Annotated in this window: 53 protein-coding genes (1 of these 53 running past the window's edge); 22 read left to right on the top strand and 31 right to left on the bottom strand. The window is 37.5% G+C overall.

Annotated elements, in window-relative coordinates; translation table 11 throughout:
• Window positions 1–358: 358 nt before the first annotated feature.
• From AC1M9P_RS11040 to AC1M9P_RS11060, 5 genes are all read right to left on the bottom strand, one after another.
• Window positions 359–2236 (bottom strand): 5'-nucleotidase C-terminal domain-containing protein, encoded by a 1878-nt coding sequence (locus AC1M9P_RS11040; protein WP_481587629.1) that lies wholly within the window; start codon window positions 2234–2236, stop codon window positions 359–361.
• 61 nt (window positions 2237–2297) lie between these two features.
• The gene (locus AC1M9P_RS11045; RefSeq protein WP_481587630.1) at window positions 2298–3893 is read right to left on the bottom strand and encodes a GMC oxidoreductase; all 1596 of its coding nucleotides are present in this window, start codon (window positions 3891–3893) and stop codon (window positions 2298–2300) included.
• Window positions 3890–4351, bottom strand: a complete 462-nt coding sequence (locus tag AC1M9P_RS11050; RefSeq protein ID WP_481587631.1) for a hypothetical protein — start codon at window positions 4349–4351, stop codon at window positions 3890–3892. Before AC1M9P_RS11050 ends, AC1M9P_RS11045 begins: the two co-directional genes overlap by 4 nt.
• Window positions 4352–4514: 163 nt before the next feature.
• Window positions 4515–5129: a YidB family protein gene (locus AC1M9P_RS11055; RefSeq protein ID WP_035269150.1), complete on the bottom strand. Its 615-nt coding sequence runs from the start codon at window positions 5127–5129 to the stop codon at window positions 4515–4517.
• Between the two features lie 101 nt (window positions 5130–5230).
• Entirely contained in the window at window positions 5231–5698 is a 468-nt protein-coding gene (locus AC1M9P_RS11060) for a DUF6231 family protein (protein WP_092767830.1), read from the bottom strand.
• A gap of 31 nt (window positions 5699–5729) precedes the next feature.
• Here AC1M9P_RS11060 and AC1M9P_RS11065 point away from each other — a divergent pair, with 31 nt between their 5' ends.
• Window positions 5730–6605, top strand: coding sequence for a DUF2797 domain-containing protein (locus AC1M9P_RS11065; RefSeq protein WP_481587632.1), 876 nt, complete (start codon window positions 5730–5732; stop codon window positions 6603–6605).
• 38 nt (window positions 6606–6643) lie between these two features.
• Here AC1M9P_RS11065 and lpxB read toward each other — a convergent pair whose 3' ends face one another.
• A complete protein-coding gene (gene lpxB / locus AC1M9P_RS11070; protein WP_035269182.1) occupies window positions 6644–7813 on the bottom strand; it encodes a lipid-A-disaccharide synthase in 1170 nt (389 codons plus the stop codon).
• A gap of 186 nt (window positions 7814–7999) precedes the next feature.
• Between lpxB and AC1M9P_RS11075 the strand changes: the two genes are divergently transcribed.
• The 3 genes from AC1M9P_RS11075 (at window position 8000) to AC1M9P_RS11085 (ending at window position 10802) form a co-directional block, all read left to right on the top strand.
• Window positions 8000–8875: a sulfite exporter TauE/SafE family protein gene (locus tag AC1M9P_RS11075; RefSeq protein WP_481587633.1), complete on the top strand. Its 876-nt coding sequence runs from the start codon at window positions 8000–8002 to the stop codon at window positions 8873–8875.
• A gap of 262 nt (window positions 8876–9137) precedes the next feature.
• Window positions 9138–10229, top strand: a complete 1092-nt coding sequence (locus AC1M9P_RS11080) for a 3-deoxy-7-phosphoheptulonate synthase (RefSeq protein WP_051586615.1) — start codon at window positions 9138–9140, stop codon at window positions 10227–10229.
• A 48-nt stretch (window positions 10230–10277) separates the two neighbouring features.
• Window positions 10278–10802 (top strand): protein-tyrosine phosphatase family protein, encoded by a 525-nt coding sequence (locus AC1M9P_RS11085; protein ID WP_180000437.1) that lies wholly within the window; start codon window positions 10278–10280, stop codon window positions 10800–10802.
• A 10-nt stretch (window positions 10803–10812) separates the two neighbouring features.
• On the opposite strand, the gene ispF is transcribed toward AC1M9P_RS11085, so the two are convergent.
• A complete protein-coding gene (ispF, locus tag AC1M9P_RS11090) occupies window positions 10813–11298 on the bottom strand; it encodes a 2-C-methyl-D-erythritol 2,4-cyclodiphosphate synthase (RefSeq protein WP_035269158.1) in 486 nt (161 codons plus the stop codon).
• A gap of 98 nt (window positions 11299–11396) precedes the next feature.
• On the opposite strand from ispF, the gene AC1M9P_RS11095 reads away from it, so the two are divergent.
• Window positions 11397–12050 carry an A1S_1983 family putative colistin resistance protein gene (locus tag AC1M9P_RS11095; RefSeq protein WP_035269186.1) on the top strand — a complete coding sequence of 218 codons (654 nt, stop codon included), beginning with the start codon at window positions 11397–11399 and terminating at the stop codon, window positions 12048–12050.
• A gap of 23 nt (window positions 12051–12073) precedes the next feature.
• Here the strand turns inward: AC1M9P_RS11095 and AC1M9P_RS11100 are convergent, their stop codons facing one another.
• The 4 genes from AC1M9P_RS11100 to AC1M9P_RS11115 all read right to left on the bottom strand — a co-directional run bounded on the left by AC1M9P_RS11100 (window position 12074) and on the right by AC1M9P_RS11115 (window position 15727).
• Window positions 12074–12922: an EamA family transporter gene (locus AC1M9P_RS11100; RefSeq protein WP_481587634.1), complete on the bottom strand. Its 849-nt coding sequence runs from the start codon at window positions 12920–12922 to the stop codon at window positions 12074–12076.
• A gap of 78 nt (window positions 12923–13000) precedes the next feature.
• Window positions 13001–14038 (bottom strand): class II fructose-bisphosphate aldolase, encoded by a 1038-nt coding sequence (gene fba / locus AC1M9P_RS11105; RefSeq protein WP_035269168.1) that lies wholly within the window; start codon window positions 14036–14038, stop codon window positions 13001–13003.
• Window positions 14039–14170: 132 nt separating this feature from the next.
• On the bottom strand, window positions 14171–14419 hold the full coding sequence (locus tag AC1M9P_RS11110; RefSeq protein ID WP_481587635.1) for a hypothetical protein: 249 nt from the start codon (window positions 14417–14419) through the stop codon (window positions 14171–14173).
• Between the two features lie 120 nt (window positions 14420–14539).
• Entirely contained in the window at window positions 14540–15727 is a 1188-nt protein-coding gene (locus tag AC1M9P_RS11115; RefSeq protein ID WP_035269172.1) for a phosphoglycerate kinase, read from the bottom strand.
• A 138-nt stretch (window positions 15728–15865) separates the two neighbouring features.
• Here AC1M9P_RS11115 and AC1M9P_RS11120 point away from each other — a divergent pair, with 138 nt between their 5' ends.
• The 5 genes from AC1M9P_RS11120 to AC1M9P_RS11140 all read left to right on the top strand — a co-directional run bounded on the left by AC1M9P_RS11120 (window position 15866) and on the right by AC1M9P_RS11140 (window position 20995).
• Window positions 15866–16249, top strand: a complete 384-nt coding sequence (locus tag AC1M9P_RS11120; protein ID WP_035269188.1) for a DUF2237 family protein — start codon at window positions 15866–15868, stop codon at window positions 16247–16249.
• On the top strand, window positions 16249–16860 hold the full coding sequence (locus AC1M9P_RS11125) for a Maf family protein (protein WP_035269175.1): 612 nt from the start codon (window positions 16249–16251) through the stop codon (window positions 16858–16860). The genes AC1M9P_RS11120 and AC1M9P_RS11125 overlap by 1 nt, the downstream gene beginning before the upstream one ends.
• A 460-nt stretch (window positions 16861–17320) precedes the next feature.
• Window positions 17321–17815, top strand: coding sequence for a hypothetical protein (locus AC1M9P_RS11130; RefSeq protein ID WP_481587636.1), 495 nt, complete (start codon window positions 17321–17323; stop codon window positions 17813–17815).
• A gap of 232 nt (window positions 17816–18047) precedes the next feature.
• Window positions 18048–19214 carry a ribosomal protein uL16 3-hydroxylase gene (locus tag AC1M9P_RS11135; protein WP_035266042.1) on the top strand — a complete coding sequence of 389 codons (1167 nt, stop codon included), beginning with the start codon at window positions 18048–18050 and terminating at the stop codon, window positions 19212–19214.
• A gap of 110 nt (window positions 19215–19324) precedes the next feature.
• The gene (locus tag AC1M9P_RS11140; RefSeq protein ID WP_481587637.1) at window positions 19325–20995 is read left to right on the top strand and encodes an FMN-binding glutamate synthase family protein; all 1671 of its coding nucleotides are present in this window, start codon (window positions 19325–19327) and stop codon (window positions 20993–20995) included.
• Between the two features lie 36 nt (window positions 20996–21031).
• Here AC1M9P_RS11140 and AC1M9P_RS11145 read toward each other — a convergent pair whose 3' ends face one another.
• The 4 genes from AC1M9P_RS11145 to AC1M9P_RS11160 are packed head-to-tail and all read right to left on the bottom strand — an operon-like array spanning window position 21032 to window position 24769.
• On the bottom strand, window positions 21032–22060 hold the full coding sequence (locus tag AC1M9P_RS11145; RefSeq protein ID WP_035266046.1) for an alpha/beta hydrolase: 1029 nt from the start codon (window positions 22058–22060) through the stop codon (window positions 21032–21034).
• Window positions 22060–23190: a YdcF family protein gene (locus AC1M9P_RS11150; RefSeq protein WP_035266048.1), complete on the bottom strand. Its 1131-nt coding sequence runs from the start codon at window positions 23188–23190 to the stop codon at window positions 22060–22062. The genes AC1M9P_RS11145 and AC1M9P_RS11150 overlap by 1 nt, the downstream gene beginning before the upstream one ends.
• A 10-nt stretch (window positions 23191–23200) precedes the next feature.
• Window positions 23201–24235: a UDP-N-acetylmuramate dehydrogenase gene (murB, locus tag AC1M9P_RS11155; protein WP_035266127.1), complete on the bottom strand. Its 1035-nt coding sequence runs from the start codon at window positions 24233–24235 to the stop codon at window positions 23201–23203.
• A 12-nt stretch (window positions 24236–24247) separates the two neighbouring features.
• The gene (locus AC1M9P_RS11160) at window positions 24248–24769 is read right to left on the bottom strand and encodes a low molecular weight protein-tyrosine-phosphatase (protein ID WP_035266050.1); all 522 of its coding nucleotides are present in this window, start codon (window positions 24767–24769) and stop codon (window positions 24248–24250) included.
• 113 nt (window positions 24770–24882) lie between these two features.
• Here AC1M9P_RS11160 and AC1M9P_RS11165 point away from each other — a divergent pair, with 113 nt between their 5' ends.
• Window positions 24883–26043, top strand: coding sequence for an iron-containing alcohol dehydrogenase (locus AC1M9P_RS11165; protein WP_481587638.1), 1161 nt, complete (start codon window positions 24883–24885; stop codon window positions 26041–26043).
• Between the two features lie 37 nt (window positions 26044–26080).
• Window positions 26081–26524 carry an acyl-CoA thioesterase gene (locus AC1M9P_RS11170; RefSeq protein ID WP_092767801.1) on the top strand — a complete coding sequence of 148 codons (444 nt, stop codon included), beginning with the start codon at window positions 26081–26083 and terminating at the stop codon, window positions 26522–26524.
• Here AC1M9P_RS11170 and dnaX read toward each other — a convergent pair.
• The 7 genes from dnaX to AC1M9P_RS11205 all read right to left on the bottom strand — a co-directional run bounded on the left by dnaX (window position 26521) and on the right by AC1M9P_RS11205 (window position 35459).
• The gene (gene dnaX / locus AC1M9P_RS11175) at window positions 26521–28647 is read right to left on the bottom strand and encodes a DNA polymerase III subunit gamma/tau (protein WP_481587639.1); all 2127 of its coding nucleotides are present in this window, start codon (window positions 28645–28647) and stop codon (window positions 26521–26523) included. The genes AC1M9P_RS11170 and dnaX overlap by 4 nt on opposite strands.
• A gap of 118 nt (window positions 28648–28765) precedes the next feature.
• On the bottom strand, window positions 28766–29224 hold the full coding sequence (locus AC1M9P_RS11180; RefSeq protein ID WP_481587640.1) for a copper resistance protein NlpE N-terminal domain-containing protein: 459 nt from the start codon (window positions 29222–29224) through the stop codon (window positions 28766–28768).
• Window positions 29225–29284: 60 nt separating this feature from the next.
• Window positions 29285–29902 (bottom strand): metalloprotease secretion chaperone CpaB, encoded by a 618-nt coding sequence (gene cpaB, locus AC1M9P_RS11185; RefSeq protein WP_481587641.1) that lies wholly within the window; start codon window positions 29900–29902, stop codon window positions 29285–29287.
• 3 nt (window positions 29903–29905) lie between these two features.
• On the bottom strand, window positions 29906–31636 hold the full coding sequence (cpaA, locus tag AC1M9P_RS11190) for a metalloendopeptidase CpaA (RefSeq protein ID WP_481587642.1): 1731 nt from the start codon (window positions 31634–31636) through the stop codon (window positions 29906–29908).
• A gap of 108 nt (window positions 31637–31744) precedes the next feature.
• Window positions 31745–33004: a serine hydrolase domain-containing protein gene (locus tag AC1M9P_RS11195; protein ID WP_481587690.1), complete on the bottom strand. Its 1260-nt coding sequence runs from the start codon at window positions 33002–33004 to the stop codon at window positions 31745–31747.
• A 68-nt stretch (window positions 33005–33072) separates the two neighbouring features.
• Complete coding sequence (locus AC1M9P_RS11200) at window positions 33073–33927, bottom strand: MaoC family dehydratase (protein ID WP_481587643.1); 855 nt, start codon at window positions 33925–33927, stop codon at window positions 33073–33075.
• Window positions 33928–34067: 140 nt separating this feature from the next.
• Window positions 34068–35459, bottom strand: a complete 1392-nt coding sequence (locus AC1M9P_RS11205) for a 3-oxoacyl-ACP reductase (protein WP_035266061.1) — start codon at window positions 35457–35459, stop codon at window positions 34068–34070.
• A 240-nt stretch (window positions 35460–35699) separates the two neighbouring features.
• Between AC1M9P_RS11205 and AC1M9P_RS11210 the strand changes: the two genes are divergently transcribed.
• Window positions 35700–37229, top strand: coding sequence for an acetyl-CoA C-acetyltransferase (locus AC1M9P_RS11210; protein ID WP_180028195.1), 1530 nt, complete (start codon window positions 35700–35702; stop codon window positions 37227–37229).
• 177 nt (window positions 37230–37406) lie between these two features.
• A complete protein-coding gene (locus AC1M9P_RS11215; protein ID WP_481587644.1) occupies window positions 37407–38405 on the top strand; it encodes an OmpW/AlkL family protein in 999 nt (332 codons plus the stop codon).
• A 43-nt stretch (window positions 38406–38448) separates the two neighbouring features.
• Here the strand turns inward: AC1M9P_RS11215 and aceI are convergent, their stop codons facing one another.
• The gene (gene aceI / locus AC1M9P_RS11220) at window positions 38449–38880 is read right to left on the bottom strand and encodes a chlorhexidine efflux PACE transporter AceI (protein ID WP_092767850.1); all 432 of its coding nucleotides are present in this window, start codon (window positions 38878–38880) and stop codon (window positions 38449–38451) included.
• Between the two features lie 97 nt (window positions 38881–38977).
• On the opposite strand from aceI, the gene aceR reads away from it, so the two are divergent.
• The 4 genes from aceR (at window position 38978) to AC1M9P_RS11240 (ending at window position 42893) form a co-directional block, all read left to right on the top strand.
• Window positions 38978–39862: an HTH-type transcriptional regulator AceR gene (gene aceR / locus AC1M9P_RS11225; RefSeq protein WP_092767852.1), complete on the top strand. Its 885-nt coding sequence runs from the start codon at window positions 38978–38980 to the stop codon at window positions 39860–39862.
• A gap of 94 nt (window positions 39863–39956) precedes the next feature.
• A complete protein-coding gene (tal, locus tag AC1M9P_RS11230; protein WP_481587645.1) occupies window positions 39957–40943 on the top strand; it encodes a transaldolase in 987 nt (328 codons plus the stop codon).
• Window positions 40944–41010: 67 nt separating this feature from the next.
• Window positions 41011–41661 carry a leucine efflux protein LeuE gene (leuE, locus tag AC1M9P_RS11235; RefSeq protein ID WP_481587646.1) on the top strand — a complete coding sequence of 217 codons (651 nt, stop codon included), beginning with the start codon at window positions 41011–41013 and terminating at the stop codon, window positions 41659–41661.
• Between the two features lie 53 nt (window positions 41662–41714).
• Window positions 41715–42893, top strand: coding sequence for a benzoate/H(+) symporter BenE family transporter (locus AC1M9P_RS11240; protein WP_481587691.1), 1179 nt, complete (start codon window positions 41715–41717; stop codon window positions 42891–42893).
• 19 nt (window positions 42894–42912) lie between these two features.
• On the opposite strand, the gene map is transcribed toward AC1M9P_RS11240, so the two are convergent.
• The gene (gene map, locus AC1M9P_RS11245; protein WP_481587647.1) at window positions 42913–43707 is read right to left on the bottom strand and encodes a type I methionyl aminopeptidase; all 795 of its coding nucleotides are present in this window, start codon (window positions 43705–43707) and stop codon (window positions 42913–42915) included.
• A gap of 345 nt (window positions 43708–44052) precedes the next feature.
• On the opposite strand from map, the gene brnQ reads away from it, so the two are divergent.
• Window positions 44053–45345 (top strand): branched-chain amino acid transport system II carrier protein, encoded by a 1293-nt coding sequence (gene brnQ / locus AC1M9P_RS11250; RefSeq protein ID WP_481587648.1) that lies wholly within the window; start codon window positions 44053–44055, stop codon window positions 45343–45345.
• 420 nt (window positions 45346–45765) lie between these two features.
• Window positions 45766–46017, top strand: a complete 252-nt coding sequence (locus AC1M9P_RS11255; RefSeq protein ID WP_035266079.1) for a hypothetical protein — start codon at window positions 45766–45768, stop codon at window positions 46015–46017.
• A 91-nt stretch (window positions 46018–46108) separates the two neighbouring features.
• On the opposite strand, the gene AC1M9P_RS11260 is transcribed toward AC1M9P_RS11255, so the two are convergent.
• Both AC1M9P_RS11260 and AC1M9P_RS11265 read right to left on the bottom strand, forming a co-directional pair.
• Entirely contained in the window at window positions 46109–46564 is a 456-nt protein-coding gene (locus AC1M9P_RS11260) for a hypothetical protein (protein ID WP_416224324.1), read from the bottom strand.
• A 144-nt stretch (window positions 46565–46708) separates the two neighbouring features.
• Entirely contained in the window at window positions 46709–48241 is a 1533-nt protein-coding gene (locus tag AC1M9P_RS11265) for a TerC family protein (protein ID WP_092767773.1), read from the bottom strand.
• Window positions 48242–48797: 556 nt separating this feature from the next.
• Here AC1M9P_RS11265 and AC1M9P_RS11270 point away from each other — a divergent pair.
• Window positions 48798–49262 carry a MarR family winged helix-turn-helix transcriptional regulator gene (locus tag AC1M9P_RS11270; RefSeq protein ID WP_035266085.1) on the top strand — a complete coding sequence of 155 codons (465 nt, stop codon included), beginning with the start codon at window positions 48798–48800 and terminating at the stop codon, window positions 49260–49262.
• A 17-nt stretch (window positions 49263–49279) separates the two neighbouring features.
• On the opposite strand, the gene AC1M9P_RS11275 is transcribed toward AC1M9P_RS11270, so the two are convergent.
• The 5 genes from AC1M9P_RS11275 to AC1M9P_RS11295 all read right to left on the bottom strand — a co-directional run bounded on the left by AC1M9P_RS11275 (window position 49280) and on the right by AC1M9P_RS11295 (window position 56315).
• Entirely contained in the window at window positions 49280–49945 is a 666-nt protein-coding gene (locus AC1M9P_RS11275; protein ID WP_481587649.1) for an SOS response-associated peptidase, read from the bottom strand.
• Between the two features lie 59 nt (window positions 49946–50004).
• Complete coding sequence (locus AC1M9P_RS11280; protein ID WP_481587650.1) at window positions 50005–51453, bottom strand: aldehyde dehydrogenase family protein; 1449 nt, start codon at window positions 51451–51453, stop codon at window positions 50005–50007.
• A gap of 91 nt (window positions 51454–51544) precedes the next feature.
• Window positions 51545–53707 carry a malate synthase G gene (locus tag AC1M9P_RS11285; RefSeq protein ID WP_481587651.1) on the bottom strand — a complete coding sequence of 721 codons (2163 nt, stop codon included), beginning with the start codon at window positions 53705–53707 and terminating at the stop codon, window positions 51545–51547.
• A gap of 354 nt (window positions 53708–54061) precedes the next feature.
• Window positions 54062–55204 carry a cell division protein ZapE gene (gene zapE, locus AC1M9P_RS11290; protein ID WP_481587652.1) on the bottom strand — a complete coding sequence of 381 codons (1143 nt, stop codon included), beginning with the start codon at window positions 55202–55204 and terminating at the stop codon, window positions 54062–54064.
• A gap of 100 nt (window positions 55205–55304) precedes the next feature.
• A complete protein-coding gene (locus tag AC1M9P_RS11295; protein ID WP_481587653.1) occupies window positions 55305–56315 on the bottom strand; it encodes an AraC family transcriptional regulator in 1011 nt (336 codons plus the stop codon).
• 155 nt (window positions 56316–56470) lie between these two features.
• Between AC1M9P_RS11295 and AC1M9P_RS11300 the strand changes: the two genes are divergently transcribed.
• Window positions 56471–57671, top strand: the 5' portion of a protein-coding gene (locus AC1M9P_RS11300) for a flavin-containing monooxygenase (RefSeq protein WP_481587654.1). 320 nt of this gene lie beyond the right edge of the window; only the first 1201 of its 1521 coding nucleotides appear in the window; the start codon lies at window positions 56471–56473; the stop codon falls past the right edge of the window.

Genomic DNA, 57671 nt, shown 5'->3' on the forward strand with positions numbered 1-57671 from the left:
AATTTCTACCAATTATCAATGATAATATATATCGATCAATCAACCAGTAAAAATCCACACAAGTTGTTCTTCATAATCTCTTAATGATCTTTCTAACATCTCGTCAATGATAGAAGCTGGACTCGAAACACTTAACAACTCAGCAATCTGCTTCGTTCGTTTCCGTATATCTCGTCGGTATGGGGTGCATTCTATAGATTTTTTCCTACCTTGCAACCCCTTATTTCAACAAAAACTCATGCGTGTTTATTTTTTAAGCAAATTTATGTTTTTTACACTAAAAAATACACAAAAACGATTAATTAAATTAAAAAACCCCAATTAAATTGGGGATTTTCAGATCAAAAAGCTCTAAATCTTATTCTATGTATTTTTGAGTACTATAATATGAAGTAGGTAATTTTCGAATTGTTTTCATTTCTTGATGACCATCTATGGAATTTAAGTAATTTAAGAATGCTTCTGCATAGTCCAATCCAACTTCTATTCGACGCTCACCTGTAATTTTTTTCAATGTATGATAGTAATCAGCCCCATCAGCTAAAAAATTGATGGTCACAATTTTATATGACTGATTTAAATCTAATGGTATGAGCTGGTCAGCTCCATTTCTGACTTGAATATTTGTAATACGCTTTCCATTAGGCTGCGTCATATCAACTTGCCAAGTTAATCCAGCGGTATACGGATAACTTCCAGTATTTTTTTGTTCAATCACGCCTGAAATGGCATCTTCAAGCGTATCTTTAATTTCTTGACCACTCATATTTAATTGAACGAGCGTATTTTTGAAAGGTAAGACTTGGTAGATATCCGCTACCGTGATATTTCCTTTCGCCAAATCAACTCTTACTCCACCTGCATTTTGAAATGAAATATCAGCATTAAAATATTCTTTGCCTTGTTTAAGAAATGCTTCGGCAACCATTTGTTGAATATCACCACCATGGGCATCGACATGCGCATTTAAATTACACACATTACCTAAAGATGATCGTGAACGATCAAATTGCGTTCCTGGCACGCGTCTCGAACATAAATTATCTACTGCCTGCCCAACAACTTTGGCTGCAAATAATTTTTTAGATTGCTTATAGGGCTCTAAGACACTCAAAATATTTTGATCTTCTTTAACAATAGAAAAAGGAGCTTGTTCTTTTTCGAATTGATGTTCTATATATTTTTTTTCTTGATCACTGACTCTTTCATTATTTTGCTTACGTTTAAAATCATCGCCAATTAACACATGCGGTGTACCCACACAACTTTGAACCGCACCATCTGCATTAAATTTTACGTTAAGCTCACCAACCACATAATTGTATTGCCATGCTTGAGCAATACAAACAGATTCGCCATTTTTATTTTTCAGTTGTAATGGGTAGGCAGCGACAGGAGACATACCATACTTTTCTAATATATGAGGTCCAAACAATGTGTGGGAGTCGCCTCCAATAATCACATCCACATCCGTAAGTTCTTGTGCTAATTTTTGATCTAGTTCATAGCCTACATGTGTTTGTAAAATAATTTTTTTAATTCCCTGTTTTTTGAGTTGATTAATCTCATTTTGAGCTACTGTAATTTCATCTTGGAATAATGTGTCTTGATTTGGTTGAGAGGAGTTTTTAGTTTTTGATGCAATGGTGAGTCCCACAACCCCATATTTTTCCCCATCCCGCTCAAGAACAATAGAATTTTGAATCCGATCTGTCTGATATAAAGGTGAACTCACCCCAAATTCAACATTTGCAGAAAGAATCTCAGTTCGCTCTTTACAGTGTCCTTCGTCTAAAAAACCAATAAAATCTTTTAAGCCTTGATCTTTTGCATCAAATTCATGGTTTCCCAAGGTAAAAGTATCAAAGCACACTGTATTCATCATTTCAGCATCAGCTTTTCCATTTGACAGGTTGTAATACAAATCTCCTGTTATCGCATCGCCAGCATGCATTTTCACCACATTCGGATGATTTTCTGCTATTAGATTCATAAATGTTGCTACACGAGAAAATCCACCACGCGAAACGACTAGTTTTTCTTCACCATGACCTAAATCAAAATTAAAGCTAAGCTCTTCACCATCTAAATGGGAGTGATGGTCATTAATATGAAGAATTTTTAATTCTGAGGGTTGTGTAATATTAGGAATAGGTTTTTGGTCATCTCCACCACAACTACTTAGCAATAACGATGTCGTTAATAGAAGACCTGTTATTTTTATCTTGTTCTTCATTTGAATACTCCTTTTTTAAACCAAGAGTATTCAACGAAGATATGACATTATGATGGTGGATTTATGACACTTTATCGAAATGACTAATTTTATATTTTTCTGCAAATCGCTCAGCTAATGCCGTAATGGTCAAACTCGGATTAACACCAACATTCACAGGAATCGCACTTCCATCAACCACATATAAGCCTTGATAGCCAAAAACCTGATGATTAGAGTCAATCACACCTTTGGAGGAATCTTCAGCCATAACTGCACCACCCAATATATGAGCTGTAACAGATAAGTGCCCCATACTTTCCAACATATTATTCTGTGCTTGACCACCACTTACTTCAGCAAATTTTTCCGCAGCTTCATTTGCTAACGGTATAAAAGACGGCGCTCTTTCTCCAACTGAAACCTGCGTTTTCAAAAAACGCCTAAAACCTCTGAGTGCAGTACGTCCATATACAAATCTTAGTTGATTGTCTGCCTGTTGCATGACGGTTAATACAGTGACACGTTTATGCCAGTTTTTAGAACGCCATGATCGAGTTGAAACAAAGGGGTGCAGAAAAAAATGCTTTAAAACATGGAGTGCACGTTTTAGAGGTTGATCGCCATTGACCAGTGGTCCCATATAAAACTTTATAAACTCATAACTTGCTGGAAATCGATTCTGAGTAATATGTGTTTTGTCATCTGCATGAAAATGACTGGAAATGGTCGTCCCTCTCGTTAAATCCATTGTTTTATCATTATTAGAGATTGCAACAATCGCCTCACTATTGGTTCGAATATACTCACCTAACTGACCAGAAATATTCGGTAGGGTTTTATACACATCTCTTGAAGCAAACAGAATTTCAACGGTTCCTATAACACCTGCGGATATAATGACCTGTTTCGCAGAGTAATCTTGTTTTTCTTTGGAGTTAAATGACTGATATGTATGAATGATATATTTTCCATCAACATGTGAAAGATGAGTCACTTTGGTTTCTGGAATAATCTCAACTCCATTTTTCTCTGCAAGATATAAATAGTTTTTATCCAAACTATTCTTCGCGCCCTGTGCACACCCCGTTATACAATTTCCGCACTGATTACAGCCTATTCGTTCGGGACCTTGACCATTCAAAAGCGGATCACTCACCGATTGATGAGGATCACCAAAGTAAATTCCCTGTGGGACGGTGTCGAAACTATCTCCAGAACCCATTTTTTCTGCTGTTTGTTTTAACCACTCATCTTGCTGACCTTTATATGGATTTAAACTTACACCTAGCATGGACTGAGCCATCTGATAGTGCGGTTGTAATTCCCTCTCCCAGTCTTCTGACAAATGACTCCAAGTTGGATCACGATAAAACTTTTGACCTGGTTTTAACAACACAGCAGCATAAACAACACTGCCACCACCAACGGCAACCCCTCGAACCACACCCATATGTTGGAATACGTCTTGTGCAAGAAAACCCTTCATCCCTAACGTCGGTGCCCAATTTAAGTATTTAGAACTCCGACTTGCACGATGTAAATCATCTTCAGTGAGCCTTCTTCCCTGCTCTAGCACAGCTACTTTTAATCCAAGCTCAGACAATCTTAGCGCAGATACACTTCCACCAAAGCCTGAACCTACAATAATGACATCATATTCAAATTTTGATTTCATACATCACGACTTAGAATAAATGGAAATGAAAAATGCTTTAAAAAAGGAAGATTAATGATAGTCATACACAACATCGTATGTTCATCAAGCTGTCTTAACTCATCAACCACCCAACGCCATGGAATTGGTGCTGTCTCCCCATAATGCAGGGCGATCGTTTGTTTTCCATCAATCAAAGACGCTTCTTCTACACACTCCATTTGAAGCTTTTCACTTTTCTGCCCGTGATTGATTAAAATATTAGTGACTAAATTTTGATTGATGAATTTTTTCCCAAACCATCCCCCCAATCCACTTAAAAATAAACTCGGTGCTGCAGACACTCTTAACCACCAAGGACCAATAAACTGAGCCTTATATTCTCCTTGTCTCATGGAAAGTGGCGCGGATGAAAGTTGTTGATAGGTTGCCTTAATCGAGGACAACGAAGCAGTGATTAAATGCTCCTTACGGATCATGAATTTCTCCCTCAATGATTTTTGTTTTATTCAGCATGTCCTATGCTTCTTTCTAAAATATATCAATCGTTTAAATTTTATTCCACACACATACTTTGATCGATTTCATAAAAAAAGCCGAATGTATGTCACATCCGGCTTTTCAACTTAAATTAATTTCACTTTATTTCTTTAAAAATCCTGATACAAGATTCAACACATTTTGTATATCTGAATTCGCTTCTTGCGGATCGGTCTTGTTTGCTTGAGGTGTAAGCGAATCAATAATTTGTGGTAAAACTGAAGAAATCGCACTGTATACATCCTGTTTAGGAACTTGCGCTTCTTGTGCAACTTGCTCGACATCTTGCTGATCAAATAAATTTTGAACTTGTTGCGTACTGACATTGGCATTTTCACCAGGACCAGTTGACACCCAATCATCCACTTGACTCGTCAGACCCTGACCTTTCAGTTGATCAAGTGCACCTTGCAAACCGCCATTTTTTTGAATCCAATTGAGAATTAAAGGAACTACTGCGATTAATAAGGTTTGAGCGTTTAGACCTGATGATTTGCCTACACCACCAGATTGACTACCCGATAAACCACCAAGTACAGATCCTAAAATCCCTCCCAATCCACCTTGTTGTTGGTTTTGATTGGTCTGATTATTTTGTCCCGTTAAACTTCCGAGTACCGAACCAAGTACACCACCCAATCCCGATTGATTAGATTGTTGATTACCGCCTAAAGCCTGTTTCGCTAAAATTTCAACGATATTACTTAAATTTGTCATCAAGACACCTTTGCATTCTTATTTTCATTAATCAGCATATCGTTAAAAACATGGCTTTGTACCTTGAAATTGTTGTGTTTTGATAAACTCAAAGTTTGCCATTACCATCGAAACTTATTCCAATTTTCTGGATTAGCCCAAAACTTAGAATTAAACCAATCTGGCACATGCTTATAATTCAAAATATTGAATTGCCATAAGGCGAAATCTTGCTCTGTATTTTTTTGCTCAATGAGTTGCGTGAATCCCAGACTTCTTAACAATTGCTCATCTGCAATATGACTCAACACGACGATTCTTTTTGCCATTAAATCACGCAGTTTTACCAACATTTGTGATTTATGATGGGTTGATAGTGTATCCATCTGTTCATTATTTAAAATCACAACACCTAGATCATAGCGTTGCTGAAAAGGAAGCATTAAAAATTCAGTTACGTTAAAATGATTCCATTGGATTGTTTGAGCATAGTCTTGGCTGAGATCCTGACCAAGACATACGGCAGTTTGAATTGGCTGTTCTTTAGATAAATCGTCTAGCATTGACGTGATGACATTTTTCTCAGCCATGAGCTGCACCTTATTTGAGTGAGATTAAAGCATGGAATTACAGGGCATTTGTCATAAAATGCACGCTGGTTTAACCAACCTAAGTGTAACTGAACAACAAACACAACAGGCAAATGTTGAATATAAATTTATTTTAGATCGTTCAGAAATCAATCTCCCGTTCAACTTAGGTCAAGAAATTGAAATTGAATGGACCGGCAAAATTTACTGTGTTTCCTGTGGGAATAAAACACCAAAATCATACTCCCAAGGTCACTGCTTTAAATGCATGAAAACGAAAGCAGCCTGTGATATGTGTATTATGAAGCCAGAAACATGCCATTACCATTTAGGGACTTGTCGTGAAGAAAGCTTTGCTCAAGAAGTATGCTTTCAACCCCATATTGTCTATCTTGCCAATTCAAGTGCATTAAAGGTTGGCATTACCCGTTTAGGTCAAATGCCAACACGTTGGCTGGATCAAGGGGCTACCCAAGCTTTACCTATTATGAAAGTGGGCTCTCGTCGGCTATCAGGACAACTTGAAGTCATGTTTGGTGCGCAAGTCGCTGATAAAACAGACTGGAGAAAATTGCTGAAAGGTGAAGCGGAAAAGGTAAATTTGTTAGAGATCAGAGATGAATTACTCACGGAGTTTGAACCTCAAATTGAAACGATTCGAGATGAGTTCAGCATGAGCCTAGATTTCAATGAAAATGTAGAAATTTTAGAAAACGAACTTCCTCGTGAATTCATTTATCCTGTCGATCAATATCCTGAAAAAATTAAATCGCATAACTTAGACAAAACACCAGTCATACGTGGAAAACTGCACGGTATCAAAGGACAATATCTGATTATGGACACAGGGGTAATCAATATACGCAAATATACGGGTTATGAATTAAAAATTCGTGCCGACTCATAATGCAAAATCAAAAAAAAGCCTCATACTGAGGCTTTTTTTTAAAGGATAGATAGAATTGCGTGCACTGGATCTTCATTTTGATCCGACAATAGTTGCTTGTGCATCGTCAACAATTGCATAGATTGTATTTTTGAGTTTTCGATATTCATCAACAACTCAATCTCATGTGCTAAGTTTTCTGGAGTTGCATCATTCTGGATTAACTCCTGAATTACTTTTTTACCTGCAATAATATTAGGTAAAGAATAATAAGGAATCTTCACTAAAAGTTTCGCAATCCAGTAGGTCAAACTGTTTAATTTATAAAAAGTCACCATAGGACGATGCAATAACATCGCCTCAAGTGTTGCAGTACCCGATGCCAACGCCACTATATCACTAGCATCCATGACCATCCGACCTATTTTAGATTCCGCGTCAATATTTTCCATTAACTTAATATTATGTTTAAGCGTATCTGGATAGCCTATTAGGATCTGCTCAATTTGTTGTTTACGAGCATCATTGATGGCTGGAATTAAAAATTGATACTCGGGATATTTTTCATGGACAATCTTCGCTGCATCTAATACAAGCGGCCCTAACTTATCAATTTCACCACGACGACTTCCAGGCAGTAACGCGATATGTTTTTGTGCAGGATTTAAACCAAGCGCCTGCTTTGCATCGAGTATAGGATTTTCCAACGGTAGTTGATTAGCGAGAGGATGTCCAACGAATACCGCTGGCACATTAAATCGATCATAAAAAGTTTTTTCGAATGGGAATAGACAAAGTACCAAGTCAATTGTGGCTTTAATCCCATGAACACGACCTTGACGCCATGCCCAAACTGAAGGACTCACATATTGAACAGTCTTAATTGGCAACGATTTTTGCTTTATTTTTTTTGCTAAGCGTAAGTTAAAATCTGGTGCATCTATCCCTATAAAAATATCAACAGGTTGTTTAGTCCATTGATCAACCAAGCCATCTCGAACCGCAAAAAGTTTTTTAATATCTTTTAATACTTCAACAATTCCCATCACCGATAGAATATCCATCGCATAATAGCTTTTAAAACCCTCTGCAATCATTTGAGGACCGCCAATTCCTTCAAATTCAGCATCAATTCCCTGCTCTCGAAAACGACGTATTAATTTGGCGCCTAAGGTATCACCTGAAACTTCACCAACCACAATGCCAATTTTGAGTTTTCGATTTTGCAAATGAATATCCTCTTTCATGCTCTACAAGTATCTTAACATAAGCATCTCATAACAGATTGAGTTCTTGAAATATCTTAACTTAGTAATGCTTTATCTTATTTTTGAATAAGTAAATGAATAATCAAGACAACAGCTTATATTCAAAAATCATAAGATATGCCGGTTTTCTGATAAGTAGCATAAACGATGTACGGTTCTATTGAATATATTTTAGCAGGTGTTTTAGTTGGATTCTGTGTAGGGGTTACTGGCGTAGGTGGCGGCTCACTTATGACTCCTATCTTAATTGGTTTATTTAAAATTGAACCACATATTGCGATTGGTACAGATCTACTTTATGCCGCGATTTCTAAGTTTTGCGGCTCTTTTGTACATGCAAAAAAACTTAATATTGTTTGGCCTATCGTCATTTGGCTCGCGATCGGAAGTATTCCAGCCTCTTTAGCCACAACTTGGGTTTTAGACAACTATTTGAGTCAATCCACACATTACAAAGCCATTCTCACGATGGTCTTAGGCTTTATGCTGACCATTACTGGTATTTCAATTGTATTCCGTACACAGGTAGAAAAATTCTTCAAAAAATTTTCCAAAGAAGTTACTGAACAGGAAGTTGAATTAACTCGAGAAAAATTAAAGCAGAAGCGTTTATATATAGCTTTAATGGGCATTGTACTGGGTATTTTTGTGACCTTATCTTCAGTTGGCGCGGGTGCATTCGGCATTATGGCGCTGATCATCATGTTCCCTAATTTACCTATGATTAGAATTATTGGTTCTGACGTTGTCCATGCAGTTTTACTGACGCTCGTTGCAGGTATGGGGCATATGAATTCAGGTAATGTGGATTTCAATTTATTAATGTGGCTTTTAGTCGGATCGATTCCTGCAATCATCGTTGGTACGTTGGTGAGCTCCCATTTACCAGAAAAAATTATTCGTAAGGTACTGGGCATCACCTTATTTGCCATTGGTGTTAACTTCATGCTTAATCCAGTCAAAGCAAAACCTGTGACCGCGCCTAAGGCAGTTATTGAAACATCAACTCAAGCTTATTCTTAATTTAATACCATGTTCAAACTATAACCTCAGTGAAGCTGTATATTTCACTGAGGTGAAATTAAATGATTTATTCAATTTAATAATTTTCAAAAATTAAATCATTCTATACAATACAAGTAGAAACTCTGATTAATACCAAAAAGACAATTTCATTACTTTTTTTTATTAAATCCATTCAACTTTTTGATAACAAATGATCTACTGAATCATGCTATATTCAATAGATTGAACATTTTCTTGTAAAAACGAACCAGTGACGGCAATGAATACTTTACAGTCAAATTCTATCACCCAAAACGACATTGATGACGTGAATGTACAAAGCATTCAGCCTCTTGTTACTCCTGCTGAATTAAAAACAGAATTACCGTTAACTGATAATGCATACCAAACAGTCCTAAAAGGTCGTGAAACTGTACGTAATATCTTAGATGGCAACGACAAACGTTTATTCGTAGTCATTGGACCGTGCTCTATTCACGATCCTGCAGCAGCTCATGATTATGCTGATCGTTTAAAAGTTTTAAGCGAAAAAGTGAAAGACACGCTTTATATCATCATGCGCGTGTATTTCGAGAAGCCTCGTACAACAGTGGGTTGGAAAGGCTTAATTAATGACCCTGACATGAATGACTCTTTCAACATTGAAAAAGGTTTACGTTTAGGTCGTAAATTATTGCTTGAACTCAATGAGAAAGGTCTGCCATGCGCAACTGAAGCGCTTGATCCAAACTCTCCACAGTACTACCAAGACTTAATTTCTTGGTCAGCAATCGGTGCACGTACAACAGAGAGCCAAACACACCGAGAGATGTCTTCAGGTTTATCATCTCCAGTTGGCTTTAAAAATGGTACGGATGGCGGTCTCACTGTTGCAACCAATGCGATGCAATCTGTAAAACATGGTCATAGTTTCCTTGGCTTAAATGACCAAGGTCAAGTTTCAGTCATTCGTACTAAAGGTAACCAATATGCCCATGTCGTGTTACGAGGTGGTAATGGCAAACCGAATTATGATGCTGGTTCTGTAGCTGAAGCTGAAAATGCATTAGCGAAAGCAAAAGTAAGCAACAAGATCATGATTGATGCGAGTCATGCCAATTCTAATAAAGACCCATACCTTCAGCCATTGGTTCTAAAAAATATCACTGAACAAATTTTAGATGGCAATAAATCGATCGTAGGTATTATGGTTGAAAGTCATTTAAAAGGTGGCCGCCAAGATATTCCTGCAAATCTTTGCGATTTAGAGTATGGTAAGTCTGTTACAGATGGATGCATCGATTGGGAAACAACTGAAAAAGTTCTGTTGGAAATGGATGCAGCTTTGAAAGACGTTCTACCACAACGTTAATCAGATAAAACGCCATCACACGATGGCGTTTTTTTATAAGGTTAAATCATGGATCAACTCGAAAAAGAACTAAGCTCAATCCCCCATTTTCAATTTGTTCATGAGCATTTGTTTAGCTCAGGTCAGCCAAACGAAGAACAACTTAAATCGATTAAAGCTTATGGTATCGATACCATCATTAATCTCGCTTTTAATGATGCTACACCGAACTTAAATCATGAAGATCGCTTGAGTGCTGAAATTGGTCTTAACTACATCCAAGTCCCTATTGATCCAGAATTTCCACATGACGATCAATGTTTATTTGTGCTCGATCTGATCGACCATCTCGTTAAAGAGAAAATGGTCTGGATACATTGCACCGAAAATCATCAATGTAGTTCATTAATCTATCTGTACCGACTACATTATATGAATATGGATTTACCTACTGCACATGAGCTATTACACCAAGTATGGGAACCCAACAACACTTGGACTGGGTTAATGCACGCGGTCGGCTTACAGTTGCAAGGACGTAAAGCTACTCAAGAACTGCAAGCCTCTTTGATGAAAGCGCAAAACTTTGAATGATCAAAATTGCTCATTGATGACTAATTAATACGGTCGCTGTAGACAGGATTCCTTCCTGACGACCAGTAAATCCTAATTTTTCAGTGGTGGTGGCTTTAATACTAATCTGATTGATATCCACATCAAGTACATCTGCAATACTTTGACGCATATCTAAATTATGTTTCGCTAATTTTGGACGCTCACAAGCCACTGTAATATCCGCATTATTCAGTTGATAACCACGATCCAATATCAACTGATAAACATGCTTTAATAAAACCTTACTGTCCGCGCCTTTGAACTGTTCATCAGTATCTGGAAAGTGCTGTCCAATATCACCGAGCGCTAAAGCACCCAAAAATGCATCACAAAGTGCATGTAAAACTACATCTCCATCAGAGTGTGCTTTCAAACCATGTGTATGCGGAATACGAATACCAGCCAATGTGACATAATCGCCTTCCTCAAAAGCATGAACATCAATACCTTGACCTATACGAATAGCTAAGCTCACATTGAACTCCTTTACACAGTTTTTGAAAATGAAATCTTGTATTCTTTGATTCTTGTTCGCTATAGTAGATGCGCAAACATTTGAAAGTATAAGCGATGATGTTGTCAAAAAGCGTATCAAGTTGGATGAAACCTTTAATTTCTATCTTTTTCATTGGATTAAGCAGTGTTTCTGTCGCACAGGCACAACTTATTCAATGTGATAAGCCGCAATCAAGTTTTAAAAATTCCATGATTTGTGCTGCTGATTTTTCATCTTTGAGAGATGAATTGAATGAACGCTTTTTAACATCCTACTTAGTTACTGATGCACCAACTCGATTAATTCAAGATACACAACAGCTTTGGCTGAATCGACTGCAGCAGTGTAAAAATAAAAATTGTGTGTCATTACAAATCAATCAACGCATTGATGATTTAAACTTTTACATGTCGATGAATCAAACGCTTACTCAGCATTACATCAAGTTTGAACAAGGTAAAATTGCAACGCAACCTGTACACCTTAAGATTCATCAATTAAGCAAGGATCGCGTCAAAATTGAAGGTATTGCTTATCGTAGCCCTAACAATCGCCTAGAAACTCAAACGATTCCGTTATTGGCTTATACGACCACTCAAAGCAAACACGAAATTATTGATAATGAGCATGATTGTCAGTACAAACTCAAATATCAAAAATCATTACTAATTGTCTCAACTGAGCAAACAGGCTGTGAGCGCTTTAGTGGAATCTATCGACTATATGATTAAACAGAATGTATGCAAATTCACAGTTAAATAGCGAATGCTAAACACAACACTCCTGTGATCGCTAACAGAATCCCCAAGCTATTTTTTAACGTTATTTTTTCTTTAAAAACTAATATACCTGCGATCACACCTAACACTACGACTAGAATATTCATGCCAGCGAATACAATTGCGGGTGAATCCTTTAACAACATATGTGCTTTCACATAAAGTGCAATATTGGCAAAATTCAATACACCTAAACTTAGTCCAGCAAGAAAATTTTGCAATGTCCATGATGTTTGACGCAGGGACAAATATCCCATGGAAATAATGAAAGCAAACACAAACATCAAGTTTAAACTGACTGCAAATTTTAATCCTAAACTTGTACTGAATTTTAACAGAACATCTACGAGTGCATAGCCAAGCCAAACTGCGAGCAAATACATTCCTGCTTTTTTTGTTTGCAATGTTGGTGTCGATGTTTTAGAAAAAATGATCAAAACAATTGCACCCAAACCCAATGCAATACCAATCGATTTCAGGGTGCTAAATTTTTCTTGGAAAAGAAAATAGGCTGCCAACAATGAAAGAACAACGGATAATCTTTGCGCGATTTCAGTTCTGATAATTCCAGCTTGATCAAGTGATTTGGAAAGCAGCAAGAATATTGAAGGTAATGCTATCCCCAACAACCCAATAAGCCACCAAGGTGTGGAGGTTAATGATATTTGATTGAGGTCTGGCTTAAACCAAAAAAAACAGAGTATCGTCGCGATGGCATAATTCCATGCAATCATTTGCATGACATCAAATCCACGAGATTTACTAAACTTCAATAAAATCGATACTAGTACGCTGCACAAAGCTGCTGAAAAAATCAGTTCCATAATTTGCTCTTGTTTTTTTATTCAAGAAAAAGCCCACAGTGATAGTGGGCTTTTTAAAATTATAAATAATTTTATTAATTATTTATAACGATCTACCATTTTCTCTAAAGAAATTGGACGAATCTTGTCAGCATGACCTGCTGTACCAAATGCAGTATAACGATCTACACAGATTTGCTTCATTGCTTCAACAGTTTGAGCAAAGAATTTACGTGGATCAAATTCACTTGGTTTTTCAGCCATCATACGACGCATAGCACCTGTTGAAGCTAAACGTAAGTCAGTGTCGATATTGATTTTACGTACACCGTGTTTAATTGCTTCAACCAACTGCTCAACAGGAACACCGTAAGTTTCTTTGATGTCACCACCGTATTGGTTAATAATCGCTAACCATTCTTGTGGAACTGAACTTGAACCATGCATTACAAGATGAGTATTTGGAAGTGCAGCGTGGATCTCTTTAATACGATCGATCGCTAAAATATCACCTGTAGGTGGACGCGTAAATTTATAAGCGCCGTGTGAAGTTCCAACCGCAATTGCTAACGCATCAACGTTAGTATCAGCGACAAATTGGGTAGCTTCTTCAACCGAAGTAAGGAGTTGTGAATGATCTAGAACGCCTTCAGCGCCCACACCATCCTCTTCACCAGCTAAACCAGTTTCAAGGCTACCTAGACAACCAATCTCACCTTCTACAGATACACCACACGCATGTGCCATTTGAACAACACGACGAGTTACATCTACGTTGTAATCATAAGTTGTTGGTGTTTTACCATCTGCACCTAATGAACCATCCATCATTACAGATGAAAAGCCCAATTGGATTGAGCGTTGGCAAACGTCAGGATCAGTACCATGGTCTTGGTGCATCACAACTGGAATGTGTGGCCATTCTTCGATTGCCGCCAAAATAAGATGGCGTAAGAATGGAGCACCAGCATATTTACGAGCACCAGCAGATGCTTGAACAATAACAGGTGAATTTGTTTCATCTGCGGCTAACATAATCGCGCGCATTTGTTCTAAGTTGTTTACGTTAAACGCTGGTACGCCGTAACTATGTTCTGCGGCGTGATCCAAGAGCTGGCGCATTGAAATAAGAGCCATAATTTCCTCCCAGGTAATGCTCCATATTCTAACCTGACCTGTGTTTCAATTCAGCAACAATTGACAGTATTTCATAAAAAATCCCTGCAATTGCAGGGAGATTTTCAATTTAATACTTATTGAAGTAGAAAATCACTCCGCCGTTGCTTGATCAGCAGGTGCATTTGCAACTTCTTCAGGAACATCAGTATTATTTTCATCTTGTAATGGCTGATCAATAGCATCGATAGCCGCTTGTTGTTCAGCACTAATATCTGATGCTTCAACAGCAACTTCTGATGTTGATGTTTGATCTGCAGCTGGTGCACTTTCTTGTTTAGAACAAGCCGTCATTGCAAGAGTAGCAGCCAATAGCGCAAATACGCCTAATTGTAATTTCATGATGTTATTCCGCATGATAAATCAGATTATGATCATAATATTTCAAAATTATTTCATTTTCATGACGAAAATTAGTCATAAAAAAAGACCTTCTTAGAAGGTCTTTTTTCTCAAATCCAATTAAGCGCGTTCTAGTAGAACAGCAACTGCTGGTAATGTCTTGCCTTCTACAAATTCAAGGAAAGCACCACCACCTGTTGAGATATAACCAATTTTGTCAGCCACTTCATACTTATCAATCGCAGCTAAAGTATCACCACCACCTGCGATAGAGAAACCTTCAGATTCTGCAATCGCTAAAGATAGCGCTTTCGTGCCTTCACCAAATTGATCAACCTCAAATACGCCTACTGGACCATTCCAAAGAATTGTTTTTGAAGTTTTTAAAATTTCAGCAAATGCTTGAGCTGTTTCTGGACCAACATCAAGAATCATGTCATTGTCAGCAACATCTTCAACTTTTTTCACTACGGCTTTTGCTGCCGCTAATGAGCCAAGGAAGTCATCAAAGTTAATTTCTGATGCGTCAGCAACAACAACATCTGTTGGCAATGGAACCGATACTTTTGCAGCAATTGCTTTAGCTGTATCGATTAAGTCATTTTCACAAAGTGATTTACCAACGTTATAGCCCGCAGCTGCTAAGAATGTATTCGCTATACCACCACCGACAATGAGCTGATCACAAATATCTGATAACGATGTTAAAACATCCAGTTTAGTCGATACTTTTGAACCCGCTACAATAGCAACCATTGGTTTTTCAGGCGTCTGAAGTGCACGACCAAGTGCATCTAATTCAGCTGCAAGTAATGGACCTGCTGCAGCAACTTTAGCAAGACGAGCCACACCTTCTGTTGATGCTTCTGCACGATGTGCAGTACCAAATGCATCCATCACAAACACATCACAAAGTGCTGCATATTTTGCTGCCAACTCTGGATTATTTTTCTTTTCGCCTGTGTTAAAGCGACAGTTTTCAAGTAACACAACTTGGCCTGGTGCAACTTCAACACCATCCAAATATTCAGTGAGTAATTTAACTTCTTGACCCAATGCTTCAGTTAAGTAGGCAGCAACAGGTGCAAGTGATTGTTCAGCTTTAGGCTCACCTTCAACTGGACGACCAAGGTGAGAATAAACCATTACTGCTGCGCCTTTTTCAAGAGCGGCTTTAATTGTTGGTAATGCAGCGCGTAAACGTGCATCACTCGTAATCACACCATTTTTAACAGGAACGTTTAAGTCTTCACGGATCAGAACACGTTTACCTGCTAAATCGAGGTCAGTCATACGCTGAAAGTTCATGTATAGCTCACTTTATAGATATCAAAACCGCATAGATTCTAAATGATTATGCTAAAAAAGGTGAGTAAAATTTCAGAAAAGCTGTAGAAATCTTTAGATTTGATTATGATAGATGGAGTCGAACCACAAAGTGTTGCTATGTCTATCCATCCAGATCCAAGTATTAATCGTTTAAATGTTTTCGGCGAACCGCTCGCCAGTTGTTGTTTTGATCCTATCACAGGATATTTCAGAAATGGTTTTTGCCACACTGCACCCTCTGATTTAGGTCAACATACAGTCTGTGCCGAAATGACGTCAGAATTCTTAAGTTTCTCGCAACGAATTGGGAATGATTTGACAACACCACTACCCGAAGTTGGTTTTCCTGGTTTAAAACCTGGTGATTTCTGGTGTATTTGTGTGACGCGCTGGGTTGAAGCTTATCAGAATGATATGGCACCGAATTTAAAACTTCAGGCTTGTCATCAGTCGGTTCTTGCTTATGTCCCGATCGACATTTTAATGGAATTCTCAGTGTAATGAATCATCATGTTGCTTCAACGTCAGCAAGAATTATTTTAGCTTCTGGCAGTCAGACACGTAAGGAATTACTTAATCGATTACATATCGATTTTGAACAAATATCACCCGATATCGATGAGACTCCGCGTGGGGAAAGCCATGCCGATGATCTTGCTTATCGACTTGCATATGAAAAAGCAAAATATTTTGCTGAGAAATATCCAGATGCGATCGTTATTGGTTCTGATCAGGTAGCTTGGCGTGAAGGCGCACCTGATATATTTATTGGAAAACCTTTATCTACTGAAAAAGCAATCAAACAGCTTCAAGCAAATTCAGGAAAAATTGTTTATTTCAGTACTGCATTGAGTGTTCAACACGCTTCATCTGGGTTTGAAGAAACCATTGTTGAACATTACAAGGTCAAATTTAGGCATTTAAATTTGGAAGAAATTCAGCGTTATGTCGCACTTGAACAACCTTTACAATGTGCTGGAAGTTTCAAATGTGAAAGTTTAGGCATTAGCTTATTTGAAGAAATGATTGGGCAGGATCAAACAACTTTAATGGGCATGCCGATGATTCAATTATGTAAGATTTTACGTGAATTAAAAATTCTAGTGCCTTGATAAGTTGCTTATTAATAAATAAGACCGAGTTAAATGACTCGGTTTTTTGGAATTATTTGTTACTAACAACAGATGAATGAAATGAAAACCCTATTTTTAACTCAAATAATTACAATTGAGCTAAATTAATTTATCTACACAAAGCTGTGGAAAATTGATCGATAAGCGATCTCAAAACATAGAAATTGTAAAAAAGTTCAAATGATCATATTTGGGTTGTTCATTTCAAGTTAAGAATATGAATTACATGAACCAAGTTAAGAAACTTTGTATAACATCCATTATCTTAGTTTAAGTTATCATTCTTAAATTTTTTTTTAATTTTGGATACTATCTTTAGGGGGATACATATGCATGATAACTACTGGAATAGATTTCTACATATAGAAAAAAACTAAAAGAATTTAGTACTCACGTAGATTTTGACATTAGAAACAATGAAACTTTTTCTATAGAAATAATGAATTTGTATCTTACAATTTGTTCAGAAATTGAAGCTATTTTTAAAGCTTGTACATCTAATATTGGTAATTCATTCAACTTTAGAGATTTTCGTGAATACTATAAAGATGAAACACAACTACAAAGTCTATCTCTCTTAACGTCTGACGTACAAATTAAATATGCATCTTTAAAATTCACTCCATTTGATAAGATAGATAGCGATGAAACAATTTTATGGTGGAATCACCATAATAAAATTAAGCATGATCGTGAAATTAATAGAAATCTCGCGAACTTAAAAAATCTATTATACTCAGCTAGCGCACTTTTTTTACTTAACTTAGTCTACAGATTTGTAGTTCAAGAAAAAATATACCTTATACCCCCTCCTGAAATTTTCGAAACAAAAGACTTCTTGGTCAGCATTCATTCTTCAGGAGGTGGGCTTCTATATACATCCAAAGCTTGTATAAATAGTTTTGGTGCTGAAAGCCCTTTTGATGATGATTAGTTTAGTTAATATTTGATTCAATAAATCTGCCTCATTTAACATAATGGCTTTTATACGATATGAAATTCCCTCAAAGTGTAAATTAATTATTTCTTTAAAACTGCTATATTCATTTTTTTATATTCATTTGTATCATCCATAAGCAAGAAAACATGCGCTTTTAAAGCCGTGTCACTTGCAGAACTTGCATCGTTCAAGGGACAATAAGCCAAACTAAATTGTAGTCCTTATTATGTCCCAAACTTTAGACGTTCTCGGCGGTATTAGCGCTGAACAATTCCTTACGGAATATTGGCAAAAAAAACCGCTCCTCGTTCGTAATGCAGTTCCTGAAATTGTGGGTTTACTTGAACCCAATGATGTTATGGAGCTTGCACTCGATGAAAACGTGACTGCACGTTTGATCAAACAAAAAGATCGTGACCCTAATCAATGGAATGTGAAGTCATCGCCACTGCTCAAAGCAGACTTCCAAAAAATGCCAAAATTATGGACATTACTCGTTCAAGCGGTCGATCACTATTCGTTTGATCTTGCTGAGTTATGGAAAAAATTTCCTTTTATTCCTCAATGGCGTCGTGAAGATATTATGGTATCTTACGCACCACAAGGTGGTTCTGTCGGTAAGCACTTCGATTTTTATGATGTATTTTTAGTTCAAGGTTACGGACATCGCCGTTGGCAATTAGGGCAAATGTGTGATGAACAGACGGCACTCGTTGCAGGTCAGCCTTTAAAACTTTTGCAAGAAATGGAAGTTCATTTTGATGAAATTTTGGCGCCGGGCGATTTACTATACGTCCCACCAGGTCTTTCTCATTATGGCGTAGCTGAAGATGAGTGTTTAACCTATTCTTTCGGGTTCCGCATGCCAAATATCTCAGACATGATGGATAGTCTTGGTGATTCTTTCTCAGAACAAGAGCAACTGAAAAAACCATTATTAGATGTCACTCGCTCTGCCAGCACTGCTGTCGGCGAAATTTCAGATCATGAGCTTAGCTATTTGCGCGAACAACTTTTAGCTCAACTGCAAAATCCTCATATGCTAAATGAAGCCATCATGTGTCTCGCTTCGCAACCTGGTTATCCTAACAATATTCCAGAAAATGACGAAATTGGAACAGGTGATTTAGAAGAAGCACTTGAAGAAGGTTATTTATTAAAAATCGAACCTGCTTCACGTTTGCTTTATAGCAACTTCAATGATGAACTTAACTTTTGGGCGAATGGAGAGCGCTTATGTATCTCCGAAGAATTTAAACCTCATTTAAAACGTATCGCTGATGGTGAAATGATCGCTTTAGATGAAAGTTTATATGATCAACATATTCTTGAAGATCTCGCAGAACTTTTGAACAGTTCGATCATTATGTTGCTACCTTCGGAAGAAAACTAAACCCATAAATATAAATTGTTAGCTTACAGCTGTAAGCTAACAATTCACTACTTGTCTGATTCCATAGAAGTTCGTAAGGTAATTACAGTAAAGAACGATGGAAAATAAAAATGGCAAGTCCTGCTCAAGCAATAAGACATAAATTACTGAACACTTTTTTTTCAAGACATTCTGTATGGTTCGCATGTATTATCATCGCCCTGAGTATTACGTGGCTTAGGCTATTTTACAGTCCCCATTATATTTATTATTTTCTATCCGACAGTGTCATTAATATTATTTGGCTACTGACCAGTTTACTCAGTGTCTTAGGCCTATATGATGTACTTCAAAATAAACATTCAATTTTGAAGAACTACCCAATCATGGGGCATTTTCGCTTCTTATTTGAAGATTTCAGACCCGAAATTCGTCAATATTTTATTGAATCAGACCAAGACGCTTTACCCTTTTCAAGAATGCAACGTAGCTTAGTTTATCAGCGTGCAAAGAATGAAAATGCTGATAAGCCTTTTGGTTCAATTATTGATGTATATCAAGAGGACTATCGTTTCATTACCCACTCTCTTGCACCGAAACTCCCAGCTGATACCAGCACCTTCCGTATTAAAGTGGGTAATGATCAGTGCGCTCAACCTTATAGTGCATCAATCATGAATATCTCAGCAATGAGTTTTGGGAGTTTAAGTGCTAATGCAATACGCGCACTTAATCTCGGTGCCCACATGGGTCAGTTCTATCATGATACTGGCGAAGGAAGCCTAAGCCCCTACCATCTTGAAAATAATGGAGATATTGTTTGGCAAATCGCCAGTGGATATTTTGGTTGTCGAACTGAAGAAGGTCTATTTGATCCTGAAAAATTTAAAGCTCAAGCTAAACATCCCAATATCAAAATGATTGAGCTAAAACTGTCTCAAGGTGCAAAACCAGGTCACGGCGGTATTTTACCCAAACATAAGATTACAGAAGAAATTTCGAAAATTCGTGGTGTTCCTCGTGATCGCGATTGTATTTCCCCGCCAAGCCACCCTAGCTTTAATACACCGATTGAAATGATGTATTTTATTCAAAAGTTACGTGAACTATCAGGTGGTAAACCTGTTGGATTCAAATTATGTATCGGACAGCCTTGGCAATTTATGAGTATTGTCAAAGCGATGCTTGAAACCAATATTGTTCCTGATTTTATCGTCGTAGATGGATCAGAAGGTGGAACCGGTGCTGCACCGATTGAATTTAGCGATAATATCGGTACACCTCTGCGTGAAGCTCTATTGTTTGCACACAATACCTTAGTAGGTGCTGGATTAAGAGATAAAGTAAAAATTGGTGCAAGTGGTAAAATCATTAGTGCTTTTGATATTGCAAGTACCTTTGCCTTAGGTGCAGATTGGGTGAATTCAGCTCGTGGATTTATGTTTGCTGTCGGTTGTATCCAAGCTCAAAGTTGCCATACCAATCAGTGTCCAGTTGGGGTAGCAACACAAGATGCTGAGCGCCAAAAAGCAGTCCATGTACCAACGAAAGCAGAACGTGTTTATAATTTCCACAAAAATACATTACATGCACTAGCAGAAATGATAGCAGCTGCAGGTTTAAATCATCCGAGTGAAATTAAAGCTCATCATCTCGCGCAACGTATAAATGATCGTGAAATCAAAAATTATGCTCAATTACATTTTTGGTTAGAATCGGGTCAACTATTGAACTGTAAAGATAAAGACGAAGAAAATTTCTATTTCAGAATGTGGAATTTGGCAGATGCCAGCAAATTCTAGTTTCATCAAAAAGGTGCTGAAATCAGCACCTTTATTTTAAAAGTATCCTTTATGACTTTGAGCATGCAAGAACGCTGGGATTAGACCCGTTAATGCTGCCCGTATATCAGCACGCTCATTGATCAACTGATGGGATCCCTCCTCTAGCATAAGCAAGGTCTGGAGGCGAAACTTTCTGCGAATAAATTCGATATTATAACGCCAGTCTACGGTTTGATCTTGGGCACCTTGAGCGAGCCATACTGGAATTCGGCATGCAGGTCGATTTTCCATTTCCAACATCCACTTTGACATTGCTAATATCCAATCCATCCCCATCATACGCGGTTGTAATGGATCTTTTAGACGTACAAATCTTAAAAATTCAGGGTTGTGATTATTGCGCTTAAAATGTCTTGGAACTTCACGTTTGATACGGCGAATGATGCCTAAGCCTACTGGATTATGCCACCATGCTGTTTTTGCAGGTCTGACTAACGGCGACAAGAGCAATACGCGTTCTACAATTGGATTTTTACGTTGTTCAGCAAACTCCAACAAATGATGCATCCAAATTGCACCACCAGTACTCTGTCCGATACCTAGCCATGGTTTAGGCAATTGATCCGCTTGTTTTACATATTGGTGAACCGCATGGAGTACTTGCTGATAATGATCAAAGTTCTGAATGCTGGCAGCATTCCCATCACTTAACCCATGTCCAGGCAAGTCATAAGTTAAAACACTAAACCCTTGATCCAGCAATTCACCAATAATTGGTTGGTAAATCCCACTGTGTTCCAAATAGCCATGCAATAAGAATACAGTACCTTTCACCTGCTCTATGCGAGGTTGATACACCTGCACATGAAGTTTGAACAAAGGCATTTTGATATAACCCTGCCAATAATTCGCTTCAAGACGATCAAGTGCGTAAAGATGACGATAAGCTTGAATCTCTTTCGAAGGAGAATAAGGTCGATTTAAATTTAATGGTTCCAATCTTAAAGGTGTTTGTTCTCGATTCGGAATGGGTAAATCGAGTTGTTTCAACACATTTGGATTCAGAAATGGAATATCAGACATTATGGCACCTCCCGACAACCGCTAGAGCCAAACATTACATCTCTGATCGTGGCAAGTAATTCATAATTTGCACGACGACTGTGATCGTAATTTAATTGGCTAGGACGCCATGTTGTCAGCATTGTAGGCATGGGCGCTTCAACAGGAATTGTCTTGATACCGTTCAAAGCAAAAAGACGTCGTGTACGTGTCATATGATAACGATCGGTAATCAGAATCACTGTCGGCGCTCCTCCTTTTTTTTGTAATAATAATGAACTAAAGCGTGTATTCTCACAGGTATTCATGCTGCGTTGCTCTAATAGATTCGCTTCTACGCCACGCGATGCTAGCCAAGCTTGCATGTACGGTGCTTCAACACCACTCAACACAATAGGTAAATCCGTTTGCTTCTCAATCTCAAGTGTTTTTTCTAGTCTAGAGCGTGTATAATCATTAACTACGATATCAATTTTATTATCCCCTAGCGTCAACCCACCACCCAACACTACTATCGCATAAGGTTTATCCTGTTGATTTGATAAAGTTTTATTTTCATTTTGAATCAACGCGATATCTTTGTAGATTTGCGGATCTAATGTTTGAACCTCGTCTTCTTCTAAGGGATGATTTCTAAGGAAAAATTCATATTTTTCCATTAAAGCCAAGCGCTGATTTTTTTCTTCATTGATGGATGAGTTTGTTGAATCAGTTTGGCTTATGGCAACATCACTGGCTAAATCAGGCTGATCAATTGCGAAGACAACATCCTCTTTAGTTTCATTCTTTGTATTTGCATCTATAAGCAATTCATCTTTAATTTTTTGTTTTAATAAAACATAGCGAGTTTGAATTTCAGCAAGCTGTTCAGCCCCTTGATCATTCAATTGTTCTTCAATAAGTTTGAGATAAGCTTGTCTTGCAATCCACAGCCTTGAACCAGGCTCCAAATCCTCCTTATCAGTTAACGCTGCCATTTGCTGGCTCTTGGCCGCAATTTCGTCAACTTTGATAGGTACAAATGCGTGAAGTGATTTCACAACAAGTGCTGAATAAAATGGTGTATACCAGAAAACCATGAGACAGCCCAAAAGTGCGAATATGATCGCCATCATACGCACCGTTGTCACCATCCAATGTTTTCTAGACATATTGTCCTTTTTAAACCAAATGAGATTGAATAGAACCTTTTTGATCGAACAAAACAGGCTCAGGTTCTAATAAAATACCAAACTTATTTAACACATCTTGCTGCACAGAGCGATAGGTTGCTTGCACATCTGTGAGAGATGCATCGGCGTAATTGACTAAAACTAAAGCCTGTCGATCAAACATTCCCACTTTTCCTAATTTTTTTCCTTTCCAGCCTGATTGGTCAATCAACCAACCAGCTGCAACTTTTACAGAACCATCCGCTTGAGGATAGTGTGGAATCGTGGGATGAAGCCGTAAAACTTCCTCAAATTTCGTTTTAATTAAAATCGGATTTTTAAAAAAGCTCCCTGCATTTGGATATTCTGCAGGATCTGGGAGTTTACTTTGACGAATTTTGATCACTTGTTGCTGTAAATTATATGGCGTAATGTCATCGCCCATCGCAGCTTTTAAATCTCCATAATTCATTTTGAGTTGTGGCTGTTTAAGTAATTTAAAGATGACCGCAGTAATAACAAACCGCTCAGGGTGATCTTTAAAAATGCTGTGTCGATATGAAAAATGACAATCACTCGCTTGGATTTGAACGATTACATTTTTAGTACGATCAAAAGCCTCTACAAATTCAATAAATTCACCGACTTCAACACCATAGGCACCGATGTTCTGAACAGGTGCAGCACCCACCCACCCTGGAATCAATGCGAGATTTTGCAATCCATAGAAACCTTGCTCTGTTGTCCATAGCACGAACTCATGCCAGTGACGTCCAGCACCTACTCGAATTGTGACATTGGTATCATCTTCAGCAAGCAGGACAAGATCATCTAAATGTAATTGAACAACTAAAGCATCTAAATACTCGGGAAGCAGCATATTACTCCCCCCAGAAAGTATCATCATGTTTAATTGAGCTTGCTCACCAAATTGAATTGCTTCTCGCAAATCTTGAAGAGATCGAACAATACAATAATGGGATGCAACAGCATTTAAATTCAACGTATTGAAAGACTGGAGTTGTATATTGGTTTGAATATCAATCATATTTTCATCTTACTCAACGTTTGACTGCTGCAACATTGGTTTTAAGTAACTAATCCATGCTTTACTGTTCGACTCACATTGATCTAAGACCAACTCAAAGCCATCATCTCCACCATAGTAAGGATCTGGTACGGGTTGATTTAAATATGAAGGATCCTTGGCACTCATGAGCTCTATTTTTGCTCGCAGTTCATGGTTTTGAAATATTTGCGCTGCTTCAGCTTGCAGTTTCTGAATATTGACTAGGTTTTCATGATCCATCGCCAAGATTAAATCAAATTCCTGAAAGTCTTCAATACGAATCTGTCTCGCACGTAATGAAGATAAATCATATCCTCGTTTCAATGCGTGCTTTTGACTTCGATGATCAGGCGCTTTGTTTGGGTGGTAATTACTGGTTCCAGCTGAATCAACTTGAATATTTAATTTTTCTAAATCAGCAAAGTGTTTCATTACCACTTCTGCTGTTGGGGAACGACAAATATTTCCTAAACATACACATAAAATTTTGTATGGCATTTTCGTCGTCATCTTCGCCTCAAAAATACATATACTTTCGCAGTGCATATGTTAAGTTATTTAAGGAGTGAATCCTATAGAACTGTAAAACAATAATCTTATTTAAAGCGCAAAAAGGATGTGTGATGAGCCAATTTCAATTTCAAACTGTCGGGAATATTATTTCTGGTTTAGGGAGTATTCAACAGCTTGGCTCAATTTTAAAACAACATCGATTTAATAAAGTTCTTCTCGTCACAGATCAAGGAATGATTGATCATCACCTCCACCAACCTATTCTTCACATTTTCAACGCTACTGGGACTGAGTTCAGTATTTTTTCCGATGTCGTTGCAGACCCTCCTGAGGAAGTCATCTTAAATGCAGTAGATGAAGCAATACGTTTACACATTGATGCAGTCATTGGTTTTGGCGGTGGTAGCTCTTTAGACGTGGCAAAAGTTATTGCCGTACTTTCACACCCCAATCAAACCCAAACGATTTCTGAGTTATATGGCGTCAATCAAGCTCAACCGCCACGATTACCACTCATCTTAGTGCCTACAACTGCAGGTACGGGTTCTGAAGTTACACCAATCTCTATTGTCACTACAGGCAAAACAACAAAAACAGGAATTGTTTCACCCGTTCTGTATGCGGATACTGCCATTTTAGATGCCACTTTTACTCAAGGTCTTCCGGCTCACATCACTGCAGCAACAGGAATTGATGCAATGGTGCATGCAATTGAAGCCTACACCTCAAAACTAAAGAAAAATTTCTATTCTGATTTACTCGCTAGACAAGCATTGGATTTATTGAATCAAAATTTAAAACTTGTTCTAGAGCAACCCCAAAACCTAGAAGCGCGCCAAAAAATGCTCTTAGGCTCTATGTTGGCTGGACAAGCATTTGCAAATGCTCCTGTTGGAGCGGTTCATGCGCTTGCCTATCCTTTGGGCGGGCATTATCACTTATCGCATGGTCATACCAATGCAATCGTGCTTGTTGAAACACTGAAATTCAATGCACCTCAAGCGAAGAAATACTATGCTGAACTGATGCAATGGATTGACCCATATAGCAAAGGCAATACTGATGGCTTATGTGATTTATTTATAGATCATATGGAAAGGCATGTTAGCCAGAGTGGGTTGAGCTTAAAACTCAATGAGCTAGGTGTACAAGAATCAGATTTAGAGATGTTAGCTAATGATGCGATGCAACAAACGCGCCTCTTACAGAACAATCCTAGAGCTCTAAGCTATGCTGATGCTTTAAGCATCTACCAAGCAATTTATCATTAAATGACTCGAAATCTTTAATCAACTTTCTGAATAAAATATGACAACTATTTCAAAAAAAACTAGAGCAGACTATCAATTCTTTTTTCCCATCCAAACCCGTTGGGCTGATAATGACGTGTATGGGCATGTCAATAACGTCACTTATTACAGCTACTTTGACACCGCCGCAAATGCGCTACTTATTCAACACGCACTATTTGACTTTAAAACTTCGCCTATCATTGGACTCGTTGTTGAATCAAAATGTACATATTTTTCTGAACTATCCTACCCCGAAGTGATTGATGTTGCTGTCGCTATCGAAAAGATTGGACGATCTTCAGTGACGTATAGCATTTCAATATTTAAGAAAAATCAATCAGAGCCTGCTGCTCAAGGTTATTTTGTGCATGTATTTGTCGACCGTGACTCTCGTAAAAGTATTGAATTACCAAACTCAATACGCGAAGCCTTAACTACGTTTATGACGAAATCAACTTAAGACTTAAGCTGAATATTATGTAGCTCACCGCCGAAAATTTTTAACAAGTCTTCCACGACGGGTTCTTGATGAATCAATTCTTCAGCACGTCGATATGCCTTTTGCTTACGCTTTTCCTGCAGATCGAAAGGCGTCTCACCGTTTGGTTCGTTGTATTTTACGATTAATTGAGATTTTGAAAATGATTGCTTGAGTGCTGCTTCTAAACTCGGAATGAGTGAGTGCAATAAAGCTTCGTATTTTGCAGGGATATAGAATTCACATGTTCCATCAATTTGACCTTGCATAAGACCTTGTTGTGCTAATTCTTGTACCGCAGGTGTTAATGGACTATTTCTGAACCAATATTCCCACTTTTGAGTATCCCATTCACCTACCAATTCGACAGGCTCAAGCCTTAAAATATCTTGAGGCATTAAACCTTTTAAGCCAGCATCTGCGACAACATTTTTATTCTCATCAAGTAAATCTAGACTTGGGCAATGAGTGCCATTCGATGATCCTTCTTCTTGAACTGACAATTCAGCGCTTTCAGCAGAATGTTCACTTGGCTTAGGCTCTAAAAAGAAAATATTGTCTTGATCAACAATAGAAGATTTAACAGGCTCTGAATTAAAGCTTGCTCCAAATGAAGTCAGCTCAATCTCCCCACTGCCTACCACAGAGTTGGTTAAATTCTCTTGTTTCACTTCAACAGATACAGACTGACCGACATCATCCGCATGATTTAATTCTGTTGAATGCAAGCTTTCAGATTCAGATTTTTCAGGATGAACTGACTCCGTAGGAACAGCCTCATCATCTGATGCCATCATCTGCTGAAATAAGATTAGATCCGTATTTTCCTCATCATTTACATCACGACTACGCTGAATCGAACTCGTATTATTCTCAGGCGAACTGATTTTCGATCCTGCCTCTTGATGATCAGTCGATATAGATTCTGAATTCTCTGTCGAAATCTGATTGAAATTTTCAGCTTCTTTTAAGACATTTGATTGTTCTGGAGGTGCTTGAGTGGTCAGCTGCTCATTATTCGCCATGGGGCGGAATGCCAGCAACCTGAGCACACACATTTCAAAGCCTTGCTCTTGAGTCACTGCAATTTGTAATTCAGCACGACCTTTACATGCAATTTGATAATACAATTGTAGATCTTGAGCAGAAATCATGCTCGAAAGCTGCATAATTTTCTGATTAATCTCAGCACTATATTTTAAACTCAAGTCTGGTAAGTATTGGAGTAAAGCCAACTCATGTAAAGTTGAAATGAGTTGATCCAACACCAAAGAAACATCAAGTGCTTGTTGACGGAATTGGAGTAATAAAGCACTGACTTTAGCACGTTGATTTTGATGTATCGCCAAAATAAGGTCGAAAATAATCGTGCGATCAATCAAACCCAGCATTTCTTTCACATCTTGGTGGTGAATCGCACCTTGCCCATATGCAATTGCTTGATCTGTTAGCGACAGTGCATCACGTAAAGAACCTTGTGCTGACTCAGCGATCTGCCAAATCGCATCAGCTTCCGCATTAATTGATTCTTTAGTTAAAATTTGTGTGAGATGTGAAGTGATTTCATCAACCGCCAATGGGCGTAAAGTAAATTGCAAACAACGTGAAATAACAGTAATTGGAAGTTTTTGAGGATCTGTCGTCGCAAATAAAAATTTGACATGTTCAGGCGGTTCTTCAAGTGTCTTGAGTAAAGCATTGAAAGAATGTGTGGACAGCATGTGTACTTCATCAATGAGATACACTTTAAAACGACCTTGCGTTGGTGCATAAGGTACGTTATCCAATAATTCTCGTGTATCCTCAACTTTGGTTCGGGATGCTGCGTCAATTTCAATTAAGTCTATAAATCGACCTTCATTGACTGCGGTACACGTTGGGCATACTTCACACGGTGTAGATGTTACACCTGTTTCACAGTTCAGACATTTAGCAAGAATCCTTGCAATCGTTGTTTTACCAACGCCACGCGTCCCCGTAAAAAGATAAGCATGATGCAGTCGACCACGCTCTAAAGCACTGGTTAATGCACGCGACACATGGTTTTGACCAACCAATTCTAAAAAATTACGTGGACGATATTTACGCGCAAGAACCTGATACATGAATGCTCCCTAATTACAGGACTAAGCATACTGTTTTTTTTGGCAAGAGTGAATGCGTTACAGATCATTCATACATTCAAAAAACAATTTAAACCCAACTCTTTTTTCTTGGGAAAATTTAACTTGTTAAATTCAAACTAAAATCATCAAAATTTTCGTATTCCACACCAGTCCCATCGATACGAATTTGTAGCATTTTGTTGACCAAATCGACAAGAATGATATTTCTGGTTGGAACACCGTTTAATTGAATCAAAGACTTCTCAGTATTAATGAATTTGAACTGACCTTTGATTTCTTCTGCTTGGTTATGACCGCTTAGACTTAATCGTGATAAAACATACGTTTGGTCTGCGTTAAGTTGTAAATCAACAGCCATACCAGGACAATCATCACAACGCGAAAAACACCCCATACATGGCGTAGTACCTTGATATAAACCAATATATTGAGGTGTTACTTGATTTTTTATTGAATCATTCTGTTTCAAGAGTTGATTTGATTGCGTGGGCTGATCGCAAGAAGCCATATGAATCGACGATATCAAAACGAATGGGATTACAGTACTACGGCGCATAATCACAAATCAATTTTAACAATTTTGTGAAAATTACCATATCTCAAGTCTGCATATGAATCAATGCGTATGTTGGTGCACGTGAAACCCATCATCATGTAAAACTTGATCAGGGTAAGCGAGTCCAATCCCTTTAATTACTTCAGCAAAATATGACCCTTTATCTGTATAAACTTTAATAATTGCATATTGATCTTCAATACTTTGAGTAATCGTAAAATAGTTTAGATCAGCAGGATAATCCTCAAATTGCCCCTTATATCTCACAATTCCATCCTCAACTTGTTCAATCTCAGTAATTTCGGCCACACGATTGATACCAAATTGCAAAAGTTTCAAGGGAAATTTACTGCCCTCTTTCATGCTCGCCACTTGATCAGGGCTAAACTTAAATAAATAACCCGTGTCAGCCCGATGCTGAAAACTTTGTGGAAGAATCATATGCCGTTCAACATTTTGTTCTAGTACAGGCATAAGCTCAGGCATCAGATGAGAACTCGATGACTCATTCTTATTTTTAAGGCGTTCGTCATGAGCATAAACATTTTGACCCAGTTCATTTTCAACTTGATGCTGCTGTAAGCTTGCAGATGGTTTGTCTTTTTCGGGTTTTAGATATAACGTAAATGTAGCAGTCACAAAAACTGCTACACCCAATAAAATATAAATTACTTTCATAGATTATTTGAATAGCGACACTGCTTTAGCATTTTTATTAATCATAGTGACAGCATCACGATCATTCGTACCCCCTAATTGGTATCCATACTTTGGATGGAATAAATCTGGGCTTGAGAAATAAGAGATACTATTACCTCCCATAATCGTACTACCCAAAGGATGCTCCAAACCACGTGCTGGTCCAGCGGTATCATGATGATCCACCCCCATATTATGACCGAATTCATGTCTTAAAACCGTGATTCCACAGTTAATACTTCCACTACCGATCATATAATTGGAGTTAGGGTTTACAAGTAAGTAAGCTAAACCACAGCCTTCTTCATCACCTTCATAATATACAGCATCAGCTTTTAAGCGATTACGCTCATTCTGAATAACTTTGTCCACACGACCAATATCAAGGACATTGTTTAATGTTTTAGAACCTGGTGTTTTATATTGCAGATAACCAACGTTGCGTAGATAAAACTTGGCATTTGAATTCTCTGCAGACACATTGGTTAGGTCAAAGCCTTCAATCAATCTAATTTTCGCTGCATTTGCACCTAATTTCTCTGCAACAGCAGGACTACTCACCAAAAGCATGTCAATCGTTGAACTATCAGCTTGCCATCCTTGAGATGTATAGACAAAACGTTGTGTTTCACCAGTTTGAATCGTTTGTCGTAAATTATTGGATGCCTGAATTGTGCTGCTCCACGCCGCTCCAGAACTTATGATTATCTTGTCATTGATTTGAGCACGATCAGGTAAATTAATTACTGATTGCCAATTTCCATTTGCCAACTTAACACGTGTCACTGGTTGTTTAGGATCAGGAACTTTTTGATTATTTAAATCTTTCGCTTGTATCACACGTTCTGGTGCAGAAACTAAAATCCACTTCGCTAATTCTTTTACAAACATAAATTCATATCGATCACCTCTATTTAGTTTTAAAGTTGCTGAGGTATTGACATTCTGATTTGAAATAGTAGCTTCCCATGTTGCAGTCGACTTCACGATCACACGATCACGGTCATATGCTGAACTTGGTAACGTAAATTGTGACACCCAGTTTCCATCACCAAAAATAATTTCAGTTAAAGGGCTATCGGTTTTATTTAACTGAGTACCCACTGAACTAACATTTATTTGCCTCGGCTTGATATATTCAGGAACCCATTTTTTTAGTTTTTGATTAAATACAAACCAATAGCGATCTCCTTTTTTTAAATTAAAATTACTCGAAAAAAGAAGATTTGTTGTATCAATTGATGAATCCCAGCCTGCATCAGATTCAATCAACATTACTGTATTGTTAGTTACATCGCTCGGCAATACTATTTTCTTTGCCCAAGCGCCATCTTTTAGATGAACTCGCTGTATTATTTGTTGATTAGATATAATATTTTGTACACTTGAATTATCGACAATGGCACTAGGTGTACTGTTGATTCGCCATTTTTTTAAAGATTCACTATAAATAAAGTCGAATGTGTTTCCTCTATTGATTTGAATTGATTCAAGTGGAATATCTATATTGGAAGTATCTAGATATGCCGTATATCCCGCCGATGAAGAAATTCTAATCTTGTCATTATTTTTTGGATTGTTTGGCAGATAGATTTGCTTCGTCCAATTTCCATCACCCAATTTAAATTCTAATTCAGCATAACCGCTCGGAATCTGACCGCTTTGCTGATTTTGGTTTGGTGTAAGTACTGTACTTGCCACAACACCACTCATCAAACAACCCATTAGTAAAAAGGTAATTTTTTTATTCATCATGTCACTATTTATTTATTTTAGTTAAAGTTAGTATACATTATAAATACAAATTCTCCTTTGTAAATGTTAAAACCATCCCTTTTTACCATTATTAATGTGATCCACACATCTCAATGCCTCTTGCGATAAACTCCACAAACGATAATCCCCTGTAATTGACCCAACAGGATAATTATGGGTATAGGCAAAGCTTAATTTTCTTTCAGGATCACACCAAGCCCCTGATCCGTTGTAGCCCATATGACCAAATCCATTTTTTGCACTTTTACCCAGCGTGATAACTCTGTGATAACCCAAACGCCAATGCATAGGTATTGGCATCACCTTGTCTCGATCATAGCTTTGAATTTGCGAAAGTTGTTTGAATACAAGTGGCTTGATAAATTGTCTTGATTCGAACTGACCATAGTGCGCCATCATGGCATAGATTTTCGCTAAACTTCTGGCTGTAAAGACACCATTAGCAGCAGGAATGGGTTGAGTCAGAACAAGATCATCAAAAAAGCTAAACCCCTTCATTCCCTTTGGAATCATTGCATCTATAAAATCATCAGGATTTTGACCAGAATATTGAATGATACGATCCGAAAATGAAACTTTCTGTTTTTTCTTCTTTTGTTGTGCAACTTGAGTAGTTGATGACTTTTTTTCAATATTTCTTTTTTCTAGAGGTTTGGCTATTCTTGAAAGTTGATCCTGAGGGACACCAAAATAGGCACCATCTAATTGAAGTGGTTCTACTAAATATTGATTCATCAGCTCAGAAAGATTTTGCTGAGTCGCTTTTTCAATCAGCCCTCCTAATAACCAGCCATACGTAAGTGCTTGATATGCATAATTTGAATTGGGTTTAAAACGTGGTGTCGCGCTAGCCATCACATTGAGCATGTGATCCCAGTCTGCCATTTCAGATGCTTGAGCAATGACATTTCTAACATCATATAAACCACTACGGTGACTTAATACGTCAGCCAAAGTAATCTTAGATTTTCCATGTTCAGCAAATTCTGGCCAATAATCCGCTATGGGTTGACGATAGTCTAATTTCCCTTCACTCACTAGAATATGCGACAAAGTCGCTAAGATCCCCTTTCCGGTGGAATAGCACATCGCCATCGTGTCTTCTGACCACTCTTCACTCGAAGACTTTTTTCCAACATAAATATCAACCACTTTTTCTTGACCATAATATACAGCCAATGATGCACCACCTTGTTCAGTACGAGAGTCTTGTAAACGACTAAATAAATGTGCCAAATCTGCAAACTGATGGTGAACGATACCCTTATAATTATGTGTGTCAGCGTAAATTAAATCTTTTAGAATTTTCATCTTCTATCCTTGATTTATAGTTATAAAAAAGCCTAACAAACATGTTAGGCCTAAAGCATCTATTAAAGTGGTTTCACAACACCAGAAACATGAGGTTTTTGTGATTTTGCATTACGAACTAACAAATATGTCGCTTGATCTCGCTCACCCGTTAAAAATTCAACCTCAGATGGTAAAAACATAGGCAACTTAAAATAAACATCAGCATCATAAGCATCCGGTAAACTAATACTTGCTAATGCTTTAGCTTTACTCCACATGCCATGCGCAATCGCTTGTTTAAAACCAAATGCTTTTGCTGTAACTGCATGAATATGAATGAGGTTAAAATCACCTGAAACGAGCGCATAGCGACGACCCGTGTTTTCAGCGACTTTCCAATTACCCCGTGATTTAAATTCAGGCAACTGATCTTCTTTCGCCTTTGAAGAGGATGAAGTATTTGTTTTTTCACGAGAAAGATAGGTTGTTAAACCCTCCATCACCACATCATTACCTACTTTCGCAGTGGTAATAAAGTCAAATTGCAAACCTTTGTCATGTGGTTTTAACTCACCAAATTTGCATGATAGCGTGATGGTTTCATTCACTCCAATTTTGCGATACTGCTTAACTTGATTACGAATATGAACTAAACCCAGCAAAGCAAATGGGAAAGGTTCTTGTGTCATCATTTGCATCTGCAAACTTTGAGAAATGACTGCCAAGTAAGTCGATGGTACATATCCATTATTCTTGTAACCACAAATTTCGTTATAAGATTTTAAATGGTCATGATCAACACGATATTCATCAACGATGTAATCCACTTGTGGCAGTGTCTTTTCGCCTTTCGGTTTTTTAAAAATTAAACCTTTAATGACTTTAGGATAAGCTAAATAAGCTTTTGGCAATTGACTAAAGTGACGTGTTTTCATGTTAAAAATTCCCATTTATCTTTATAAAAAATTTACAGTTTGCAGCTCAACAAAACGATCATAACAAATCATACGAGCAATAAAGAGAGCAATGCCTGAACATTACTCTCTTTCATTTAACAATCTATGACCACAAAAGCTTAAGCACCTAATAAACTTTGACCGCACACACGTACAATGTTTCCATTCAGCCCCGTTGAAGCAGATGAAGCAAATAATGCGATTGTTTCAGCCACATCAACTGGTTGACCACCTTGACTCATCGAATTCATACGGCGACCCGCTTCACGAATTGCGAATGGAATCGCTGCTGTCATTTGAGTTTCAATAAATCCAGGAGCAACAGCATTAATCGTTACACCATTTTTCAAAATTGGTGCTGTAAATTTCACTAAACCAATCACACCAGCTTTAGAAGCTGCGTAGTTCGTTTGACCGAGGTTACCCGCAATACCTGAAATCGAAGATACGCAAACGATGCGACCATTTTCATTGATGCCTTCATTAGACAACAAATAGTCATTCACACGCTCAATCGCAGATAAGTTAATGTTAATCACAAGATCCCAAAGCTCTGGCTTCATATTAGCAAGCGTTTTATCACGTGTAATACCGGCATTATGGACAATCACATCTAGTCCGCCTTGAGCAGCCGCTGCAGCTTTGATTTTTTCTCCAGCATCTGGTGCAGTGATATCAATCGCTAAAGTCGATCCACCAATTTCACTCGCAACACGATCAAGATCTGCTTGTTGTTGTGGTACATCTAAGCAAATGACATGAGCACCATCACGCGACAAAACATGCGCAATCGCTTCACCAATACCACGACTTGCACCTGTGACCACTGCAGTTTTGCCCGCAAGTGGTTTAGTCCAATCAACATCAACAACATTTGCTTTTGAAACACGAATGACTTGACCTGATACATACGCTGAGCGCGGAGAAAGTACAAAACGAAGTGTAGATTCAAGATTTAAAGCAGCATCTTGATCTACATAAACCAATTGTGCAGCAATACCTTTCTTAAATTCTTTACCTACAGATTTCACGAAACCTTCTAATGCACGTTGAGCAATCGCTTGTTTCACTGTAGGTGCTGATTCTGGTGTCAAGCCAACGACGACTACACGACCTGAAGTTTGAATTTGGCGAGCAATTGGATTAAAGAATTTATACAATTCAATTAACTGTTCAGAGTCCTGAATACCCGAAGCATCAAACACAACTGCTTTGAATTTCGACTCTTTATCGCCTTCATTAAACGCACCTAAGTTCAACCCTACTTTAGCTGCAGCTTGTTGTAACTCAGCATTGTTTCCCGCATAGCTGTTGGCATGAATATTACTCAGAACTTGCGCAATTTCACCATTAAAAAGACTTTTAGACGCAGAACCGAATAAAACAGCGCCTTGAACAACAGGCGTTGCTGATTCAAAGCGATCTAAGTGAATTGGAGATGGTAAACCTAAATTTTTGATGACAAATTTACCAATTGGAGATTTTGCAAAAGCTTGATATTGGTCAGTCATGAATATGATCTCTCGATAGAATAATTTTTTGAAGGATCTATGATGTAGATGAAGTTCAGTTCAAACTCTGATACTTAGTAAATTAATCGATCCCTGCGTTTCAGTTAAATAATACTTGAGTTACTCTATGTATGTCTTGACCTGAAAGCATTGCTAAATGTCATTTTAGTCAATACGGCCTCTTAGCGATTATGCTAATGTAGCACTCAAGAATATCCCAAATATGCTTGGAAAAGCCTTATGAGCAAAACAACTCAAGAAAATCCAACAACTGAGAATTCTGCGAAAGCGACTGTGTCAAATACATCAAAAGCTCGTTCAAATGCGAGTAGTGGTAATGCAAACAGCGCCAACAACGCAAATACTCCAAAAGCGACTCGCCCTCGTACGTCGACGACTCGCAAAAAAACAGCAGCAACAAATAAAACTAAAGCTGAAAATCAAACTTCAGCAACTACGACTCAATCTTCCGCTGAACAGGAAAAAACTATGACTCAAAATACTGTACGCCGTGTTGCAATTATCGGTGGTAATCGTATTCCTTTCGCACGTTCTAATGGTGCTTATTTCACAGCTACAAATACGGATATGCTTACAGCAGCATTGAATGGTCTAGTTGAGCGTTTTAATCTTCAAGGTCAACGTCTGGGTGAAGTTGTTGCTGGTGCTGTACTGAAGCACAGCCGTGATTTCAATATGACGCGTGAATGTGTGTTAAGCACAGAGCTTGCACCTGAAACTCCAGCTTACGATATCCAACAAGCTTGTGGCACTGGGCTTCAAGCTGCTTTCCTCGTAGCGAACAAAATTGCACTAGGTCAAATTGAGGTGGGTATTGCAGGTGGTGTAGATACCACTTCAGATGCTCCTATTGCATTTGGTGATGGATTACGTAAAGCTCTTTTAGAACTCAATGTTGCAAAAACAGGTAAAGATCGCCTTAAAGCGTTAACTAAAATTAACGTAAAAGATTTGCTAGACGCGCCTAAAAATGGTGAACCTCGCACCGGCTTATCTATGGGCGATCACCAAGCAATCACAACACTTGAGTGGGGCATTTCTCGTGAAGCTCAAGATGAACTTGCTGCATCGTCTCATCAAAAAATGGCTGCGGCTTATGAAGCAGGTTTCTTTGACGATTTAATGACGCCATTTCTTGGCCTTGAGCGCGACAACAACTTACGTCCTGATTCAACTGTAGAAAAGCTTGCAAAACTTAAGCCAGCGTTTGGCAAAGGTGATGCTCGTACAATGACTGCGGGTAACTCTACTCCACTTACCGATGGTGCTTCTTGTGTATTACTAGCATCAGAAGAATGGGCTAAAGCAAATGGTCACGAAATTTTAGCGTATTTAAGTTTCTCTGAAACTGCTGCTGTAGATTTCATTGGTAAAAAAGAAGGTTTGTTAATGGCTCCTGCTTACGCAGTTCCACGTATGCTCGAGCGTGCTAATTTAAAACTTCAAGATTTCGACTACTATGAAATTCATGAAGCATTTGCATCTCAAGTTCTTTCTACATTAAAAGCTTGGGAAGATCCTAAATTCTGTAAAGAACGTCTAGGCTTAGATGCGCCTTTAGGTTCAATTGATCGTGCGAAGTTAAACGTTAAAGGCTCTTCGTTGGCTGCGGGTCACCCATTTGCCGCAACGGGTGGTCGTATTATCGCAACTGCTGCAAAGATTTTAAATGAAAAAGGTTCAGGTCGTGTACTTGTCTCGATCTGTGCTGCAGGTGGTCAAGGTGTAACGGCTATTATTGAAAAATAATTCGATGTTCATAACAAAAAAGCCCCTCGATTGAGGGGCTTTTTTTATTTTCATAAAAAAGATTGACAGAGTATTTATTTTTTTTAGATGAATGACTGACATTAAACTTTAAAAATTAGCATTTTATTACATAATTAAAGAGCTAAAAATGGATTTTAGCCAATTAAAGGAAAAAAAATGAAAAAGATACAAAAAATATACTCAGTAATTCTATTATGTTGCATCAGTACCACAATTTTGGCGAACTCAGTTGAGCCTAAATATAAATGGTCTGTTAGTACTGGATGGCTACATATAATGCCTCAGGGGAAATATGGAAATACGTCGATTAATACAGCCGTTGATCCTGATTATGAGTATGACCTATTAAAAAATATAGGCATAACCTCAAAAATGGAGGGATTAAGCAATTGGACAGAAAATGCTGGCTTAAAACCTAAGGATGGGGATACTTTGGGCTTAATGATTAATTATTATGTCAATGATAACATTTCACTTCAAATGATTGGAGGTGTTCCACCCAAAATTGATATTAAGGGGAAAGGTCAGATTAATGCAAAACCTATTGCACTTAACCCAATGATTGATGCTGCTATTATTGATATATTAGGACCTGATCGAAATTTGTTTATAACTGATCTTGGGAGCAGATCAAAGTTGGCAGAAGCAACAGCTTGGACTCCAGCTGCAACCGCACAGTACCACTTTGGTACTACAGGTATAAATAAATTTAGACCTTATGTAGGGGCAGGAATAATGTATGCAACATTTACTGGGCTAAAAATTGATAAAGGTCTTGAGGAAGAACTAATAACTGCTGGACATCGTATCGGTCATATTACAAATATTGTTAGAGATGATGACCCGATGAAGGATATCAATGGAAATCTATTAGATGCTATTGTAGATCCTATAGGAGTAAGAATTAATTCTCCAGTAGATCCAAAGGTTAAAGTGAAAGCCACTGATGCTTTAGGAGCAGTATTTACTTTAGGTGCAAATTACGACATTTCAAATAGAATCTATATTACCGGATCACTAACCTATGTAGATTTATCGAATAAGTCGAAAATTACAGTTTATGACCAAATATCAGGGCGTCAATTAGTTTCATCTTCAACAAAAATCAATCTTAATCCTTTAATCAGCTATATTGGAATTGGTTATAAATTTTAATTAAAAAAAGCATCTCAATAGAGATGCTTTTTTATTTTGAGTTTTAGTGATTTAAAGCCTCAGGTGCATAACCTAGTTTAGCTTCGATCCCATCATAGAACCATTGAAATATAAACGTATACACCAGAATACTAAGCGTCAAAGCTAAGTCGACGATAAAAGCTTGTATGAGCGTCATATCCATCATATATGCAACAATTGGAATGGTCACTAACATCAAGCCACCTTCAAATCCTAGCGCATGCAATATACGAACTTTTACAGTACGCTTCCACTGATTGCGCGCTTCAATTTTTTCGAAATAATGATTGAAAATCATATTCCAGATCACTGAAAGTACAGCCATAATCACACCTAATGAACCTGCAATCTCCAGTGGAACTTCAAAAATAAAACTCAAAGAAATTGCGATGATCACCAATAGAATGATTTCATAGCTTATTGCGTGAATAATTCTTCTCTTTGAAAAAAACATGCGTTCACTCATCAACAATGTTATTCATGAGCGCATTTTATTTTCATAATATTGAATGATGGAGTTAGAATCTATCAAAATTTTTGAAAGAATAAACATGAATATTAATCAAGAACAATTGGTCGTTTTTAAAACTGTGATGGAAACAGGTTCTTTTTCCGCAGCCGCACGTCAGTTAGGCAAGGTCCCCTCTGCTGTCAGTATGGCGATTTCCAATTTAGAGATTGATCTGAATCTTCAACTGTTTGAAAGAGTAGGACGTGAACCACAGCCAACACTTCAAGCCAAAGTTTTGTATGAACGTACTAATCATTTATTGATTGAAATGAATCAATGGAAACAACATGCATTTGGTTTGAGTAGCGGTATCGAAACCGAATTAAATATTGTGGTGGTATCTGAGTTACTGCATAGTAGATGGACTGATTATATTGTTTTATTAGAACAACAATTTCCTCAACTACAAATCAATATATTCAGCGCACCACAAGAAGATGCTCAACAAATGATTTTAACGGGTAAAGCACATTTAGCGTTGATGTTTGAGCGTGAACATATTGAGGCGAATGAACAATTTGTGGAATTAATGAAAGAAAGTTTAATTCCAGTTGCATCTGTTCATCATCCGCTGTGCCAAAATCAAAAAGTGAGCTATGAAGAAATTTTTCAAAGTCGTCAGATTGTAGTCGCTAGTCGCGATCGGAACATTAAGCCTGAATTACTCTTCTCCAAAGATGCATGGCGTACAGACAATCACCATTCTGCATGTAGACTAATTTCACAAGGACTTGGATGGGGAGTATTACCCACTGAAATGCTTATCGAACAACCAACATTAAAGAAAAAACTTAAAGTTCTACGATTTTCAGATTTCACCCCAAAATTTGATTATTTTATCGATCTGGTTTGGAGTAAAGAGCAACCATTGGGCAAAGCTGCTCAATTTTTAATTCATCACATCAGAAATAAAAGAAAAATGTAGGAAAATAACTTGATTTAAAACTTTTGTAGCATGTTTCAAAATAATCATGTGTTATAAAGATGGTATAAGTAATGAAACAAAGAATTAGATCGCAATGACTGAAACAGCTTTATCTCAATTAAAAAACTTCACTACAATTGTTGCAGACACAGGTGACTTAAACGCTATAAAAAAATTTAAGCCATTGGATGCTACCACTAACCCTTCACTCATCACGGCAGCAGCTTCATTCCCTGAAAACAAAGAACTGATTGAAGCTGCATTTGATCAAGCAAAGTCAGAGGGTTATCAGTCAGATGAGTTAATCGATAGAACAATTGATATCCTGACTGTCAAATTAGGTGTGGAAATTCTAAAAGTAGTTGAAGGTCGAGTATCAACAGAAGTTGATGCAGCACTTTCATACGATACAGCCGCGACAATTGCTAAAGCTAAAGAATTACTCGCTCTCTATGCGACTTATGGTGTTGATCAAAACCGAATTTTAATTAAAATCGCCTCAACATGGGAAGGTATTCAAGCTGCTAAGGTTCTTGAAGCAGAAGGCATTCATTGCAACTTAACTTTGTTGTTTGGCTTACATCAAGCAAAAGCATGTGCGGATGCTCAGGTCACATTAATTTCACCATTTGTAGGTCGTATTCTCGATTGGTATAAAAAAGCTGAAAATGTGGATCACTATCCAATTGAACAAGATCCTGGTGTGCAATCCGTTAAACAAATTTACGAGTTCTACAAACAAAATCAGGTGAAAACTGAAGTTATGGGCGCAAGCTTTCGTAGCATAGAACAGGTTCTCGGACTTGCTGGATGCGACCTCTTAACTGTATCACCGAATTTACTTGACGAATTGGCTCAAGATCATCGCCAAGTTGAAGTTCAGTTAAATGCAAATGCACACAGCTCAAATATCGAATCACTTAGTCCAATCACTGAAATAGATTTTAAAGCGCAAATTCAGAAAGATCTTATGGCATCGCAATTATTGCAAGGCGGTATAGATGGCTTTATTAAGGCAAGAGATCAACTCAGCTCTCTGTTAAAACAATCATTTGGCATAGATGCTGATATAAAAGCTTAATTGCACCTATCCATCATTCTTTCAATCGAGCTCTTAGGAGCTCGATTATTTTTTAAGAGATAAATGAGTGTTTGGTATAACTGATCTTCCAACCTATTTAATAGGTACATTACTTATTATTTTATTACCTGGACCTAACTCGCTCTATGTCATGTCTATTGCGACTCGCTTTGGCATAAAAGTGGGCTATCAAGGTGCTTTCGGTATTTTGTGTGGAGATAGCATCCTTATTTTGCTAACTGTCTTAGGTGCCGCAACATTATTGCATCAATTTCCCTGGATTTTTTTCGCCCTAAAAATTATTGGTGCTTTATATCTTAGTTATTTAGGTATCCGTTTAATATATGCAGCCTATTTAACTTGGAAACGTCCAAGTAAAGATCAAGCTAATGTTTCTATTGTACAAAAACAAGAAAAATTTCATCCTTTTCGTACCGCATTACTCATTAGTCTGATTAACCCAAAGGCAATACTGTTCTTTTTATCGTTTTTTGTTCAATTTGTAGATCCAGCTTATCCTTATCCAGCCCAAAGCTTTTTAATGCTTGCTGTAATTTTACAATTAATGAGTATAGCCTACTTAAGTATGTTGATCTTCACAGGTATCAAAATTTCAAATTACTTCAACACGCATTATAAATTAGCAGCTGCTTCTGTTGCCGCTATTGGTATTTTATTTGGATTGTTTGGGATCAAACTTGCTACATCAACAATGTAATCTTAACTTCACAGAATCATTAGGGAAATAATATAAAAATGCTCATAGACGTGATAACAAGAATAAAAAAAGATTTAAGTCTACCTGCTGTTTTCGCTGGCTTTATTACATTTTTAATTGGCATTAGCGTTTCATCTGTACTGGTTATTCAAGCTGGACAAGTATTAGGTGCAAATCAAGCACAGATTAGCTCATGGTTTTGGGCACTGGGTTTGAGTATAGGATTATCAGGACTGATCTTAAGCTGGAAGTTTAAATATCCAGTTGCAACATCATGGTCAACAGCAGGACTAGCACTGATTATCGCTACAGGCTCAGGATACAATTTGAATGAGGCGATAGGGGCATTTTTAATATGCGGAATTATGACTGCTGTATTGGGCTTTTTTGGAATATTTCAAAGAATTCTTGAATTTTTACCGCAATCTCTTACAAGCGCCATGTTAGCTGGAGTGTTATTAAAATTTGGCATTTCATTATTTACGGTCATGCAAGACCAATTGATCTATGTTTTAATCTTGATCAGTACATATTTTATAAGTAAAAAAGCATTACCCCGTCACTCCATTGTCATTACATTGTTAGCTTGCATTATCGCCACACCTTTTTTCTTTGAATATACAGCAACCAAAATTCACTACGGAATGACGTATCCAGTATGGATTCAGCCTGAATTTCACTGGTCAAGTATTCTGGGTTTAGCTATTCCCCTCTTGATCATCAATATGGCTTCACAATATTTACCTGGTTTAGCAATGATCAGATCCTATGGTTACAAACCTCATGTCAACCAATTAGTAAGTTGGACAGGAATTGCTCAAGCAATATTCGCTCCGTTCGGGGCATTTTCAACCAATATCGCAGCAATTAGTGCAGCTGTGAGCCTTGATGAACAAGTTCATCAAGACCCTGCTAAACGCTATATTGCAGGTATGGCTTGTGGAGTGTTCTATATCTTTATGGGCATTTTTGCAGCGACACTAACGGGATTATTACTGTCATTCCCTAGAGAAATGATCACCACTTTGGCGGCGATCGCACTTTTTGCAACGATTGGACATAACATCAGTATCGCATTTAAAGAAGATTTAGATCGTGATGCTGCTTTAATCACTTTTTTAATGTCTGCATCTGGAGTTCAGTTTTTGGGCATTGGATCTGCTTTTTGGGGATTGGTTATTGGATTTATTATTTATCATTTGATGCGTATACAAATTAAAAAGCCTATTTAAAAAAATAGGCTTTTGGGAATTAAATTACAGGATATTCACCCGTACCTTCAGGCCAAGGTGTCAATAATTCATATCCTTCATCAGTCACAGCAACCATATGTTCCCATTGTGCAGACCAAGATTTATCTGCTGTAATTACTGTCCATCCGTCTTTTAATTCTTTAACTTTGGCTTTGCCTGCATTCACCATAGGCTCAATGGTAAACACCATTCCTTTTCTTAATACTAATCCCTGACCAGGCTGTCCGTAATGCAATACATTCGGTTGCTCATGGTAGGTTTTTCCAATACCGTGACCACAATATTCACGTACAATCGTATAACCTTCGCGTTGCGCAACTTGTTGAATAGCATGACCCACGTCACCTAGTGTCGCGCCAGGTTTAACCGTTTTAATACCTGCAAGCATCGCTTCATAAGTCGTATCGACTAATTTTTTTGCTTCAGGTTTAATTGTACCTACATAGTACATTCGACTGGTATCACCAAAATAACCATCCTTGATGATTGCAACATCAATATTAATGATGTCTCCATCCTCTAAGATAATATTGGAAGCAGGGATACCATGACATACAACTTCATTTTTCGAAATACAGGTTGTTTTTGTATATCCGTAATAACCCACATTTGCTGGCGTCACCTTGAGTGTATTGACGATGTAATCATTACAGATATCATCAAGATACTCAGTACTCACACCTGGCTTCACATAATCACCAATCATTGCAAGCACTTGTGCCGCAAGCCGACCCGATATTCTTAGTTTTTCAATATCTTGTTCAGTTTTAATGGTGACAGCTGTTGCCTTCATGATGAACCCCTTTTTAATTCAGGATTCATTATAGGACTTTCATTTGTCGATCACAAACGCTATAGACTATCTGTAACTTAATCATTTTCGACTATTATTTAACCATTCAGTACATTATTTTATTTTGCGAATCAAGATCTATGCTCTGCTTAATTTCAATTCAATAAATAAATTTATTTTATTAGTTTTATAAATACATAGACTTAATTTAACTCATAATTTCCCATCCAATAAAAATTATTCGCTTCTTGCTTTTTTACTATTCCATTCGATGGATGACCGCCCTCCCTATTTACTGACATTTGCTCTAAAATCGCTTTCTTTTTTCTTGAACCGATCTCCCTTATGACCAATTTGCGTACACGGGACATTATTGCCTTAGGTTTTATGACCTTTGCACTATTTATCGGTGCAGGCAATATTATCTTCCCACCTATTGTTGCTCAACAAGCGGGTGAACATGTTTGGTTAGCTGCTTTTGGCTTCTTAATTACTGCTGTTGGCCTTCCTGTTATCACGATCATTGCGCTATCGCGTGTTGAAGGCTCTATTCAACTTTTAAGCTCTCCACTGGGTAAGATTGCAAGTTTAATCTTAACCGTAGCATGCTATCTTGCTGTTGGACCACTTTTCGCGACACCTCGGACAGCTACAGTTTCTTTTGAAATTGGTTTTTCGAGTTATTTTGGAACGTCTTCATCGACCTTGTTGATCTACAGTGCAATTTATTTTGCATTTGTAACGTTAATCTCACTTTATCCGAATAAAATTTTGGATACTGTCGGCTATGTTTTATCTCCACTCAAAATTCTCTCTTTGATCATTTTAGGTGGTAGTGCCTTTTTAGTTTCTGCAGATTATATCCCTGCACCCATTGGAAATTATATCAATAGTCCTGTTTCAGAAGGTTTTGTTAATGGTTATTTAACCATGGACACTTTAGGAGCTTTAGTATTTGGTATTGTCATTATTAATGCGATACGTTCACGTGGTGTAACTGATCAAAAGTTAATTACCAAATATGCAGTGATCGCAAGTTTAATTTCAGGTATTGGCCTTACACTGGTTTACATTAGCCTATTTAAACTTGGACTGAGTAGTCACGAGGCTGCACCTAACGCTGCAAATGGTGCGATTATTCTCCATGGCTATGTTCAGCATGCCTTTGGTGACTTTGGCTCAGATTTTCTAGGGGCGATGATTTTTATCGCATGCATGGTTACGGCAATTGGTTTGACTTGTGCATGTGCAGAATATTTCTCACAAATCACGAAGATTACTTACAAAAAATGGGTTTTCATTCTTGTTGGTTTCTCATTTGTCATTTCCAACTTAGGTTTAACCAAGTTAATCGCCTTCTCTGTACCTGTATTAAGTGCAATCTACCCACCAGCGATTGTGGTGATCATGATGGGATTTATGTGGAAGTTCTTTAATTCCGCTCCACGCGTCATTGCACCTGTTACAGCGGTTGCTTTCATATTCGGTATTATTGATGGACTTAAGGTTGCAGAATTAGATCATTTCTTGCCAGCATTTATGAACAATCTACCATTGGCTGAACAAAATTTAGCATGGTTGATTCCTTCTTTAGTTGTATTTGTCATTGTCTACATACTGGATAGACTGAAGAAGTAAATTCAGGTGATTTATCAATAAATATTGTTTTACCAAAGCCGTATTTGTTCTGTAATCAATAATTGTCTCGTTTATCCAACAGACTATTATTGCTTACCCACCTTAACTTTGACCTCATCAGTCTGATTTGGAATGACTTTTGCTACTATTTATTTGTTTTGCAAGATGCTAAAAAGTAAATAGATTAAAGAATTACAAGAAACTCTATTCATCTCATCACGATTTATCGAAATAATTCTAGCACTTAGCTCACGTAGTATCTTAATTTCAAATATTTCGACTTTTGTCATATTAATGTCATAATTTATTTACATAATAGAGTGTTAAAAACTTGCTTTATTCTTCAATCCCCTGTACAAGTATGTAAACAAAGTCGACTAAATCATTCAGATTTGTCATGAATTATCAGGAGGGATGGAGATGTTATCATTACATTTCAACAAGCAAGTCTTCATTAATACTCTTAAAGCGAACAACAATGCTGTCGTTTTTTTAAGCACAATGTTTGCTCTCATGCTGACACTTGTTGTGCAAGGTACAATTCAAGGCACGTTGAAGCTTGAATATTTTGCTTATGCACTTGCTGCGACGCTAGCATTTTACGTGTGGGCCTTTATTGACACGAAATATCGTACTCAAAAGCTTTCTGATCAAGAAGCACATTTAGACTAAGAGATGGATGCCAAAGCATCCATCTTAAAGTCAATGTCATCATTTAAAGCACTCTATCAAAATAACAAGTTTTTCAATTCTGCTCTACTTATTAGAATAACCCAACATATAAACCATAAAGCAAACCTAAGGTCGCCCCAACCTCACCTACGACCAATAGTACCATCGCACCTCTCATGAGCAATTTTGGTAATTCAATACGCCCTAATTGATGTGGTTCTTTGAACTGATTTGTCGTATCTTTCAATAAGCCATGCAAAATATAACTTAAAATTGAAAATGCAAAAAAGAAAATATTAATCAAAATAAAGAGCAAATTTGTCGATTCATTCAACGCTGAAAAATATGCCATAACCGCTAGAATTAACGTTGCAGGTGCATATAGCAAACTACTCCTATGCGCAATATCAACATAATAATGTGCTCGAGCTTGTTTAGATAAGCTGATTTGCACATACTTCCATACACCAGTAAGCATACCGGTCAATAAAAAAATACCACTAAAAAAAATAGCAAGTCTTACCGATAATTCCATTTGATCGATCATGATCTGACATTCCTTCGCTATAAAACAGATTGCAATATGTTTAGCATCTTATCTCATATTTCATACTACGACTTCGCTAACTCCATACCTTATATAGAAATTTAAGCAAAAAAAAGCTCCAATAAGGAGCTTTATTATTAGAGTTTAAAGCGTGATTTTAACGGTTTTAATTCGATTATCTTCCATTTCTAGAATTTCGAAATTAACCCCTTGGTGTTCAATCAACATACCAACTTCAACCGCCCCACTCGTTTTATCTAAAATCAGTCCTGCAACACTAAAGTAACCTGAGTCTTCTTGCACCAGATCTAAATCTAATATATCGAGCGCCAGCTCTAATTGATATAAATCTAACATACCAGACGCCTTCCAAGTGGTATCATCGATTTTAACCAATTCAAGCTGTTCATCAGCATCTGGGAATTCACCAGCAATTGCTTCAAAAACATCTAATGGTGAGATTAAGCCTTGAATATTGCCATATTCATTTGTAACAAGTACCAATGAACCTTTAGAAGTTCTTAATGTATTAATTGCATCAATCACTTTCATTTTTTCATAAATGAAAATAGGACGGACACGTTTCATCAAATCTTTTAGTTGATCTGGATCATCTAATGCATCAATCAATTCTTTTGCACGTACAATCGTGATGACTTTATCCAATTGTCCACGACAAACTGGGAAAAGACTATGAGGTACAGCTAATACCTGTTCACGAATTGCTTCGGCATCGTCCTCAATATTAACCCAAGAAATTTGATTTCGAGGTGTCATAATTGAAGCAACTGAACGTTCAGCAAGTGATAGCACACCACCAACCATATATCGCTCTTCATCACCAAAAGCTTGTTGAATTTCTTCAACTTCTTTGGATGTTGCAATATCGGCATCCAATTTACTGCCCATCAATTTCAAAATTGAATCTGCAGTTCGATGACGTAACGGGATCTTCGCTTGATTTTTTTCAAGATTACGATTCGAAAATTGATTGAATGCTTCAATTAGAATTGCAACACCAATACCTGAATAAATATAACCTTTAGGGATATGGAATCCAAAACCTTCAGCGATTAGACTTACACCGATCAATAACAAGAAACTTAAACAAAGGATAACCACCGTAGGATGACGGTTAACAAACGTAGTTAACGGTTTTGATGCAATTAACATAACAACCATAGCCACAATCATCGCAGCCATCATCACGTAAATATTATCCACCATACCAATCGCAGTGATCACTGAGTCGAGTGAAAATACCGCATCAAGCACGACGATCTGAGCCACAACTGCAGCAAAACCAGCGTATACGACATTGTTATTCGTTTTAATCTCGGGTTTACCCTCCATTTTTTCATGGAGTTCATTGACAGCCTTATACACAAGGAATAGACCACCAAACAGTAATATCAAATCCCGACCTGAGAATGTTTTTCCAAAAATTTCAATCAATGGTTGAGTTAAAGTGACTAACCACGAGATCGCAAAAAGTAGACCTAGACGCATTAATAATGCGAGGGATAAACCGATTACACGGGCTTTATCACGTTGTTCTGGAGGAAGTTTTTCTGCAAGTATCGCAATAAATACTAAGTTATCGATACCTAAAACGATTTCAAGAATGATAAGGGTAATTAACCCTATCCAAATGCCAGGATCCAATAAAAATTCCATATTAGATCTCCTGGTTCTTATTATTTAAGATAATGTAAGAAGCTAAATTAGGCCAACACGGCGACGGGTCCATATATAAAGTTACCTTTTCAGAAATGATGAAACTATTATGCATAAGAATTTTATTTTGTAATTACTTTTTTTATGTTCAAAACAATTTTTTATGTAAATTTAGATCATATCTTTAGTCGTAATTGCCATCCTTGAATAGTCTTTGACATTTTCGACACAAAAAAAAATATCAGTGCCAAGTTATAGTTCCTCTATTTTTCAATAGAATTTGGTCAGCGTGGAATTGACATAAAGATATAATCATGAAGATCAGAATAGCTGTATTTTTCGAATCTTCTGTTTTGATACACATAAAGATATTTACAGATCATTGAAATATGTTTTATAAAACTGAAGTCAATAGGTGTCATACCTTTTGTCTGATTTAAGGTAAGCGCTTGAACATAAGTTGATTATTTGAACATAGTTCTTTTAATATAGGTTATGCTTCATGTAATATTTAAATTAATAAAAACAATTAAGTTACACTGACAAGGACGTAGCGATGTCAAAAAAATATGCAAAATTTTTACCTTCATCTGAAAATTTTGAACTCGAAAATTTTCCATTCTATTGGATCACTCAAGTCCATTCTCAGTATGTACTGAATGTTGACCATGTGCTCAAAAAGTATGGCGTTGATAATTCTCGTCGACGTTTGCTTGTCGCATTGTCTACTAAACCAGATGCAAGTGTTTCAGAACTCTCTGACATGATTGTGTCAAAAATGTCGACGACTACAAAAATCGTTTACCGTTTAAAAGATGAAGGAATGGTTGACACTTACTCGTGTGAAAACGATGCCCGTATTACGCGTGTGGTACTAACACCAAAAGGTTTAGAAATGACAAAAAAAATTAATGACCTGATGAGTGTGGTTCTTGAACAAACATTTGAGGGATTAACCCCACTTCAAATTGAAAAACTAATGGAAAGCTTAAAGCATATTTTCAAAAATTTAGCGCACTAATTTCCCTAAACTTTAGATTAAAGCCCATCATCAAACATATTGAGTTGGGCTGTATTGTTCTGCCGTGGTTTTGGACAATAAAAACATTCAAATTCCTCTACTGGAAAGCCCTCTACAAAGTTCTGAATGTCGGGGGATTTTAAACTCAGCCACTGATCTAATTTATAGTGCGGAATAATAATTACTGACCGTTTAACATCTCCAGGCTCATGAAAATCCTTCATCATTTCGTGATGAATAGCATCCATGGTAATCATCGTTGCTGAACGATAAATAATTTGATCAATTTTCGTGATTTCATACAACGCTGCGATAAAAAATGCCTGACCATCTTTTCTTCTCACACCCCATCGTTGCGGTCGTCCATTAATATATTTTGCTTCATAAAACTCAGTGACTGGAATTACACCAAATTTACATTTTTCAAATGCTTCTTGAAAACTTCTTTTTTCGCTTAATGTTTCATTGCGTGCATTATAGGTTTTCTTCGCTATTTCTGTATCAGTTGCCCATTTTGGTATAAAACCAAAATTAACTAACCTCCACTCGTAGCTATGATCAGATTTAAATAACAACGGGGTTTCGTAGCTTGGATAAACCTCTTCCACATATTCAAATGGAATATGTGGAAGTTCTAATGCTTGGATTTGATGCGCTTGTATTGGCTTAAAGTTGGCACACATAGCATAATTTTCAATACTATAAAAAACTTAGGCTATTATAGCCGATCCAATTCAGTTCATTATGATGATATTGGTACTGTCATCCAGTGTGTACGCGTGAATTCATCCATAATCCAATGCCCATTAAAGCGCCCTAATCCAGAGTTCTTTTCTCCACCGAATGGTGCATTAGCATGGTCCGCGACACTTATACCATTAATATGTGTCATTCCAATATCGAGTTTTGAAGCGATTTCTACTCCGCGCTCAATATCAGATGTACATACAGCACCAGATAAACCAAACGGTGTGTCATTGGCGATTTGAATTGCATGTGCCTCATCATCTGCTCTGATGATCGGCAGAATTGGTCCGAAGCTTTCCTCTTGAGCAATTGCATATGTCGGCAATACATCTGTAAACACATGAGGTGAAACCAAATTATTCTCAATACCCCCAGCATAGACCAACTTAGCACCTTCTATTTGAGCCTGATTAATGATTCGTTGATGCTGCTTCACTTGTGTATTATTAATAATAGGTCCTATAAGCGTCTCATCAAGATTAGGATCACCCACAGGAATATCTTTTACTTTGTTTAACAGCTTTTCAACATATTCATTGTGAATCGATTGATCTACGATGACACGATTAGTGCTCATACAGATTTGGCCTTGGTGAAGGAAGCGCCCCTTGATCGTCAAATCGACTGCCAAATCTAAATCTGCATCTTTAAGAATTAATAATGGCGCATTCCCTCCAAGCTCTAAAGCAAGTCGTTTGATTCTAGAGCTGGCCATCGTTTTAGCACCAACATTTTGTCCTACTTCTGTAGAGCCAGTGAATGAAATCATCTTCGGGATAGGATGCTCGACAAAATAATCCCCTATTTCACTACCACTACCCACAATGACATTCAGTACACCAGCGGGCACACCTGCCTCTTCAAACAATTTCCCTAATAATGTTCCACCTGTAACAGGTGTATCACTCGCAGGTTTAAGTACCACTGTATTTCCACATGCGATTGCGCAAACAACCGATCGCATTGACAAATGAAATGGAAAATTCCAAGGGCTAATGACAGCAATAACACCCAACGCTTTACGTTGATAAAAACTTTTTCTCGCAGGATCTTTACTTTCTAGCTGAACAGTTTGGATTTGATCAGGAAAAGTGAATGATTCTGAGATAATACCAAGCGCAGCACCCACTTCAATATTTGCCTTGAGACGCGTACTTCCAGACTCGGTAATCAGCCAATCTATAATTTCGTCTTTACGTAATTGTATGATGTCATGCAGCTTCTGAATGATTTTCTTGCGATCTAAAGCAGAGGTAATTAAGCCAAGATCAAATGCTTGTTGTGCTGCAGAAAAAGCGTGATCAACATCAGACTGATTCGCCGCTTGAATTTGGTGTATTTCTTTTAAATCAAATGGATTAAAATTTTGTATGACACGCTCTGAAGAGCCTTTTAACCAAGAACCGTTAATATACTGTTGATTTAAATTTGAATATTGCGTCATTTTATGTCCCTCTACATGCCACTTTTTACCCAATGGTCAACTATTTTACACAATCGTAAAAAAAGCCTCCGGAGAGGCTTTTTTATTTTAATTAGTCACCAGTGTAACCTTTAAGCTTCAAGCGGTAAGCATGAAGTAATGGTTCTGTATAACCTGATGGTTGTTCAGCACCTTTAAACACCAAATCATATGCTGCTTGGTAAGCATAACCGTCAAACTCAGGTGCCATTGGTGTGTACGCTGGATCGTTCGCATTTTGCTCATCTACAATTTTAGCCATACGTTGCATTACTTCTTCAACTTGCTCTTTAGTCACGATACCGTGACGTAACCAGTTTGCAACGTGTTGAGATGAAATACGTAAAGTTGCTCGGTCTTCCATCAAACCAACGTTGTTGATGTCTGGAACTTTAGAACAACCAACACCCAAATCAACCCAACGAACTACATAACCAAGAATACCTTGAAGGTTATTTTCTAACTCTTTAGTTTTCTCTTCATCAGTCCAATTCGTATCAGTCGCTAATGGTGGAGTTAATAAATCATCTAAAGGTAATGCTTCAGTTTTTAACAACTCTTGTTGACGCGCTGAAACATTACATTGGTGATAGTGGATCGCATGAATTACAGCACCAGATGGTGATGGAACCCAAGCACAGCTCGCACCAGCTTCAGGATGCTCAATTTTGGTTTTATACATATCTAAAAGCATATCTGGTTTAGGCCACATGCCTTTACCAATTTGTGCTTTGCCACGTAAGCCTGCTTGTAAACCAACCATCACGTTACGGTTTTCATATGCAGGGAACCAAATTTGAGATTTAACTTCACCCTTACGAACGAATGGACCTGCTTCCATAAAGGTATGGATTTCGTCACCTGTACGGTCCATAAATCCTGTGTTAATGAAGATGGTACGATCTTTCGCTTGAGCAATACAGTTTTTCAAGTTTACAGAAGTACGGCGCTCTTCATCCATGATCCCGATTTTAAGCGTTTTTGCTGGCAAACCTAGAGCTTGTTCTGCACGCTCAAATAGTTCAACTGCAAATGCAACTTCTTCAGGGCCATGCATCTTAGGTTTAACGATATACATAGAACCTTTACGAGAGTTCTTGATTTCATTTTGACCTTTGATGTCAGCAAACGTTAATAACGGTGTGATCAATGCATCCATGATACCTTCATAGATTTCTTGACCATCCACTAGGATCGCCGGGTTCGTCATCAAATGACCAACGTTACGAAGAAGCATCAATGAACGACCGTGTAAAGTTGTTTCGCCACCGATCAGATTTTTGTGGGTACGGTCTTTGTTTAAAGCACGAGTAATGGTTTTACCATTTTTCTCGATTTTCTCTTCCAAAGTACCCTTCATCAAACCTAACCAGTTACGGTAGCCTTCAACTTTTTCTTCAGCATCAACCGCAGCAATTGAGTCTTCCAAATCTTGGATCGTTGTTACCGCAGATTCTAAAACAAGATCTTTTACGCCAGCAGCATCCGTTTGACCAATTGGGCTTGTCGCATCGATTTCAATGATGACATGCAAACCATTATTTAATAAAACGATTTCTGTCGGCGCAGACTCTTCACCATTAAAACCTACAAATTGAGCTTCTTTAGCCAAATTCGTTGTGCTGCCATCTTTAAGCGTTACCACTAATTTTTTTGCTTCAACAGCGTATTTCGTAGCATCCGCATGTGATCCATTTGCTAAAGGGAAAGTTTCATTTAAGAAATTTTTAGCAAAAGCGATAACTTTTTCGCCACGAACAGGGTTATACCCCTTACCTTTTTCCGCACCGCCTTCTTCCGAGATCACATCGAAACCATACAATGCGTCATATAAAGAGCCCCAACGAGCATTTGCAGCGTTCAAGCAGTAACGTGCATTACGTACAGGCACAACCAATTGTGCACCCGCCAATAGTGCGATTTCTTCATCTACATTTTCAGTTGTAATTTGAAAATCTTCTACTTCTGGTAATAAGTAGCCAATTTCTGTCAGGAAAGCTTTGTAAGCTCCTAATTCAAATTTATTATTGCGGTGCCATTCATCAATTTTCGCTTGAATGTCATCACGCTTAGCCAAGAGTGCTTTATTTTTTGGGCTAAGATCAACAACGACTTGTTCAAAGTTTTTCCAGTAAGTTTCACTGTCTAAACCAGAACCTGGTAGTGCTTCATTTTCGATGAAATCGTAGAGTTCTTTAGCAATCGCTAACTTGCCTTTCTGAATACGTGCAGTCATTGTCTTTCCTGATATTGCTACTTTTTATACAAGAGAATCTAGTATACCCATTTATAAATTGCTGAATAGTAATATCACATTGCTAAATAGTGATCATTTATTATAGACACCAATCAGATGAGACTTTTGATCTATTACTTATTGAGTCGTTTTAATTCAACAATCTAATTACAGTGTATAAAGTTTTATAAAGGTAGAAATTAGACTTAAGTGCCAATTTCCATCAAATCTGATTTAATTTAAACCAATATGTCTATTTTCTCTACGCTTTTAAGCGACGATTTCAAATTTATTCCACTCCAAATAAAAAAACCCAAACATCATCTGTTTGGGTTCGTTTTTGAATTTTCACATTTATTCTGCAGGCATATCAATTTGTCGATGCGCAGATTGTAAATAGTCATCTGATTGCATTTCGAGTAAGCGTGAACGTGTGCGTTCGATTTCAAACGCTAATTTTTCGCCACTATATATATCAATGATACTGGCATGTGAGGTTAGTAATAATTTAACACCACGATCATAGAACTCATCGACTAAATAAATGAATCGGCGTGTTCCTTCTGATAAATAATCATTCAGATCGGGAACATTACTGACTAGGACAGTGTTATAAGTGTTCGCAATTTCGATAAAGTCCGCAGGACTTCGTGGCTTCATACAGAGTTCAGAAAACTCACACCATAATACATCTTCAGTATGACCAATTGTATCGACATTACGTCCATTAATGATGATCGGTTCTTCACTCACATTTTGAGCACTGGTTAATGCTGAAAAACGTTGTGCCATCCATACCTGATTATCATGGCTTAAAGGTGATTTGAACAACTGCGCTTGTTTCAGTACACGCAAACGATAGTCAACACCTGCATCCACATTCAAAATGACACAATTCTTTTTTACCATTTCAATCGTTGGAATAAAGCGGTCGCGATGAATACCGTTCTTGTATAAACCATCTGGTGCAATGTTTGATGTCGCAACAAGTGTAATTCCACGAACAAATAGCTTTTGGAATAAATCACTTAAAATCATCGCATCCGTGACATTTGATACAAAGAATTCATCAAAACAAATCACAACCGCATCTTTGTAAATTTGATCAGCAACGATGTCGAGTGGATTTTGTTGTCCTGAATTTTTATTTAACTCTTTATGCACATATTGCATAAAATGATGGAAATGCATACGCGTCTTGCGACGGAAAGGTATCGCATCATAAAACTGGTCCATCAACCAAGTTTTTCCACGCCCAACACCACCCCACATATAAACACCCTTAGGGGCTGTTTGACGGCGAAAACGTCGAAACGCTTTTTTAGAAGCTTTATATCGTAAGATCAGTTCTTCCCAAACACGATTAAGTTCATGTACAGCTTGAGCTTGAGCATCATCAGGCATAAATTGTCCTGACGAAATTGCGTGAGCATAACGTTCTGCAGGTGATTGCGGAGTGTGACTTAAACTATTTTGCGAAGAATGAGAATGGAACATAGATATAGATTACTTTTTTAGGCCGTCGGAAGTATAACGAATATTTAAAAAAATGATAAATAACACTTTGGCATATACCATTTGAGCATACATGCTGAGGTTATTTCCCATACTGTCGTGGACTTTGTCCAAACCATCTTTTAAAAGCATGGTTAAATGCTGCAGGTTCTGAATATCCAAGCATTTCAGCTATTACTTCGATTGAATACTCTTTGTACTCAATCAATCGAAGCGCTTTCTCTCGAATGAGTTGCTCCCGTATTTGCTTATAGCTTGTATTCAGTTGGTTAAGCTGATGTCGCAAAGTACGCTCTGGAATATTCAAAGCTTGAGCAGTTTCTGCCATTGTTGGAATCTGCCCCGTTTGTAAATCCAAATAATCGTGAATTCTTTGAATCAACTGGTGTTGATTCAATTGTTGCGCATTTAATCTTTCGATCTCAGCATTACATCTTTGTTGGTGGACATTAAATGTGATTTGATCAGCTGAAGGCAACTTCAATTCTAAAATTTCTGCATCAAAAATCAGTCGAAATTTGTCTTGTTCAAACCGAACTTGTTCACTGAAATAATTCAAATACTTGTTCAAAAAAATGGATTCTTTCGGTCGTGAAAACGGCAATTCAATCTGCACTTCAGGAAAAGGCAATCCTATCATTTTGTAGATATCTTGCACGAATTTAACCGTACCTGAAATTTCACATTGAGCCCTGAACTCATCAACTTCACTTTGTAAATTGAGAGGCTCATAACATAAAGCCGCATAGACACTCGTCTGCTCTAATGTAAGTCTACCCGATAAATGGGTAAGCGCTTGATAGCGTATTCCATTTGTGAGAGCCGCACCGACATTCGGGCTTGTGACCAATAGCATGAGAAGCGGACCATAGCCTGCGAGCGCATAATGTTGACCGACATCTAAACCGAGCAGCGGGTTAACCCCTTTAGCAATAATTCTTTGAATGATTTGTTCTAATTCAGGTTGAATCGTTGAACTCGGATCTAAGGCGTCCGCCTTTAAACCGACAGCTTCCAATCTTTCGTCCACATTTATTCCGACTTGTCGCATACCCTGTATGAGATACAACAAACCGAGAATCGACCTTTTCATAAATCAGAATTTTAAAATTAAAGTTGCATATGTTTTACCCTAAAAAAAAGGGAAAGAATATTGCCGAAAATATCAATATTAAATGTCAATGAAATCATGTCAGTTTCAGTCCAGACTGCTTATGATAGCTTCAAATAATATAAACGAGTATTAAAATGGAAGTTACATCAGATCAGCTAGATACAAATTCAGTCGACTTAACTGAAACGCAATTCATCAAGAAAAATTCTAAAATTGCGATTATCGGCGCCGGATTTGGAGGATTAGCCACAGCTATTCAACTTCTTAAACGCGGCATTGAAGATTTTGTTATTCTTGAAAAAGCTAAAGATGTAGGTGGTACTTGGCGTGAAAATCAATACCCAGGTGCTGCATGTGATGTGCAGTCTCATATGTATTCATTATCTTTTGCACCAAAATCTGATTGGACAAAACGATATGCTGAAGCACCTGAAATTTTCCAATATATTCAAGATCTTATTCAAGAATATGATTTAAAAAAATTTATTCAATTTGATACCGAAGTCATTTCGACACGCTTCGATGAGCAAGCTCATACGTGGGAAATATCCATCAAGAATCAAAGTGCTCTACACAGTCAATTCCTTATTTTTGCCTCTGGTCCATTGCATATTCCTCAAATTCCAAAGATTAAAGGAATCGAAAAATTTAAAGGCGAAGTATTCCACTCCTCATCTTGGAATCATGCTTATGACCTGAATGGTAAACGTGTAGCCAGTATCGGCACAGGTGGAAGTGCAATTCAATATATTCCTGAGATTGCACCAAAAACCAAACAGTTATACGTGTTTCAAAGAACTGCTGCATGGGTAATACCGCGCGATGAACGTGCTTATAATGCTTTAGACAAAAAACTGTTTGCCCAATACGACTGGTTTAGAAAATTGCATCGAGCGCGCTTGTATTGGTCAAATGAATCACGCGTAGTTCCGATTGTAAAACCTCAAATGATGCGACTGGGTCAAAAACTTGCAGAAGCTTTTATTCGCTTCCAAGTCAAAGATAAAGAAATAGCAAAAAAATTGACACCAGATTACACCATGGGGTGTAAAAGAATTTTGGTATCAAATCGATATTTCCCAACATTTAATCGCAAGAATGTAGAGCTCGTGACGGACAGCATCCAAGAAATTACTGAAAATGCGATTGTTACCAAAGATGGGCAAGTACGAGAAATAGATTGCTTAATTTACGGTACTGGTTTTATTACTGATCCACGAATTTATTTAAAAGATTTTAAATGTTATGGTGAAAATGGTATTGAGTTGAAAGAAGCATGGAAAGAGGGTGCTGAAAGCTACTATGGAATTTCTACCAAAGGATTTCCAAATCTCT

The organism is Acinetobacter sp. 25-47-122, assembly GCF_056779695.1.

Coding starts and splice junctions, on each gene's coding strand:
- AC1M9P_RS11040 (WP_481587629.1), bottom strand. CDS start 2,236: ATGAAGAACAAGATAAAAATAACAGGTCTTCTATTAACGACATCGTTA.
- AC1M9P_RS11045 (WP_481587630.1), bottom strand. CDS start 3,893: ATGAAATCAAAATTTGAATATGATGTCATTATTGTAGGTTCAGGCTTT.
- AC1M9P_RS11050 (WP_481587631.1), bottom strand. CDS start 4,351: ATGATCCGTAAGGAGCATTTAATCACTGCTTCGTTGTCCTCGATTAAG.
- AC1M9P_RS11055 (WP_035269150.1), bottom strand. CDS start 5,129: ATGACAAATTTAAGTAATATCGTTGAAATTTTAGCGAAACAGGCTTTA.
- AC1M9P_RS11060 (WP_092767830.1), bottom strand. CDS start 5,698: ATGGCTGAGAAAAATGTCATCACGTCAATGCTAGACGATTTATCTAAA.
- AC1M9P_RS11065 (WP_481587632.1), top strand. CDS start 5,730: ATGGAATTACAGGGCATTTGTCATAAAATGCACGCTGGTTTAACCAAC.
- AC1M9P_RS11075 (WP_481587633.1), top strand. CDS start 8,000: ATGTACGGTTCTATTGAATATATTTTAGCAGGTGTTTTAGTTGGATTC.
- AC1M9P_RS11080 (WP_051586615.1), top strand. CDS start 9,138: ATGAATACTTTACAGTCAAATTCTATCACCCAAAACGACATTGATGAC.
- AC1M9P_RS11085 (WP_180000437.1), top strand. CDS start 10,278: ATGGATCAACTCGAAAAAGAACTAAGCTCAATCCCCCATTTTCAATTT.
- AC1M9P_RS11095 (WP_035269186.1), top strand. CDS start 11,397: ATGTTGTCAAAAAGCGTATCAAGTTGGATGAAACCTTTAATTTCTATC.
- AC1M9P_RS11100 (WP_481587634.1), bottom strand. CDS start 12,922: ATGGAACTGATTTTTTCAGCAGCTTTGTGCAGCGTACTAGTATCGATT.
- fba (WP_035269168.1), bottom strand. CDS start 14,038: ATGGCTCTTATTTCAATGCGCCAGCTCTTGGATCACGCCGCAGAACAT.
- AC1M9P_RS11110 (WP_481587635.1), bottom strand. CDS start 14,419: ATGAAATTACAATTAGGCGTATTTGCGCTATTGGCTGCTACTCTTGCA.
- AC1M9P_RS11115 (WP_035269172.1), bottom strand. CDS start 15,727: ATGAACTTTCAGCGTATGACTGACCTCGATTTAGCAGGTAAACGTGTT.
- AC1M9P_RS11120 (WP_035269188.1), top strand. CDS start 15,866: ATGTCTATCCATCCAGATCCAAGTATTAATCGTTTAAATGTTTTCGGC.
- AC1M9P_RS11125 (WP_035269175.1), top strand. CDS start 16,249: ATGAATCATCATGTTGCTTCAACGTCAGCAAGAATTATTTTAGCTTCT.
- AC1M9P_RS11130 (WP_481587636.1), top strand. CDS start 17,321: ATGAATTTGTATCTTACAATTTGTTCAGAAATTGAAGCTATTTTTAAA.
- AC1M9P_RS11135 (WP_035266042.1), top strand. CDS start 18,048: ATGTCCCAAACTTTAGACGTTCTCGGCGGTATTAGCGCTGAACAATTC.
- AC1M9P_RS11140 (WP_481587637.1), top strand. CDS start 19,325: ATGGCAAGTCCTGCTCAAGCAATAAGACATAAATTACTGAACACTTTT.
- AC1M9P_RS11145 (WP_035266046.1), bottom strand. CDS start 22,060: ATGTCTGATATTCCATTTCTGAATCCAAATGTGTTGAAACAACTCGAT.
- AC1M9P_RS11150 (WP_035266048.1), bottom strand. CDS start 23,190: ATGTCTAGAAAACATTGGATGGTGACAACGGTGCGTATGATGGCGATC.
- AC1M9P_RS11160 (WP_035266050.1), bottom strand. CDS start 24,769: ATGACGACGAAAATGCCATACAAAATTTTATGTGTATGTTTAGGAAAT.
- AC1M9P_RS11165 (WP_481587638.1), top strand. CDS start 24,883: ATGAGCCAATTTCAATTTCAAACTGTCGGGAATATTATTTCTGGTTTA.
- AC1M9P_RS11170 (WP_092767801.1), top strand. CDS start 26,081: ATGACAACTATTTCAAAAAAAACTAGAGCAGACTATCAATTCTTTTTT.
- dnaX (WP_481587639.1), bottom strand. CDS start 28,647: ATGTATCAGGTTCTTGCGCGTAAATATCGTCCACGTAATTTTTTAGAA.
- AC1M9P_RS11180 (WP_481587640.1), bottom strand. CDS start 29,224: ATGCGCCGTAGTACTGTAATCCCATTCGTTTTGATATCGTCGATTCAT.
- cpaB (WP_481587641.1), bottom strand. CDS start 29,902: ATGAAAGTAATTTATATTTTATTGGGTGTAGCAGTTTTTGTGACTGCT.
- cpaA (WP_481587642.1), bottom strand. CDS start 31,636: ATGAGTGGTGTTGTGGCAAGTACAGTACTTACACCAAACCAAAATCAG.
- AC1M9P_RS11200 (WP_481587643.1), bottom strand. CDS start 33,927: ATGAAAACACGTCACTTTAGTCAATTGCCAAAAGCTTATTTAGCTTAT.
- AC1M9P_RS11205 (WP_035266061.1), bottom strand. CDS start 35,459: ATGACTGACCAATATCAAGCTTTTGCAAAATCTCCAATTGGTAAATTT.
- AC1M9P_RS11210 (WP_180028195.1), top strand. CDS start 35,700: ATGAGCAAAACAACTCAAGAAAATCCAACAACTGAGAATTCTGCGAAA.
- AC1M9P_RS11215 (WP_481587644.1), top strand. CDS start 37,407: ATGAAAAAGATACAAAAAATATACTCAGTAATTCTATTATGTTGCATC.
- aceI (WP_092767850.1), bottom strand. CDS start 38,880: ATGTTTTTTTCAAAGAGAAGAATTATTCACGCAATAAGCTATGAAATC.
- aceR (WP_092767852.1), top strand. CDS start 38,978: ATGAATATTAATCAAGAACAATTGGTCGTTTTTAAAACTGTGATGGAA.
- tal (WP_481587645.1), top strand. CDS start 39,957: ATGACTGAAACAGCTTTATCTCAATTAAAAAACTTCACTACAATTGTT.
- map (WP_481587647.1), bottom strand. CDS start 43,707: ATGAAGGCAACAGCTGTCACCATTAAAACTGAACAAGATATTGAAAAA.
- brnQ (WP_481587648.1), top strand. CDS start 44,053: ATGACCAATTTGCGTACACGGGACATTATTGCCTTAGGTTTTATGACC.
- AC1M9P_RS11255 (WP_035266079.1), top strand. CDS start 45,766: ATGTTATCATTACATTTCAACAAGCAAGTCTTCATTAATACTCTTAAA.
- AC1M9P_RS11260 (WP_416224324.1), bottom strand. CDS start 46,564: ATGATCGATCAAATGGAATTATCGGTAAGACTTGCTATTTTTTTTAGT.
- AC1M9P_RS11265 (WP_092767773.1), bottom strand. CDS start 48,241: ATGGAATTTTTATTGGATCCTGGCATTTGGATAGGGTTAATTACCCTT.
- AC1M9P_RS11270 (WP_035266085.1), top strand. CDS start 48,798: ATGTCAAAAAAATATGCAAAATTTTTACCTTCATCTGAAAATTTTGAA.
- AC1M9P_RS11275 (WP_481587649.1), bottom strand. CDS start 49,945: ATGTGTGCCAACTTTAAGCCAATACAAGCGCATCAAATCCAAGCATTA.
- AC1M9P_RS11280 (WP_481587650.1), bottom strand. CDS start 51,453: ATGACGCAATATTCAAATTTAAATCAACAGTATATTAACGGTTCTTGG.
- AC1M9P_RS11285 (WP_481587651.1), bottom strand. CDS start 53,707: ATGACTGCACGTATTCAGAAAGGCAAGTTAGCGATTGCTAAAGAACTC.
- zapE (WP_481587652.1), bottom strand. CDS start 55,204: ATGTTCCATTCTCATTCTTCGCAAAATAGTTTAAGTCACACTCCGCAA.
- AC1M9P_RS11295 (WP_481587653.1), bottom strand. CDS start 56,315: ATGAAAAGGTCGATTCTCGGTTTGTTGTATCTCATACAGGGTATGCGA.